Annotated in this window: 52 protein-coding genes and 2 pseudogenes (2 of these 54 only partly in view); 25 read left to right on the top strand and 29 right to left on the bottom strand. The window is 70.4% G+C overall.

Translation table 11 applies throughout. The features are described 5' to 3' along the window. A protein-coding gene (gene glpX / locus ACQPYK_RS43195) for a class II fructose-bisphosphatase (RefSeq protein ID WP_433245301.1) crosses the window boundary here: on the bottom strand, positions 1-794 show its 5' portion. Its footprint begins 241 nt before the window's first position; only the first 794 of its 1035 coding nucleotides appear in the window; its start codon is at positions 792-794; its stop codon lies beyond the left edge, outside the window. 82 nt (positions 795-876) lie between these two features. Between glpX and ACQPYK_RS43190 the strand changes: the two genes are divergently transcribed. From ACQPYK_RS43190 to ACQPYK_RS43175, 4 genes are all read left to right on the top strand, one after another. Next, positions 877-1482 carry a TetR/AcrR family transcriptional regulator gene (locus ACQPYK_RS43190; RefSeq protein ID WP_433245298.1) on the top strand — a complete coding sequence of 202 codons (606 nt, stop codon included), beginning with the start codon at positions 877-879 and terminating at the stop codon, positions 1480-1482. Between the two features lie 37 nt (positions 1483-1519). Beyond that, positions 1520-1741 carry a hypothetical protein gene (locus ACQPYK_RS43185; RefSeq protein WP_433245295.1) on the top strand — a complete coding sequence of 74 codons (222 nt, stop codon included), beginning with the start codon at positions 1520-1522 and terminating at the stop codon, positions 1739-1741. A gap of 24 nt (positions 1742-1765) precedes the next feature. Further along, entirely contained in the window at positions 1766-2650 is an 885-nt protein-coding gene (locus ACQPYK_RS43180; RefSeq protein ID WP_433245292.1) for a sigma-70 family RNA polymerase sigma factor, read from the top strand. A gap of 151 nt (positions 2651-2801) precedes the next feature. After that, positions 2802-3350: a DUF4245 domain-containing protein gene (locus ACQPYK_RS43175; protein WP_433245289.1), complete on the top strand. Its 549-nt coding sequence runs from the start codon at positions 2802-2804 to the stop codon at positions 3348-3350. Positions 3351-3481: 131 nt separating this feature from the next. Here the strand turns inward: ACQPYK_RS43175 and ACQPYK_RS43170 are convergent, their stop codons facing one another. The 3 genes and pseudogenes from ACQPYK_RS43170 to ACQPYK_RS43160 all read right to left on the bottom strand — a co-directional run. Then, positions 3482-3712 carry an exodeoxyribonuclease VII small subunit gene (locus ACQPYK_RS43170; protein WP_433245286.1) on the bottom strand — a complete coding sequence of 77 codons (231 nt, stop codon included), beginning with the start codon at positions 3710-3712 and terminating at the stop codon, positions 3482-3484. A 124-nt stretch (positions 3713-3836) separates the two neighbouring features. Further along, a pseudogene (locus ACQPYK_RS43165) lies at positions 3837-4601 on the bottom strand (IS630 family transposase); the annotation flags it as partial. Between the two features lie 50 nt (positions 4602-4651). Continuing rightward, a pseudogene (locus ACQPYK_RS43160) lies at positions 4652-4903 on the bottom strand (helix-turn-helix domain-containing protein); the annotation flags it as partial. Positions 4904-4945: 42 nt separating this feature from the next. On the opposite strand from ACQPYK_RS43160, the gene ACQPYK_RS43155 reads away from it, so the two are divergent. Next, positions 4946-5299: a hypothetical protein gene (locus ACQPYK_RS43155; RefSeq protein ID WP_433245283.1), complete on the top strand. Its 354-nt coding sequence runs from the start codon at positions 4946-4948 to the stop codon at positions 5297-5299. A gap of 95 nt (positions 5300-5394) precedes the next feature. Here ACQPYK_RS43155 and ACQPYK_RS43150 read toward each other — a convergent pair whose 3' ends face one another. Both ACQPYK_RS43150 and ACQPYK_RS43145 read right to left on the bottom strand, forming a co-directional pair. Next, positions 5395-6627 carry a saccharopine dehydrogenase family protein gene (locus ACQPYK_RS43150; protein WP_433245280.1) on the bottom strand — a complete coding sequence of 411 codons (1233 nt, stop codon included), beginning with the start codon at positions 6625-6627 and terminating at the stop codon, positions 5395-5397. A gap of 21 nt (positions 6628-6648) precedes the next feature. Further along, positions 6649-7659: an alpha/beta hydrolase family protein gene (locus ACQPYK_RS43145; RefSeq protein ID WP_433245277.1), complete on the bottom strand. Its 1011-nt coding sequence runs from the start codon at positions 7657-7659 to the stop codon at positions 6649-6651. A 174-nt stretch (positions 7660-7833) separates the two neighbouring features. Between ACQPYK_RS43145 and ACQPYK_RS43140 the strand changes: the two genes are divergently transcribed. Next, positions 7834-8766 (top strand): PaaX family transcriptional regulator C-terminal domain-containing protein, encoded by a 933-nt coding sequence (locus ACQPYK_RS43140; protein ID WP_433245274.1) that lies wholly within the window; start codon positions 7834-7836, stop codon positions 8764-8766. 342 nt (positions 8767-9108) lie between these two features. Here ACQPYK_RS43140 and helR read toward each other — a convergent pair whose 3' ends face one another. The 9 genes from helR to ACQPYK_RS43095 form a co-directional block, all read right to left on the bottom strand. Beyond that, complete coding sequence (helR, locus tag ACQPYK_RS43135; RefSeq protein WP_433245271.1) at positions 9109-11259, bottom strand: RNA polymerase recycling motor ATPase HelR; 2151 nt, start codon at positions 11257-11259, stop codon at positions 9109-9111. Next, positions 11256-11537 carry a glycosyltransferase gene (locus tag ACQPYK_RS43130; protein ID WP_433245268.1) on the bottom strand — a complete coding sequence of 94 codons (282 nt, stop codon included), beginning with the start codon at positions 11535-11537 and terminating at the stop codon, positions 11256-11258. Before ACQPYK_RS43130 ends, helR begins: the two co-directional genes overlap by 4 nt. A gap of 36 nt (positions 11538-11573) precedes the next feature. Then, a complete protein-coding gene (locus ACQPYK_RS43125; protein ID WP_433245265.1) occupies positions 11574-11963 on the bottom strand; it encodes a PPOX class F420-dependent oxidoreductase in 390 nt (129 codons plus the stop codon). Positions 11964-12178: 215 nt separating this feature from the next. Then, positions 12179-12379 carry a hypothetical protein gene (locus tag ACQPYK_RS43120; RefSeq protein WP_433245262.1) on the bottom strand — a complete coding sequence of 67 codons (201 nt, stop codon included), beginning with the start codon at positions 12377-12379 and terminating at the stop codon, positions 12179-12181. Between the two features lie 15 nt (positions 12380-12394). Further along, a complete protein-coding gene (locus ACQPYK_RS43115; protein WP_433245259.1) occupies positions 12395-12769 on the bottom strand; it encodes a cupin domain-containing protein in 375 nt (124 codons plus the stop codon). 68 nt (positions 12770-12837) lie between these two features. Beyond that, on the bottom strand, positions 12838-13212 hold the full coding sequence (locus ACQPYK_RS43110; protein WP_433245256.1) for a VOC family protein: 375 nt from the start codon (positions 13210-13212) through the stop codon (positions 12838-12840). Positions 13213-13284: 72 nt separating this feature from the next. Beyond that, positions 13285-13872, bottom strand: coding sequence for a dihydrofolate reductase family protein (locus ACQPYK_RS43105; RefSeq protein ID WP_433245253.1), 588 nt, complete (start codon positions 13870-13872; stop codon positions 13285-13287). Positions 13873-13897: 25 nt separating this feature from the next. Beyond that, positions 13898-14875, bottom strand: a complete 978-nt coding sequence (locus ACQPYK_RS43100; protein WP_433245250.1) for a GNAT family N-acetyltransferase — start codon at positions 14873-14875, stop codon at positions 13898-13900. A gap of 110 nt (positions 14876-14985) precedes the next feature. Continuing rightward, on the bottom strand, positions 14986-17682 hold the full coding sequence (locus tag ACQPYK_RS43095; protein ID WP_433245247.1) for an ATP-binding protein: 2697 nt from the start codon (positions 17680-17682) through the stop codon (positions 14986-14988). 553 nt (positions 17683-18235) lie between these two features. Between ACQPYK_RS43095 and ACQPYK_RS43090 the strand changes: the two genes are divergently transcribed. Beyond that, positions 18236-18712, top strand: a complete 477-nt coding sequence (locus ACQPYK_RS43090) for a GNAT family N-acetyltransferase (RefSeq protein ID WP_433245244.1) — start codon at positions 18236-18238, stop codon at positions 18710-18712. On the opposite strand, the gene xseA is transcribed toward ACQPYK_RS43090, so the two are convergent. Together xseA and ACQPYK_RS43080 are read right to left on the bottom strand one after the other, a co-directional pair. Further along, complete coding sequence (gene xseA, locus ACQPYK_RS43085; protein ID WP_433245241.1) at positions 18690-19898, bottom strand: exodeoxyribonuclease VII large subunit; 1209 nt, start codon at positions 19896-19898, stop codon at positions 18690-18692. The genes ACQPYK_RS43090 and xseA overlap by 23 nt on opposite strands. 27 nt (positions 19899-19925) lie before the next feature. Continuing rightward, positions 19926-21062 carry a hypothetical protein gene (locus tag ACQPYK_RS43080; protein WP_433245238.1) on the bottom strand — a complete coding sequence of 379 codons (1137 nt, stop codon included), beginning with the start codon at positions 21060-21062 and terminating at the stop codon, positions 19926-19928. 109 nt (positions 21063-21171) lie between these two features. Between ACQPYK_RS43080 and ACQPYK_RS43075 the strand changes: the two genes are divergently transcribed. Then, a complete protein-coding gene (locus ACQPYK_RS43075) occupies positions 21172-22140 on the top strand; it encodes a 4-hydroxy-3-methylbut-2-enyl diphosphate reductase (RefSeq protein WP_433245235.1) in 969 nt (322 codons plus the stop codon). A gap of 71 nt (positions 22141-22211) precedes the next feature. Here the strand turns inward: ACQPYK_RS43075 and ACQPYK_RS43070 are convergent, their stop codons facing one another. Continuing rightward, positions 22212-22736, bottom strand: a complete 525-nt coding sequence (locus ACQPYK_RS43070) for a DUF6542 domain-containing protein (protein WP_433245233.1) — start codon at positions 22734-22736, stop codon at positions 22212-22214. Positions 22737-22869: 133 nt separating this feature from the next. After that, positions 22870-24174 carry a DNA recombination protein RmuC gene (locus ACQPYK_RS43065; RefSeq protein WP_433259090.1) on the bottom strand — a complete coding sequence of 435 codons (1305 nt, stop codon included), beginning with the start codon at positions 24172-24174 and terminating at the stop codon, positions 22870-22872. A 196-nt stretch (positions 24175-24370) separates the two neighbouring features. Between ACQPYK_RS43065 and ychF the strand changes: the two genes are divergently transcribed. After that, positions 24371-25459: a redox-regulated ATPase YchF gene (gene ychF, locus ACQPYK_RS43060; RefSeq protein WP_433245230.1), complete on the top strand. Its 1089-nt coding sequence runs from the start codon at positions 24371-24373 to the stop codon at positions 25457-25459. An 81-nt stretch (positions 25460-25540) separates the two neighbouring features. Here the strand turns inward: ychF and ACQPYK_RS43055 are convergent, their stop codons facing one another. After that, positions 25541-26473, bottom strand: a complete 933-nt coding sequence (locus ACQPYK_RS43055) for an oxidoreductase (protein ID WP_433245227.1) — start codon at positions 26471-26473, stop codon at positions 25541-25543. Between the two features lie 81 nt (positions 26474-26554). Between ACQPYK_RS43055 and ACQPYK_RS43050 the strand changes: the two genes are divergently transcribed. Further along, positions 26555-27163 carry a TetR family transcriptional regulator gene (locus ACQPYK_RS43050; protein WP_433245224.1) on the top strand — a complete coding sequence of 203 codons (609 nt, stop codon included), beginning with the start codon at positions 26555-26557 and terminating at the stop codon, positions 27161-27163. Positions 27164-27223: 60 nt separating this feature from the next. Further along, entirely contained in the window at positions 27224-27355 is a 132-nt protein-coding gene (locus tag ACQPYK_RS43045; RefSeq protein WP_433259089.1) for a transposase, read from the top strand. Between the two features lie 125 nt (positions 27356-27480). On the opposite strand, the gene ACQPYK_RS43040 is transcribed toward ACQPYK_RS43045, so the two are convergent. Both ACQPYK_RS43040 and ACQPYK_RS43035 read right to left on the bottom strand, forming a co-directional pair. Beyond that, positions 27481-27873, bottom strand: coding sequence for a DNA-binding protein (locus tag ACQPYK_RS43040; protein ID WP_433245221.1), 393 nt, complete (start codon positions 27871-27873; stop codon positions 27481-27483). Next, positions 27873-28124: a CopG family transcriptional regulator gene (locus ACQPYK_RS43035; protein ID WP_433245218.1), complete on the bottom strand. Its 252-nt coding sequence runs from the start codon at positions 28122-28124 to the stop codon at positions 27873-27875. The genes ACQPYK_RS43040 and ACQPYK_RS43035 overlap by 1 nt, the downstream gene beginning before the upstream one ends. 727 nt (positions 28125-28851) lie before the next feature. On the opposite strand from ACQPYK_RS43035, the gene ACQPYK_RS43030 reads away from it, so the two are divergent. The 10 genes from ACQPYK_RS43030 (at position 28852) to ACQPYK_RS42985 (ending at position 43380) form a co-directional block, all read left to right on the top strand. Beyond that, positions 28852-29676 carry a conjugal transfer protein gene (locus tag ACQPYK_RS43030; RefSeq protein ID WP_433245215.1) on the top strand — a complete coding sequence of 275 codons (825 nt, stop codon included), beginning with the start codon at positions 28852-28854 and terminating at the stop codon, positions 29674-29676. A 151-nt stretch (positions 29677-29827) separates the two neighbouring features. Continuing rightward, complete coding sequence (locus ACQPYK_RS43025; protein ID WP_433259087.1) at positions 29828-30103, top strand: hypothetical protein; 276 nt, start codon at positions 29828-29830, stop codon at positions 30101-30103. A gap of 46 nt (positions 30104-30149) precedes the next feature. After that, positions 30150-32564 (top strand): TcpE family conjugal transfer membrane protein, encoded by a 2415-nt coding sequence (locus ACQPYK_RS43020; RefSeq protein ID WP_433245212.1) that lies wholly within the window; start codon positions 30150-30152, stop codon positions 32562-32564. 117 nt (positions 32565-32681) lie between these two features. Next, complete coding sequence (locus tag ACQPYK_RS43015) at positions 32682-35174, top strand: ATP-binding protein (RefSeq protein ID WP_433245210.1); 2493 nt, start codon at positions 32682-32684, stop codon at positions 35172-35174. Beyond that, positions 35171-37633, top strand: coding sequence for a type IV secretion system protein (locus ACQPYK_RS43010; protein WP_433245207.1), 2463 nt, complete (start codon positions 35171-35173; stop codon positions 37631-37633). Before ACQPYK_RS43015 ends, ACQPYK_RS43010 begins: the two co-directional genes overlap by 4 nt. A 2-nt stretch (positions 37634-37635) precedes the next feature. After that, on the top strand, positions 37636-38307 hold the full coding sequence (locus ACQPYK_RS43005; protein WP_433245204.1) for a hypothetical protein: 672 nt from the start codon (positions 37636-37638) through the stop codon (positions 38305-38307). After that, on the top strand, positions 38304-39392 hold the full coding sequence (locus ACQPYK_RS43000) for an NlpC/P60 family protein (protein ID WP_433245201.1): 1089 nt from the start codon (positions 38304-38306) through the stop codon (positions 39390-39392). Before ACQPYK_RS43005 ends, ACQPYK_RS43000 begins: the two co-directional genes overlap by 4 nt. Before the next feature lie 14 nt (positions 39393-39406). After that, positions 39407-39799, top strand: coding sequence for a (deoxy)nucleoside triphosphate pyrophosphohydrolase (locus ACQPYK_RS42995; RefSeq protein ID WP_433245198.1), 393 nt, complete (start codon positions 39407-39409; stop codon positions 39797-39799). A gap of 77 nt (positions 39800-39876) precedes the next feature. Beyond that, positions 39877-41496 carry a hypothetical protein gene (locus ACQPYK_RS42990; protein ID WP_433245195.1) on the top strand — a complete coding sequence of 540 codons (1620 nt, stop codon included), beginning with the start codon at positions 39877-39879 and terminating at the stop codon, positions 41494-41496. Positions 41497-41616: 120 nt separating this feature from the next. After that, a complete protein-coding gene (locus ACQPYK_RS42985) occupies positions 41617-43380 on the top strand; it encodes a hypothetical protein (protein WP_433245192.1) in 1764 nt (587 codons plus the stop codon). A gap of 208 nt (positions 43381-43588) precedes the next feature. Here ACQPYK_RS42985 and ACQPYK_RS42980 read toward each other — a convergent pair whose 3' ends face one another. From ACQPYK_RS42980 to ACQPYK_RS42950, 7 genes are all read right to left on the bottom strand, one after another. Then, a complete protein-coding gene (locus ACQPYK_RS42980; RefSeq protein ID WP_433245189.1) occupies positions 43589-44350 on the bottom strand; it encodes a succinate dehydrogenase/fumarate reductase iron-sulfur subunit in 762 nt (253 codons plus the stop codon). Positions 44351-44352: 2 nt separating this feature from the next. Beyond that, positions 44353-46245 (bottom strand): fumarate reductase/succinate dehydrogenase flavoprotein subunit, encoded by a 1893-nt coding sequence (locus ACQPYK_RS42975; protein WP_433245186.1) that lies wholly within the window; start codon positions 46243-46245, stop codon positions 44353-44355. Positions 46246-46254: 9 nt separating this feature from the next. Beyond that, positions 46255-47040 carry a hypothetical protein gene (locus ACQPYK_RS42970; protein WP_433245183.1) on the bottom strand — a complete coding sequence of 262 codons (786 nt, stop codon included), beginning with the start codon at positions 47038-47040 and terminating at the stop codon, positions 46255-46257. A gap of 315 nt (positions 47041-47355) precedes the next feature. Next, complete coding sequence (locus ACQPYK_RS42965) at positions 47356-47805, bottom strand: response regulator (protein WP_433245180.1); 450 nt, start codon at positions 47803-47805, stop codon at positions 47356-47358. Next, entirely contained in the window at positions 47798-49384 is a 1587-nt protein-coding gene (locus ACQPYK_RS42960; RefSeq protein WP_433245177.1) for a sensor histidine kinase, read from the bottom strand. Before ACQPYK_RS42960 ends, ACQPYK_RS42965 begins: the two co-directional genes overlap by 8 nt. Next, a complete protein-coding gene (locus ACQPYK_RS42955; RefSeq protein WP_433245174.1) occupies positions 49381-50535 on the bottom strand; it encodes a PP2C family protein-serine/threonine phosphatase in 1155 nt (384 codons plus the stop codon). Before ACQPYK_RS42955 ends, ACQPYK_RS42960 begins: the two co-directional genes overlap by 4 nt. Positions 50536-50753: 218 nt before the next feature. Continuing rightward, positions 50754-51686, bottom strand: coding sequence for a LysR family transcriptional regulator (locus tag ACQPYK_RS42950; RefSeq protein ID WP_433245171.1), 933 nt, complete (start codon positions 51684-51686; stop codon positions 50754-50756). 196 nt (positions 51687-51882) lie between these two features. Between ACQPYK_RS42950 and ACQPYK_RS42945 the strand changes: the two genes are divergently transcribed. From ACQPYK_RS42945 to ACQPYK_RS42930, 4 genes are all read left to right on the top strand, one after another. Then, positions 51883-52647, top strand: coding sequence for a succinate dehydrogenase cytochrome b subunit (locus ACQPYK_RS42945; protein WP_433245168.1), 765 nt, complete (start codon positions 51883-51885; stop codon positions 52645-52647). 78 nt (positions 52648-52725) lie between these two features. After that, on the top strand, positions 52726-54657 hold the full coding sequence (locus tag ACQPYK_RS42940) for a fumarate reductase/succinate dehydrogenase flavoprotein subunit (RefSeq protein ID WP_433245165.1): 1932 nt from the start codon (positions 52726-52728) through the stop codon (positions 54655-54657). After that, positions 54654-55391: a succinate dehydrogenase/fumarate reductase iron-sulfur subunit gene (locus tag ACQPYK_RS42935; RefSeq protein ID WP_433245162.1), complete on the top strand. Its 738-nt coding sequence runs from the start codon at positions 54654-54656 to the stop codon at positions 55389-55391. Before ACQPYK_RS42940 ends, ACQPYK_RS42935 begins: the two co-directional genes overlap by 4 nt. Before the next feature lie 353 nt (positions 55392-55744). Further along, positions 55745-56336 carry the 5' portion of a hypothetical protein gene (locus tag ACQPYK_RS42930; RefSeq protein WP_433245159.1) on the top strand. It continues 155 nt past the right edge of the window, so 592 of the gene's 747 nt are visible here — the first part of the coding sequence; the start codon lies at positions 55745-55747; its stop codon lies off the right edge, out of view.

Genomic DNA, 56336 nt, shown 5'->3' with positions numbered 1-56336 from the left:
CCGGCGTCCAGCGCCCGGCGGCGCTCGGCGTCGTCCTGCGGCCACAGCCTGCCCTGGATGACACCGCCCAGGCACTTGAGCGCGCAGGCCGCGATGATGCCCTCCGGGGTGCCGCCGATGCCGAGCATCAGGTCCACGCCGGTGCCCGCGCGGGCGGCCATGATCGCGCCGGCCACGTCGCCGTCGGTGATGAGCTTGATCCGCGCGCCGGCCTCCCGGACCTCCTGGATGATCTTCTCGTGGCGCGGCCGGTCGAGGATGACCACGGTCACGTCCGAGGGCTCGCCGCCCTTGGCGCGGGCCACCGCGGAGATGTTGTCGGCCACGGGCGCGTTGATGTCCACCGACGAGGCGGCCTCGGGCCCGGTGACGAGCTTGTCCATGTAGAAGACGGCCGACGGGTCGTACATCGAGCCGCGCTCGCTGACCGCGATGACCGAGATGCCGTTGGGCATGCCGAGGGCGGTGAGGCGGGTGCCGTCGATCGGGTCCACGGCCACGTCGCACTCGGCGCCGCTGCCGTCCCCGACGTGCTCGCCGTTGTAGAGCATCGGCGCGTTGTCCTTCTCACCCTCACCGATCACCACCACGCCGTTCATCGACACCGTGTTGATCAGCTGGCGCATCGCGTTCACCGCGGCGCCGTCGGCGCCGTTCTTGTCGCCGCGCCCCACCCAGCGGGCCGCGGCCATCGCGGCCGCCTCGGTGACCCTGACCAGTTCGAGAGCGAGGTTGCGATCAGGTGCGTGTGCACCCGTGGCGAGCGCGGCAGGTACGGACGTCTGATCGGACATGACGAGGAGCCCCTCTCGTGGATTACTGCAACGATCGTAGTTGCCCCCCTCTTGCCGGACGGCGGGGGATAATGTGCCCACTATGAGTAGCGACACGGAACGGCTGGTGACAGGCGTGACTGCACGGACCTCCGAGCGGGGCGCCGCCACGCGCGTCGCACTCCTCGCGGCGGCAAGGGACGTCTTCGTCACGAGCGGTTTCGCGGAGGCCGGGGTGACCGACGTGGTCGCGCGCGCGGGGGCCAGCGTCGGCAGCCTCTACCACCACTTCTCCGGCAAGGCCGACCTTTACCTGACGCTCTTCGACGAGTTCCAGACCCGGCAGACCCAGCGGACCAAGCAGGCGGTCCAGGAGGCCCGCGCCGAGGGTGAGAGCGACCCGATGCGGTTGTTCATCGCCGGCGCCCGCGCCTATCTGGAAGGGTGCCTGGCCGAGCGCGAGCTGTCGGCGCTGTTCCTGCGCGGCGACGGGCCGCCCGGGTTCGAGGTCATCATGCGCGACCGGCTGCGCCAGTGGGCCAAACGCAACGCCGCCCTGTTCGAGGGGGACGAGGGCGCGCTGGTCGTGGTCCTCACCGGCGCGCTCGCCGCCGCCGTCTCCGAGGTCGCCCTGTCCGAGGACGAGGACGCCTCCCGCGACCTCGCCGAGAACGTGCTGGCCATCATCGCGCAGATCAGGCGCCCCTGAGGGCTCTCACCCGGTCCGCGCGGCGCGCCTCGAAGCAGTGGGTGCGCGACGCCACGGGCTCGTGGCGGTGCCGGCTGAGCACCCGCACCTGGTGGCCGGCGTCGCGCAGGAGCGGCGCCACCAGCCGTCCGAGGGTCCCCGTACCGCGGTGACCAGGATGGACGACGGCATGGCCGCTCCGAACTCGTTCCGCTCCGGGAGCCGGACTCCCGGTCACATCCACTCGATTCCGCGGGTCTACTGTTACGACCCCGCATGAGGCATGAGGAAGGAATGTGACACGGTGGACGAGCGCGAATGGCTGGCCGAGCGTTTCGAGGAGCACCGGCCTCATCTACGGGCGGTGGCCTACCGGATGCTCGGCTCGGCGAGCGAGGCCGACGACGCCGTGCAGGACACCTGGCTGCGCCTGAGCCGTACCGACGCCGACGGCGTGGAGAACCTGGGCGCGTGGCTGACCACGGTGGTGGGGCGCGTATGCCTGAACGTGCTGCGCTCGCGCGAACGGCGCCGTGAGGATCCCGTCGAGGCGCACACGCCCGACCCGATCGCCGGTCCCGCGTCCGGGGCCGACCCCGAGCACGAAGCGGTGCTGGCCGACTCGGTCGGGCTGGCGCTGCTGGTGGTGCTCGAAACGCTGTCGCCCACCGAGCGGCTCGCGTTCGTGCTGCACGACATGTTCGCCGTGCCGTTCGAGGAGATCGCTGTGATGATCGATCGGACCCCGGCCACGGCCAGGCAACTGGCGAGCCGCGCCCGCCGCCGGGTGCGGGGACAGGCCCCGGCTCCCGACCCCGACCTCACCCGCCAACGCCGGGTCGTCGAGGCCTTCCTGGCCGCCGCCCGCGACGGCGACTTCGACGCGCTGGTCGCCGTGCTCGACCCCGACGTGGTGCTGCGCGCCGACCCGGCGGTCGGCCCCACCCCCGTACCCGTCGTGCTCCGCGGTGTCCACGCCGTGGCCGGCGGCGCGTCCGCCGCCGCCGAACGGGTCCGGTTCACCCAGCCGGCGCTGGTCAACGGAGCGGTCGGACTCGTGATGGCCCCTCGCGGAAAGCTCTTCCTGGTCCTCGGCTTCACGATCACCGATGACAAGATCACCGAGATCGACATCATCGCCGACTCCGATCGCCTCCGCGACCTCGAACTCGCCGTTCTGGACGCCTGACACGACCCCTCCACCCGGCGCCGTGACCGACCATCCAAGCGCCGGCCCCGCGGAACCCGGCCCGGCGGGCCTGCTCCGGCATCCGCCGGGGCCGGTCCGTCACCGGGCCCTGAGACCGGACCGCACCACGGAGCGACTAGTCTCGACAGTCGTGGAACGGTTCACTCAGGGTTTCTACGGCTACGCGGTCGCGATGCTGGTCTGCTTCGCCGGCGTCGGCGTTTTCCTGCTGGTCACACCGCAGAGCAGGACCGAACACCTGCCCAAGGTCAACTATTCGATCGACGTGGCCAACATGCGCCGCGCCGCGCCCTACCAGGTGTGGTCACCGGAGCCGGTGCCCGCCGACTGGGTTCCGACGAGTTCCCGGATGACCCAGGACAAGGGCGCGGTGACCTGGAAGCTCGGCTTCGCCACCGCCAAGGGCGCCAAACCGACGCGCTCCCACGCGATGCTCGCCCAGAGCGACGAGAAGCCCGCCGCCGAGTTCGCCAACCGGATGGCCAACACCAGCGAGGTCACCGGCAGCATCCCGATCGACGGCGTGATCTGGGAGCAGCGCGTCCGCAAGGACAAGGATCAGCGCTCCCTCGTCCGGTTCCTGCCCGACGCCACCGTCGTCATCACCGGCACCGCCCAGTGGGACGAGCTGTCCACCCTGGCCCGTTCCATCAGGCAGCAGGTGAAAACGGCGCCCTAGCGGTTCCCGCCGGACGCCCTCGCCGTACGGAGAACGTGTCGAGCGAGGTTTCCGGGAAACGGGCCGGAGTCCGGGCGCCCTCGCCGTACGGAGGGTGGCCTCCGTGAGCGGTGGCGAGGACGTCCGATCGGTCAGAAGGGGGCGTCGCCGGCGGGATCGGGCTGCCGGCGTTGCGTCATGGCGGCGGCGAGTTTCACCCTGGCGCCCTGGAGCCATTCCTCACACAGCGCCGCGAGTTTCTCGCCACGTTCCCACAGCTCGATCGACTGCTCCAGCGTGAGCCCGCCCGCCTCCAGGCGGCGGACCACCTCGGTCAGCTCCTCGCGTGCCTGCTCGTACGATGGTGTCTTCTCATCGGCCACGCTCTCACCCTAGTGGTCGCGCCCGTTAATTCGTCGGGGTTCATCCGGCCAGCGGGTGCGGTGCGTGTCGGTCGTGCTGCCTGATGCGTGCCAGGAGGCGGTTGAGGTCGGTACGGGTGAACTTTCAGTCGAAGGGCCTGGCTGTGGCGTTGTAGTGGTTGTCGAAGGCGAGGATCTGGGCGGCGAGCTCATCGAGGTCCTCAAAGTCGTCGGGGGTGAGGAGCTTGCGCTGGATGACGGAGAAGTAGACCTCGATCTGGTTGAGCCAGGAGGCGTGGACGGGCAGATGGACCATCTGGGCGTTCGGGTAGGCGTCGCCGAGCCGGGCTGCCGCCGCCCAGTTCCGGTGCGAGGAGCCGTTGTCCACGACCCAAAAGACCCGCCTGGCCGAGGCGTACGGCTCGCTCTGCATCACCTGGTCCCCGAGCGCGGTGAACGGCCTGATGCCGGTAGTCGGCTCGCACCGGCCCATGACCCGGGCGCGGTGGACGTCGTAGGCGGCCAGGTAGGCAAGGGTGCCGAGGCGGTGGTACTCGCTCTCGATCCGCGCCGCCCGCCCCGGCCCCGGCGGGAGCGGGAGGTGGATGCGCATGCGGGCCTGGACGCCGGGCTTCTCGTCGGCGCTGAGCACGTACTCGTCCTCGCCGAGCGGCTCCCCTTCCCATTCCCGCTGGTAGAGGTCCAGGACGCGGGATGCCTTGAGGGCGAAGTACGGGTCACGGGGAAAGATCCACGACCGGTGCTGCCAGGGCTTCAGGGCGTCGTCGGCGAGCCGGCGGCGCACGGTGGACGCCGACGGCGCGGGAGCGATGCCGCTGGCTGCCGCATGGCGGGCCAGCTCGGGGCAGGTCCATCGGGCCAGGGGAGTTCCACTCGAGGTGGGCATCTCGCACGCGAGGGCCTGACCCCGGCCACGATGCGGGCGGAGAAGACGCGCGGCCTGCCGGGGCGCGGTGCGTCGGCCAGTCCCTCGATGCCCTGTTCACAGTACCGGCGCCGCCATTTGCGGGCCGTGTCCTGGCAGATGTTCAGCCGCTCCGCGATCATCCGGTTCACCGTGCCCGCCGCGGCGAGCAGCACGATCTGTGATCGCAGTACCAGGCGAAACGGCGCTGAGCCGCGCCGGGACAGGGACTCCAGCTCAGCGCGCTCAGCGGCGCCAAGGCATATGACATAGGGACTGGAAGGCATGCGCTCCATGGTGCAGCCGGGCGGGTAGGGCACGATGGCCGTATGGCAAGGCCACCTGAGTCGACCATGACCTCGCTACGCCAGCGCCTGGCGGCCAGGGCACGCGAGCGTTGGCCTCAGCTCGCCGGCATCACCGTCCGCTACCACGGCGAGTTCGCCTACGTCGCCGGCCGGCTCCCCGACGGCACCACCCTGCCGCTCTGCCGGCTCCACTACGCCGGCTCCGCCGCCAGCTGGGGCTTTGCCATCTACCGCGCCAGCCACGACGACTACGAGAAGTCCGTCCTGCCTACCGGCTACCCGGCCGGCACCCCGCAGGAAGCCCTCGACTGCGCCTGCGGCCTCTACCTCGGCGACACTACGGCCTGGCTCGACCCGCCACCCCCGACGAATTAACGGGCGCGACCACTAGTGTGACGTCGCCGTCCTGGACCTTTCCCGCGCCCGTGGCCGCACCGCGCCCGCCGTGCTCCGCCCGCGGCGGAACCCTCTCAACGGGACGGAGCCTGTTCGATGACGACCCCGTCCGGAGGGGCGTCAGGGCTGGCCGGTCCTGCCGGGTCGTGGATGTGGCGGGCGAGGTCGCGGAAGAAGCGGTCGGGGTCGATGAGGGTTTCGGGTGGGTGCACGCCCGGCCGGGAGGCGGTGCCGTCGAGGAACTGGGCGAGGCCGAGCGCCAGCGGGATTCCGGTGGCTTCGGCCATGTCGTTCATCAGTTCCTCGCCGGTGCCGGCCAGGTGGGCGAGGACGGTGACGGCCTGGCCGTCGCGTCGGCCGGTGGCCGCGGCGAAGAAGGGCGGCAGTGACTTGGGGGGCTTGAACTTGAAGGCGTGCATGACGGCGAGCAGGGCGCGACGGGTGGAGGGCTTGGCCAGGTCGGCCGCGGCTGTTTCGTTGGTCAGCCGGCCGTCGTCGATGTCCTGGCGGAGCAGGTCGAGGTAGGCGACCGTGCCCGGGGTGATGACCATGAGGTTGGCGGCGTCGCCGGTGATGCGGTAGCTGCTGTGGAGGGTGACCGGTTCGGGGTGGCCGACGACGTAGGCGGTGCCGGCGCGCCCTCCGGGCAGGGCCAGGGTGACCGGGAGCAGGGGCGGTCGCCGGACCAGTTCGCCGGCCTGGACGATCGCCACGCTGCCGCTGATCTGTTGCATCCAGTGCACGGTGGCGGCGCTGGGCCGCCCGTCCGGGCCGAGCGGCAACTCCTCCTCGTTCTGCTTGCCTGCGGTGCCGGAGACGTCCACCGGCCAGGCGGTATAGAGGTCTTCGACGGTGTCCAGGCCGCGTACCGCGCGGGCGGCGAGCAGGTTGCTGACTCCGGGGCTGGCTCCCATCCCCACCACGGCGCACACTCCGGCCGCCTGGGCGGCGTCGTGGAGTTCGAGCATGTGCAGGGTGGGCTCCCAGTCGTCGCAGATGTCCAGGTAGTGGGTTCGGGTGCCGATGGCGGCGCGCAGCACGGTCAGGCCGAACCGGTAGTAGGGGCCGACGGTGTTGAGGACCACGTCGGCTGAGGCGAGCGCGTCGCGCAGGGCGGTGCCGTCGGTGACGTCGACCTGCTGGGGGCGCATGGACACGCCGGTGCCGGCGAGTGCGTGGACGAGTTTCCGCGCCGCGGTGAGGTCGCGGTCGGCGACGACGATCTCCTGTACGCCGGGTAGCCCGGCTGCCACGCGGACAGCGACCGCTCCCATCGCTCCGGGGCCACCGAGGGCCAGGATCTTCATTCGGCGCACTCTCCGTCCCGGTCACATCCCATTTCCGACCTTCTCCAGGAACCGGCGCTGGTCGGCCAGGAAGCTCGCGGTGTACACCGAACGCGGCGCGAACGTCGCGACGACGGCGAGCTTGAGCTGCGAGTCCATGAGTTCCTTGGGAACCATTCCATGGGTGGCGTCGGGGTAGTGCTTCACCTGGAGCCGGCCCGGTTCGGGCATGAGCTCGCGGTAGACGGTCTCGGTGTCGGTCACGTCGACGTTGATGTCATGTCCGGCCAGGGCCAGCAGCACCGGGGCGCGCATCGCGGTGAGGTCCTTCTCGGCATCGGAGGTGTAGTTCTTGACGACGAACCGCCAGCGGTCGGCGGTGAGGCCCTGCGCATCGCCACCGAGGGCCGCCCGGTACTCCTCGAAGGTCTTGGTCGTGCGGAGCCGGCGCAGGCGTTCGTCCCGCCTGGCCATCTCGGTCCGGATCTGCGACGGTGTGGCGTGCTGCTCGCGCAGCTCGGCCAGCGTATTGAAGCGGCCCTGCCGCAGCCAGTTGACGGCCGGGGAGACAGCGATCACGAACCGCAGGTCGGGCATGCGAGCCGCGACCTTCGGCATCACCCAACCGGCCTGGCTGGCCCCCCACAGCCCGATCCGGTGGCCGTCGACGCCGGGCCGGGACTTCGCCCACGCGATGGCGGACATGGTCTCGCGCGCCCGGTCGTCCATGCTCTGGTCCAGCCAGTTGCCCGGCGTCCCTCCCACACCGGGCTTGTTCCACGACAGGGAGGCGTAACCGGCCTGGGCGAACGCCTCCCACACCGGCCGGTAGAACGTGTCGTGGGTGGCGTCGATCGGTCCGTCGCCGTGCACGAACACCACCAGCCCGAACGGCCCGCGGCCCGTCGTCGGCCAGGCCAGCACCCCCTTCAGCGGCTGTGCTCCGCCGGTGATGGTCACCTCCTCCTCGCGGATGTCGTATTCGTTCTGGTAGACGACCACGGCCCCGAGCCCGGCGGCCGACAACAGCAGGGCCAGCACCGATTTCAGCACCCACCCGCGTCGACGGCGCCGCGTCCTGACGGGCCGTGGGGGTGGGGATGGTTCAGGATTCATCACGGCTCTCCACTGCTTTGAACAACCTGTAAACTATCGTTTCTCTACGATCGTAATACAGATGAGCGATATGGAGGCGTGGATGAGATGGGAACGCGACGGGAGACAGCGATGAACGACCCGCGACACGACAGCGTGGGCATATCCACCCGGGCACTGGTGGAGGGCATGGTCCGCGAGGACGGCACGGTCGACGGCGGCGAGCTGTACGCGGTGGCCGCGGCCCTGGGGATGACCGACCAGCAGGTGCGTCTGTGCATCAACCGGCTCATCACGGAGGGGCAGTTCACTCGCGAAGGCCGAGGACGGCGGGTCCTGCTGCGGGCGACCGCCGACACCCGCCGATCAATCGAGCCGAACATCGAATTCGTGCGATTCATGTATGAGCAGGACCGGGGGCGGGCGCCCTGGGATCGGACATGGCGTCTGGTCGCCTTCGCCGTCCCCGAGGCGGCCAGACCCGCCCGCGACGCGCTGCGCGACGCCATCGTGCGGCTCGGCGGAGCGCCTCTGCACGGCGGCCTGTACGTCTGCGCCAACGACTGGGAGGGCCTCGTCGAGGCCGAAGCCGACCGGCTCGGCGTCCTCGACTGCGTCACCTTCATGACCAGCGGCGACCTGCGCATCGGCGGAGAGCGGGAGCCACGCGCGCTGGCCGCCCGCCTGTGGCCGCTGGAGGAGATCGCCAAGGCCCACGCACGGCTCGCCGACGTCGCCCGATCCCGCCTGGACCGGCTTCGGGCCTCCGACGCGTTGAGCCCGACCGAGCTCCTCACCATCACGATCGAACTCGCTGCGGAGTTCACCCGCGCCGTGGAGACCGACCCGCTGCTGCCACCCGAACTGCTTCCCCGGCCCTGGTCCGGCACGCGAGCCCGGGCCCTGCTGGCCCAGTGCTGGTCACGGCTGCTGGAGCAGGAGGGGCAGCCCCGGCCGCCGCGACTGTTCCGGCTCTACGCCGACGTCGTCCGCGAGGTGGCGGGAGCCTTCGGCGACGAGGACACCGCCGTCCCGGCCCCCGCCGCGTACGGGCGTACCCCGTAGAACCATTGACATTCAGGACGGGGGTCCCGGGCGATCCCGCTTCCCGTCCCGGCGCCCATGACCACGAAGGACACGAGCATGCAGCCGTACGGCCCCAAGGCCTACCTGCTGAAGAAGGCCGCCGAGACCGACCGGGCCGCCACGTGTCTGGCCGACGGGCCCGCCACCCTCCTGCCCGATCGGGCCGTACCACTCCTCGGCGAGCTCGCCCGGAGCCTGCGCGAGGCGGCCGCCCTGTACGACCTGGACCCGACCCTCCGCGACGATCCGGCCGGCCGCGAGCAATCGCTCGAAACGATCGCCGAGCTGGGCGGACAGGCGGTGGTGTTCGTCCGGCCGCCGTCAGGAGCTGGTGAGGATCACGAGCCGCTGGGTCGCTCGGGTCATCGCGACGTAGCGGTCGACCGCTCCTTCGATGCCCTCGCCGAACGCCTCGGGATCGATCAGGACGACCAGGTCGAACTCGAGCCCCTTGGCCAGCTCCGGGGTCAGTGACCGCACGCGAGACCTCGCCCGGAACGTGGGATCGCCGATGACGCAGGCGATCCCGTCGGCATGCGCGGCGAGCCAGGTGTCGAGGATCGAGTCCAGATCCGAAACGGGTCCGTGGACGACGGGGACGTCGCTGCGGCGGATGGAGGTCGGCACGTTGGCGTCCGGGAGTACGGCCCGGATGACCGGCTCGGCCTCTGCCATGATCTCTTCCGGCGTCCGGTAGTTGACGCTCAGGCCGGCCAGGGTGATCCGCTCCAGCCCGACCCGCTCCAGCCGTTGCTGCCAGGACTCGGTGAAGCCGTGCCGGGCCTGGGCGCGGTCGCCGACGATGGTGAAGCTCCGCGACGGGCAGCGCAGCAGCAGCATCTGCCACTGCGCGTCGGTCAACTCCTGCGCCTCGTCCACGACGATGTGCGCGAACGGGCCGGCGAGCAGGTCCGGGTCGGTGCCGGGCAGCGTGCTCTCATCGACCAGGGCATCTTGCAGGTCCTGTCCGCGTAGCATCGTCACCAGACCTTCGCCGTCGTCATCGGCTTGGAGCAGGTTGTCGACGACCTGCGCCATCCGCTCGCGTTGGGCGGCGACGGAGGCGTCATGGCGGCGCTTGCGCCGTGCCGCCTGCGGGTCGCCGAGCCGTTGGCGTGCCGCGTCCAGCAGCGGCAGGTCCGACACCGTCCAGGCCTGGGCGTTTTCGCGCCGCAGAGCCCGAACCTCCTCGGGGCTGAGCCAGGGAGCGCACATCCGCAGGTAGGCGGGCACCGACCACAGATCTGCCACGAGGTCGGCCGCGTCGATCAGTGGCCACGCCTTGTTGAAGGTGGTGAGCAGTTCCCGGTCCTGCAGCAGCGCCCTGCGCAGCAGGTCGGCCGAGACCTCCTCGTCGTCGTGCTTGTCGATCAGGATCGTCAGCAGCTCTTGCCAGATCTGCTCGCGCGCATCGTTGTGCGCGGTGCCGGGGTCGGGTGCGTGGAAGGCCTCGGCCCAGTCCTCGGCGCTCAGCCAGATGTCGGACCAGGGGGTGGCGATCGTCATCCCGGTGGTGGGTGGGTTCTCGTAGAACCTGACGGCCGGCTCGATCGCCTCCACCAGCTTCGCCGATGCCTTCAAGGCGGCCACCTGCGGGTCGGTCTCGATCGTCGCTGTGGCGCCTTCGGCGACGAGGTCGCGCAGGGTGCAGGTCTGCACGCCCTCCTCGCCGAGGCTGGGCAGCACGTCGGCGACATAGGCCAGGTAGGGCTGGTGCGGGCCGACGAACAGCACGCCGCCCCGGTGGTGGTCCAGGCGCGGGTCGGAGTAGAGCAGGTAGGCGGAGCGGTGCAGGGCGACGACGGTCTTGCCGGTGCCCGGGCCGCCGTCGACGACCAGAGCGCCGCGAGATCCCGCGCGGATGATGGCGTCCTGGTCGGCCTGGATGGTGGCGAGCACGTCGCGCATCCGGGCTGAGCGGCTGCCGCCCAGGCTGGCGATGAAGGCGGACTGGTCGTCGAGCGCGGCGTGTCCTTCGAATCCGTCGGCGGTGAACACCTCGTCCCAGTAGTCGCTGATGCGGCCGCGGGTCCAGCGGTATCTGCGGCGGCTGGCCAGCCCCATGGGGTTGGCGTGGGTGGCGCCGAAGAACGGTTCGGCCGCCGGGGAGCGCCAGTCGAGCAGCAGCCGGCGGCCCGCGCTGTCGGTGAGGCCGAGTCGTCCGATGTAGAGGGGTTCGGGGTGGTCTGTGCTGATGATGTGTCCCAGGCACAGGTCCAGGCCGAAGCGGCGCAGGGCGCGCAGCCGCGTGGTCAGCCGGTGGATTTCCAGGTCTCGGTCCATCGCTTGGCGGCCGATGCCGCCGGGCGCCTTGCGGGCGGTATCGAGGCGGTCGGACAGTTCGGTGATCGATTGTTCGAGGCTGTCGGCGATGGCCGTGAAGTGTTGCTCGTCGCCGGCGATCAGTGTCGGGTCGGCTTTGGGGGAGAGGTGGTCGGGGAGGTCGAACGCGCTGGTGGTCAGGGGGTTCATGGCATCGGCTCCGATCTGAGGTCGCTTGCGACCGTTGCGCGGGTCTCGGGGGTCAGGGCCGTCTTGAGCGCGGCCGGCAGGGACTCGAAGGTCGGGGTCGGACCGTCGTGGGCCGCGCCGATGCCCAGCTCGGCCACCCGGCCGGCCCAGTACGGCTGGTCCGCCGCCTGGGGTATCACCACCTGCGGCGCGCCGGCCCGGGTGGCCGTCGTCAGACGACTGCGCGGCGGCCCTGCGCAGGCCCGCTCCACCGCGTGTGCTCCGTCGCCGTCCCTCACTCGCTCAGGCTTGCGCAGCCCCGTCCTAGCGAGATTTCACACCGTACGGCTCGCTCGCGGCCCGTCCAGTCCCCACGAGACGATCTTGGCAGGGGTGATCCTGATGATCTCTCGGGAGAAGGACGGCAGGGGCGGCTCGTGGTCCGTCAGCGCCACCGCCGTGCCCCGGATCTCGATGCCCCGGGGCGCCCACGGATCGACCGTCGCCAGGTCGTCCACGACGAACGCGACCGTGCTGCCCTGCTGGACGTTCCTGAACTTCTTCGACGCGCCCAGCGCGTGCCCGCCGATGACGATCGTGCCAGTGCTGGCATCGACGAAGAAGTTGGTCGGGTTGTTCTGCACCTGCCCGTCAGGCGAGACGGTGGCCAGCCGCCCGATGGGCTGCGTGGCCAGGTAGTCGAGTTCTGCTTGGGTGAAGACCATGCGCGTCAGCATGAAATCCCGTTCCCGCGCGACCCGTACGTCGACAACAACACCCGCATTTCGTACTTCCATTTCCGTAGGTTCCGGCCTCGATGGGCGATTCTGCAGCATGGCCCGGGTCTTGTGGCAAGTCCCCCGGTGCGCTATACGTTGGGAGTGGAAAGGAGCGGGCACGCCCCTTTCCCTTCATCGTCCGCCGGGGGCGGACAACCTCCTCACGAAGCGGCGGCGCGCCGTGTGCGCCGGTACCGTCCGCGATAATGCCGTGACTTGATCGCGACGGCAGACGATCGTCGACCGTCAGGGTCCTTCTCGGTGCCCGCGTCCATCCGGTGTTCGACTCCGGTCACATCCCACACCATGATCGACATCTCCACCATGCCCGACCACTGCGTGCCGAAGGCCGCTTGCTCCACCGGACTGGGATCCGGTCAGGCGATCCACGGGGGGATGACCTTGCCGGTGCCGCCCGGGGTGCTGGCCTGGGCGCCGGCGGGTGCCGTGACGATGGCGGTGAAGCCGTGCGGGCCCGCGGTCACCTGGCGGGTCGCGTCCGCGGGCAGGATCACGGTGTCGCCCTCGGCCAGGGGGAGTTTCTCGCCGTCCAGCTCGATCGTCGCCTCGCCGGCCAGGAAGGTCCAGATCTGCTCGGCGTCGATGAGGTGGACGGGGCCCTGAATGTCGGGCTGCATCTCGACGCGCCACAGCGCCAGGCCGGCGCCGCCTTGGGAGGGGGAGGCCAGGGTGGTCATGACGCCGGAGGGGGTCTCGGTGCGGCGGGTGTCGGCAAGACGGATGAGTGTCATGGCAAAGCAATTCTTAAAGTGGTCAATTGTCTTCGGTTGAACGGGTCGAATGGTTTGCGGGCTCCCGATCAGGCCCACTCGACGAGCTGGACCACGACCCCGTTGGGGTCGGTGAGCTGGAACAGCCGCTCGCCCCACGGCTCGGTGCGCAGCGGCATGGTGATGTCGGCGCCCTCGGCGCGCAGGCGCGCCTCCTCGGCGGCGATGTCGTCGACGGTGAACGCCACGATGAGCCCGCTCGCCCGCTGATGGCGCTGCTCCTCGGGCAGGACCTCGGTGCCGCGGCTGAGCAGGACGAGGTCGGCGGCGGAATCTTCCCTTGACAGGGAGACGAATCCGTCGGCGGCCATCGTCTGGCTGTAGCCCAGGTGGGTGGTGAAGAACGTGCTGGAGGCGGTCACGTCGTCGACGGTGAGTGACACGGTGGTGTTGGTGATCTTCATGGATTCGCTCCCGTGGAGGTTCGTCGGCAGGGCGGTGGCGCGCGTTGCGGACGTCGCCGGGCCCGGCTGCTGCTAGCGGGTGTAGGTGAGGATGAGCGCGCCGCTGCCCAGCACCGTGTGGTCGGCCAGCTGCCAGATGCGCGGGTCGAAGCCGACGTCGCGGCCGAACAGCGGGATGCCGATGCCGGTGGTCAGCGGTGCGAACTTGACGATGAGCTGGTCGATCTCCGAGTACAGGGCGGCGGCCAGCATGCCTCCGCCGATCAGCCAGATGTCCTTGCCGTCTTGTTGCTTCAGCTCACGCACGGTGGCGACGGGGTCGCCCGAAACTATCTGGACGGCCGGGTCCGGGCTCTCGGGCAGGGTGCGGGAGAACACCAGGTGGCGTAGATGCGGGTAGGCGTCGGTGACGCCGGCCTTGAGCCCGATCTCATAGGAGTGCCGCCCTTCCAGGACGGTGTCGAAGCGGGTGCCGGGGGCGGTGACGCCCAGGGCCTGTCGGGCCGGGCCGGGCAACGTCTCTGGGTATTCGGCGATGAGGTGCTGCAGGTAGTCGCCGGGGATCGGCCAGAAACCGCCGGGACCGGTGGGGTCGGCGCCGTCGGGGCCGGCGATGTAGCCGTCGAGGGTGGCGGCGATGTAGTAGGTCAGCTTGCGCATGCGGGGTGCTCTCCTTGAGAAACGGTCAGGTGGTGGGCAGGTCGAGCTGGTATTCGTGGGTGCGGCGGTGGGAGCGGAAGCCCAGCCGCCGGTTGACGGCGAGCATGTGGGTGTTGTCCTGGGCGTTGTCGGTCTCGATCTCGACGATGCCGGGGTGCTCGGCACGCAACCTGCGCACCATCGCGGCCTTGACCCACAGCCCGAGCCCGTGGCCGCGGTGAGCGGGCACGACGGCGGTGTCGTACTGCAGGGCCCGGCGGGTCTCCCCAGCCCGGATGACGATCTCGGTGTACCCGGCCATCTCCCCCTTCCCGAGTGCGGCGATCGTGAGCAGCGTGTCGCCACGGTCGGCCAGCACCTTGGCCATGGCGCGGACCCGGTCGGCGGTCCAGGTCTGGCTGCCGTAGTCCATGTCGCCGGTGGGCATGTCGTTCATCGCGTTCTTCGCCGCGGCGAAGGCGTCGGCCAGGTCGCCGGGCACCGTGCCGGTCCAGCCGGCCAGCTCGTAGCCGGGATGCTCGATGTCGGCCGCGGCGTCGTCGGCCCGCGCGATGTCGAGCAGGAGGTGGTCCAACGTCAGCACCCGCCGGAAGCCGCGCGCGGCGCAGAAGGCGTCACCCGGCCCGCCGTCGTCGGCGGCGGCGAGCAGACTGCGGCGCTGCTCCACCTCCGCCGCGAACACGGCCGTGGCCAGCAGTTGCGAGCCGACCTCCGAGCGCCGCCGGTCCGGGCGGACGTGCAGCTCCAGCTCGGCCAGGTGATCCTGGCCCGGTGAGGTGAACAGCCGCAGCCCGGCCACGCCGACCACCGCGCCGCCGGTCTCGGTGGCCAGCCAGAACAGCCGGCGGCTGTCCAGCCCGGCAGCGGTGAGCTGTGCGTGCACCTGCTTGGGCGTGGGCCCGGGCTCGTCGGGCAGATCACTGGCGAGCGAGGCCACGACAACCGTGTGCCAGGCGGCGGACTGCTCGGCCGACATCCAGGACACGGGGGCGATGTGGATCATGCGGGCTCCTCGATTGGGATGACCATGACGTTAGGACGTCCCAAGGAACGGTGAATCGGCCCGCATGACTTAATCCGGCGACTGATACCGGGCCCGGTATCAGTCGCGCCCTACCGGTCGGCGGCCACGATCGCGGCCAGCTCCTGGCGCGAGCCCACCCCCAGCTTGGGATAGGACCGGTACAGATGGTGACCGACGGTGCGCGGGCTGAGGAACAGCTGGGCGGCGATGTCCCTGTTCGACAGCCCCTGCGCCGCCAGCCGGACGATCTGCAGCTCCTGCGGGGTGAGCAGGGCCAGCACCCCGGGACCGCGGCGTGAGGTGATCGCGGCGCCGGTGGCCTCCAGTTCGGCGTGCGCGCGGTCGGCCCAGGGGATCGCGTTGAGCCGGTCGAAGGTCTCCAACGCGGCGGTCAGCTGCGTCCTGGCCTCGGACTTGCGGCGGGTGCGGCGTAGCCACTCGCCGTACAGCAGCCGGGTGCGGGCGTGCTCGAAGGAGCGGCTGTCCTTCTCGTGCAGGGCCAGGGCCAGGGCGAAGGCGTCCTCTCCGGGGTCCAGCAGCGCGCGGCAGCGGTGCAACAGCGCCTCGATCGGCGGTTCCGGCACCCGCTGGGCCAGCTCGGCCAGCCTGGACAGCGCCTGCTCGGCCAGGTCAAGCTCGCCGAGCCGTACCGCGGCTTCGATCAGATCGGGCAGGCTGCGCTCGGCGGGCAGCTGGTGGCGCGCGGGCCCGCCGTACAGGATCGCCAGGTGGTCCAGGGCGCCCTGTGCCCGGCCGTACCCGAGCTCGAGCAGGCCGAGTGCCCACCTGGCCCGGTGTAGTCCCGCCGGCTGGGCGCCGCCGCCGGGATCGGACATGGCCCTGTCGGCCAGGTCGCGGCAACGGTCTTCGTCGCCCTCGATGGCCGTCAGGTAGGCCATGACGCCGTGGGCGTGGCTGACCCAGTGGCCCTGCCCGGTGTCCTCGGCGATGTCGAGCGCCTCGGTCGCAGTGGTCATCGCGTCGCGGTAGCGGCCCAGGAAGGTCTGGGAGATGGCCGCGTAGTAGAGCGCGGAGGGGAGCACGCCGACCTTGCCCTCGGCGCGCGCCCTGGCCGCGATGCCCGCCGCCAGCCGCTCGGCCTGGGTGTCCAGGCCGCCCATCAGGCCGATACCGCAGATCATCAACACGTCTCTGGCATCGTGCGCGCGCAGGGCCGCGGCATGCTCGAAGACCTTCGGCAGGTACGGCAGGCGCTCGGTCGAGCGGCCCAGGGCCAGGGCCGTCAGCCAGCGCTGCAACTGCAGTACCGACCAGGCGGGGTCGCCGGCGGGCAGGCTGATGGCCTGCAACTGCGCCTCGGTCACGGTCGCGAGCTCGTACCGGCCTGCGAACCAGGTGGTGTGCAGGGCGTCCATCATCATCTCGACCGCCCGGCCGGGGTCGGTCTCGGCGAGCCGGGCGGCCTCCTCTAGTTGCCAGGTGTGGGCCTGGTGCAGGAAGCCCTGCCCGGCCGCCGCGGTGGCGCGGACCCGGACCAGGTCGCGGCGGGCGGTGGGATCGGTGACGCGCTCGGCCAGCGCCTGGGCCCGGGCGAGCGATCCGGCCTCCAGGGCGGTCTCGGCGGCCAGGGTGAGCAGGCGGGTGCGCACCTGGGGCTCGGCGGCCAGCTGCGCGGCCCGCTCGTAGGCGGCGGCGGCCGCCGCGTACCCCTTGCGGACGGCCGCGAGCGAGGCGGTGCGTTCCAGTTCGGCCGCGACGGCGGCGTCGGGACCGGTGGCGGCCGATGCCAGGTGCCAGGCCCGCCGGTCGGCCTGCTCGGCGTCGGTCAGCGCGTCGGCCAGGGCCCGGTGGACGCGCAGCCGCTGGTCCAGCGGGGCGCCCTGGTAGGCGGCGGCCCGCACCAGCGGGTGCCGGAAGGTCACCTGCCGGCCGTCCACACGAAGCAGCCCGGCCTTCTCGGTGGCAGGAAGGTCCTCGACCCCCGCGCCCAGCGGCCCCGCTGCGCGCAGGAGCACGGCCAGGTCACCGGTGTCGTCCGCGGCGGCGACCAGCAGCAGCGTCCTGCTCGTTGACGGTAGGCGTTCGGCCTGGGTGTGGAAGGCCAGCTGCAGCCGGTTGGTCAGCGGCAGCGCCGGGCCCTGCGCGGGGACGGCGAGCGCCGCGGGCAGCTCGATCAGCGCCAGCGGGTTGCCGCCCGCCCCGGCCAGGATGCGCCGCCGTACCTCCGGCGTCAGTTCCCGGTCGCGCTCGTCGACGAGGGCCGCCGCGGCCTCGGCGGACAGCCCTTCCAGCCGCAGCTCGGCCAGCCCGGGCGTGGGAAACGGGGCCTCGCCGTCGCGGACCGCGAAGATCATGACGACCCCCTCGGACCCCAGCCGCCTGGCGGCGAACAGCAGCGCCTCGGCCGAAGGCCGGTCCAGCCACTGGGCATCGTCGATCAGGCACAGCACCGGCGCGTCCTCGGTCAGCTCCGACAGGAGCGTCAACACGGCCAGCCCCACGAGCATGCGATCCGCCGGCACGCCCAGCGCCAGCCCGAACGCGCCCTCCAGCGCCTGCCGCTGCGGGTCCGGCAGGGTGTGCAGGTGACTCGACAGCGCCGGACGCAACAGCAGATGCAGCCCGCCGAACGGCAGCTCAGCCTCCGATTCGATGCCCACTCCGCGAAGCACCTGCATGTCGTCCTGTATCGCGAAGGACTCCAGCAACGCCGTCTTGCCGATGCCGGGTTCACCGCGAACCACCAGCACCCCACTGCCGCCGTCGCGAGCGTCCGTCAGCAGCCCCCTGATGACCGCCCGCTCGGCGTCCCTCCCGTACAACATGGCGGTCACGCTATCGGAGGCCGGTCATATGCATACAATCGCCGCAATCAGTTGCATTCCGGCCTTCCTCGCCGTGAGCGCCATGCAGGGATCGCGGCAGTCAGGCCCGGTCGTGATGACCGAAGGCGCCCCCCGAGCCGGGACCTTACGACTCGTGGTGAGCACAGCGGGTGACCCCGGGGTCGCCGGGGTGCCCACCGGGCCCGGGCCTGGGACACTGCATCATTGACATCCTCCCCACGGCTGAGCCGGGGGATTTCCACCCTCGCGGGTGGGATCTTCCTGTTTCACCGCAGGTAGCCCCCGGGACGGACCCAAGCCGAGGTCTTACACCCGCTCCGCAGGCGTTTCACCTGTCCGCCAGCCCGGCGGCCAGGACCCGGACAGGCCGACTTGGTCATCGCCTGCCCGTCCGAATGCACGGACCATACCAAGAGAAGGGCGACGGCATGCGGAAACCACGAGGTCACGACACCCCTCGGGCCTTGACGGCCCTTCCGCGCTCCCCATTCCTCCCCAGGGCCGAAGCCCGGGGTCTCCTGGGGAGTTCCTGATGAGTGTCCGTACCGCGACCGCCGACGACATCCCCGAACTGGTCCGCCTGCGCGAGATCCTGGCCGACCGGATGGCCCAGGATGGCAGCTACCCGATCGAAAGCGACTGGCGGCAGGCTTACGCCGACAGTCTCAAGGAGCGGCTGGGCAGCGACGACACGGCCGTCTACGTGGTGGACGCCCCCGAAGGAGGGCTCGCCGCCTGCGGGATGGGTCTCATCTTCGAGCGCTTCCCCGGCCCTTCCCTCGCCAACGGCCGCTGCGGCTACATCCAGGGGATGACCACCGACCCCGGCCACCGGCGCCGGGGTCACAGCCGGGCCATCATGGCCAGGCTCATGGAGTGGTACCGCGACATGGAGGTCCGCAGGGTGGACCTGCACGCCACCTCGGACGGCGAGCCGCTCTACCGGGAGTTCGGCTTCGTCGACGACGGCCGGCTTTACCCGGCGCTCACGTGGCTGGATCCCTCCTGACCGTCACCCGGTCGTCGGGGAAGCGGATCGTCAGCTCGTCGCCGGGGGCGACGTCGGCCGCCCGCCGTACGACGTCGCCCGAGGGGCGCTGCACGATCGCGTAGCCGCGTTCCAGGGTGGCGGCGGGGGACAGGGAGACCAGCCGGGCCCGCAGATGCCCCAGGGAGTCCTGGGCACGGTCCAGGGAGGCCGTGAGCGAGCGCCTGGCCCGATCCCTGAGCTGCTCGGCCTGCTCGGCCCTGCGCTCGATCTCGCGGACCGGATCGGCCAGGGAGGGCCGGGAACGGACCGCGGCCAGCCAGGCCGTCTCGCGGTCCAGCCAGCCGCCGGCCACCCGGCGGCCCCGGTCGCGGAGCTGGCGGATGAGCGTGAGCTGCTCGCCGACGTCCGGCACGACCTTCTTGGCCGCGTCCGTGGGCGTGGACGCCCGCACGTCGGCGACCATGTCCAGCAACGGGTTGTCCTGCTCGTGGCCGATCGCGCTGACCACCGGGGTCCGGCAGGCGGCCACCGTCCGGACCAGGGCCTCGTCGGAGAAGGGCAGCAGGTCCTCCATCGACCCGCCGCCCCGCGCGATCACGATGACGTCGATCTCGCCGTCCGCGTCGAACTTGCGCAGGGCCTCGGTGACTTCGGTGACCGCGTACGGTCCCTGCACGGCCACCGGCTCGACCTTGAAGCGTACGGCGGGCCAGCGGCGCCGCGAGTTCTCCAGCACGTCGCGCTCGGCGGCCGAGTCACGGCCGCAGATGAGCCCGATCGTGCCGGGCAGGAACGGCAGCCGCCGCTTGCGGTCGACTCCGAAGAGCCCCTCGGCGGCGAGCACCTGACGCAGCCGCTCCAGCCGGGCCAGAAGCTCGCCCACGCCGACCGGTCGCATCTCCAACGCGGTGAACGCGAAAGAGCCCTTGTTCACCCAGAAGTCCGGCTTCAGGTGCATGACGACCCGGGCGCCGTCCACCGGCCGGGGGACGGTCGCCTCGTAGACGCCTCGCGGGCAGGTGACCCGGGCGGAAACGTTGGCCACGGGGTCGCGCAACGTCAGGAACACCGTGCCGCCGCGCGCGGTCAGCTCGGTGATCTGCCCCTCCACCCAGATGGTGCCGAGCTTGCCGATCCAGCCGCCGACCATCTGCAACACCGTGCGAACCGGGAGCGGCTGTTCCGGGGTGGTCTTCGAGGTCATGGTCGGGAGCCTACGCGCCGGCAGCGGTCATTCCGCGGCTTCGAGCTTGGTCAGACGGTTCTCGTACATCCGCACGACCTCGGCGCGGGCCGTGGTGGCCTGCTCGTAGGCGAGCAGCTCCCGGATCTGCTCGGCCGTCTTGCCGCGCATCCGAGCGCGCAGGGACGCGATCGTCAGCTGGCCGTGGCCGGGCATGGGCTCGGCGGGCACGGTGGCCGCCTCGGTGACGTGCGCGGCGACGTGCGCGGTGGCGGGGGCGGCCGTCTCGGGCCCGGCCGGTCTGGTCTCGGTGACCTCGACCAGCGCGGCGTCGGCCGTCTCGGGCTTGACGACCTCGACCTCGGTGACCTCGACCTTCACGGCCGCGGGAACCTCGATCGCGGCCTCGACGGCCTCGACGGCCTCGGCCTTCGGGGTCTTCTTGGCCTTCGGAGCCTTGACCTTGGCGGTCTTCGCCTTCGCGGGCTCGACTTCGGCGGCCGTGGTCTCGGCGGCCTCGGGCTCGGTCTCGGGCTGTGCGGCCTCGGCCGTGGTCTCGGTGGCGTCGGCGACCTCGGGCTCTGCGGCCTTGACCTCGGGCTCGGCGATCTTGACCTCGGGCTCGGGGACCTTGATCTCGGAGGGCTCGGCCTTGGTTTCGGTGGCCTCGGGCTCGGCGACCTTGACCTCGGCGGGCTCGGTCACCGGCGTGGCGGTCGCGGCGGCCTCGGGTGCGGCGGTCCCCGACACAGGGGCCTCGGGTTCGGCCGCCTTGGGCCTGGCGGGGGCGAAGATGACCGGCTCGGGGCGGGGCTTGGCGCCGTTGGCCTCGGTCTTGGTCTCCTTGGCGGAGCTCTCCGGGCGCGGGGCGAAGATGACCGGCTCGCGACGGGCCGGCTTCTCCTCGGTCTTCTCGCCGCTCTCGGACTTGCCGCCCTTCGCGGCCTCGACCGGCTCACCGGCGGTCGTCTGGCCCTGCTCGTCCGAGGTGTCGTCCTGGCCGGCGATGCGCTTGATCGTGGACCGCACGCGGTCGCCGATCAGCAGAGCCTGACCCACCCCGCTCAGCGCGGACTGCAGCACGTAGAGCGGCAGATCCTTGGCCTTCTCCTTGAACCCCTCGCGGCTGGAGAGTGCCTCGCGGACATTTCTGGTGACATTGCGAAAGATGTCGGGGACTGCCATGTCGTCTCCCTGGGAGGTCTGTATTGGGCATATTGTCCGGCAAGACTGTGCCGTATGAGGTCATAGGACGCGCGGGCGGCCCAGCGGGCACTCCACGTAGCATAAGAACATGACTTCACAGACCCCCGCGACCCGACGCGTCCTTGTGGCTAAGCCCCGTGGCTACTGCGCGGGAGTCGACCGAGCGGTCCAGGCGGTGGAGAAGGCCCTGGAGCAGTACGGCGCACCGATCTACGTCCGCAAGCAGATCGTCCACAACACCCACGTGGTCAAGACGCTCGAGGAGCGCGGAGCGATCTTCGTCGAGGAGACCGAGCAGGTGCCCGAGGGCGCCATCGTGGTCTTCTCCGCCCACGGAGTCTCCCCGGCCGTCCACCGGGAGGCCGCCCAGCGCAGCCTCAGGACGATCGACGCCACCTGCCCTCTGGTGACCAAGGTCCACAACGAGGCCAGGCGCTTCGCCTCCCAGGACTACGACATCCTGCTCATCGGCCACGAGGGGCACGAAGAGGTCGAGGGCACCGCGGGCGAGGCGCCCGACCACATCCAGCTCGTCGACGGCCTCGACTCGGTCGGCGCCGTCCAGGTGAAGGACCCCGACCGGCTGGTGTGGCTGTCACAGACCACGCTGTCGGTGGACGAGACGACCGAGACGGTCGCCCGGCTCAAGGAGCGCTTCCCCAACCTCATCGACCCGCCGAGTGACGACATCTGCTATGCCACGCAGAACCGCCAGGTCGCGGTGAAGGAGATCGCCGCCGAGGCCGAGCTCGTCATCGTCGTCGGCTCGGAGAACTCCTCCAACTCCAAGCGGCTGGTCGAGGTCGCCCTCGACCACGGGGCCGACGCCTCCTACCTGGTCGACGACGCGTCGTTGATCAAGGACGAGTGGCTCGACGGCGTCACCACGGTCGGCCTGACCAGCGGGGCCTCGGTCCCGGAGGAGCTCGTCGCCGGAGTTCTGGCCCGCCTTGCCGCGCACGGCTTCGAGGACGTCCAGGAAGTCGAGTCCGTCGAGGAGAGCGTCCGCTTCGCCCTTCCGCACGAGCTCCGCAAGGACCTGCGCGCCACCGTCTGACCCGATCCGTCACCGTACGGCGGCGCCGCACGCCGCCGTACGGGCGCCCTCGGACCCGCCGTCCCCGCCGGCTACTGGCCTTCGCGTGGCGTGCCGTACACCTTGGGCTCGAAGTAACCCTCGGGCTCGGGGGCGTAGCCGGCGCTGCCGCCGGCCCGCGGGCGGGGGACGGCGGGACCGGCCGCCCGCAGCTCCTCACGCAGGTCGCGCACACACTGGGCCAGGCCGCGGCGCCAGGCGATGACCAGAACCAGCAGCGAGCCGCCGAACAGCCACGGGGCGCCGGCCGACAGTTTGGTGAGCATGCCCAGGCTGAAGGCCTGGATCGGCGAGCTCGCGCCCAGCGACCGGACCGCCTCGACGATCAGCGTGGCCAGGAAGAAGACCAGCGGCGGGGACACCACCAGCGAGAGCAGATCGCGCCGGTTCACCAGCGACACCGCGGCCACGCAGCCGGCCACGAACGCCAGGCCGGTCAGCGGCGACAACCCGAGCAACGCCTGCAGGACGCTGCCCACCAGCGTGGCCGCCAGCACGAACGCCACCGCGCCCCGGGCGGTCAGCCGGATGCCGCCGCCGCGTTTCTGCTCACTCACGTGATCACCCCGCCAAGCGGCTGCCTGTCGCCTCGCTCGTCCACCAGTCGTCCCCCTCGACCTCGGCCCCTCGTCGCCGACCCTCTCCGCTCCACCTCCAGTGTCCGGCCGATGGCGTCTTCGGAGAACGGTTTCAGGGCAGGTCGTTCGCTAACTTACCGTTCAGCCGGGAGATGAGGGAGGAGCTTGACTCCTCTTCCTCCAGCAGTTCGGGGGAGGTCAGCGCGCGCGGCAGATCCTCGACCGTTTCGGGCTTGTCCAGTTCGGTCTCGACCAGGCCCAGATCGTTGAGCTTGCGCGCGCTCACCAGCACCCGGGTCTCCAGGGAGCCGACCGTCCGGTTGTAGGACTCCACCGCCCTGCTCAGCGACCGGCCCATCGTCTCCATGTTCCGTCCCATGGTGCCCAGCCGTTCGTAGAGCTCCTTGCCCAGCTCGAAGACCGCTCGCGCGTTCTCGCTGAGCGCGGCCTGCTGCCAGGCGTACTGCGCGGTGCGGAGCATGGTGATCAACGTCGTGGGCGTGGCGATGTGGACCCGCCGCCGCATGGCGTACTCCAGCAGGGCCGGGTCGCGCTCCAGCGCCGGTGCCAGGAAAGCCTCACCCGGGATGAACAGCACCATGAACTCCGGCGCCGGGCTGAACGCCTGCCAGTAGGCCTTGGCGGCGAGCCGGTCCACGTGCTCGCGCACGTGCCGGGCGTGGGAGTCGAGCCGGGCCGACTGGAGGTCGGGGTCGGTGGACTCGGCGGCCTCCAGGTAGGCGGCCAGGGACACCTTGGAGTCGACGACGATGTTCTTGCCGCCGGCCAGCCGTACGATCATGTCGGGGCGGAGCGCGCCGTCGACGGTGGTGACGCTCGCCTGCTCGTCGAAGTCGCAGTAGCGCTGCATACCGGCGATCTCGGCGACCCTGCGGAGCTGGAGCTCCCCCCACCGCCCCCTGGCCTCGGGGCGCTGCAGGGCGCGCACCAGCGCGGTCGTCTGGGCGCGGAGCTGGTCGTTGCTCTCGCGGACCACGTCGATGTGCTTGGCCAGCTCGGCATGGGCGGCCCGCTGACCCGCCTGGGTGTCGCGCAGTTGCGTCTCGACGCGGGCCAGGGTGTCCTTCAACGGCTCGATCAGATGCTCGACGGCCTGCTTGCGCTGCTCCAGCTCTCCGGCGGCCTCGGCGCGGCCCGCGGCCATCCGGGTCTCGGCCAGCTCCAGGAAACGCAGGTTGTTGACGTCGAGCGCGCGGGCCGACAGGGTCTGGAACCGGTCGGCGAGCTGGCCCTCGATGTAGGAGACCTTCTCCTCGGCGGCCTTCGCCCGGGCCTCCGCCTCCGCCAGGCGCCGTACGGCGTCGGCCGCCCCCGAGGAGGCACGCGCGCGGCCCAGCAGGAATCCGATCGCGAGTCCCGCGGCGAGTCCCACGGCGAGCTGGAAGGCGAGTGCCATGACATCCACCTCGGAATGATGCCAGGCCCGGTGGCTTCCGGCTTCCCGACACGCCTCCCGGACCGGCCCCGCGTCCTCCCCGCGCCGGCGCCGGGCTCTCCCCGCTGACGTGGCGGACGGGACCGGGTGCGTGTGCACCACCTGTGACCTGCCCATGGCGGGTAGCACTGGGTGATTCCCCGTAAACTCGGCTGACGTGAGCCTGAGCATCGGCATCGTCGGATTGCCCAACGTCGGCAAGTCAACGCTTTTCAACGCGCTGACGAAGACCGCCAACGCCCTGGCGGCGAACTATCCGTTCGCCACCATCGAGCCCAACGTGGGCATCGTCGGCGTTCCCGACCCGCGTCTGGAGAAGCTGGCCGAGATCTTCGGTTCCGCGAAGATCCTGCCCGCGAAGGTCGAGTTCGTCGACATCGCCGGACTGGTCCGCGGCGCCTCGGAGGGGCAGGGGCGAGGCAACCAGTTCCTCGCCAACATCCGTGAGACCGACGCCATCTGCCAGGTCATCCGGGTCTTCAACGACCCGGACGTGACCCACGTGGACGGTGGCGTCGCCCCCGAGCGCGACATCGAGACGATCAACACCGAGCTGATCCTCGCCGACCTGCAGACGCTGGAGAAGGCGATCCCCCGTCTCCAGAAGGAGGCCAGGACCAACAAGGACCGCAAGTCCACGCTGGAGGCGGCCGAGGCGGCGGTCAAGCTCCTCGACGGCGGCACCACCCTGTACGCCGGGGCCAAGGGCGCCGGGATCGACGTCGCCGACCTGCGCGAGCTGCACCTGCTGACCGCCAAGCCGTTCCTCTACGCGTTCAACCTCGACGCCGACGAGCTGACGGACGAGGACCTGCGGGCCAAGCTGGCGGCGATCGTCGCGCCGGCCGAGGCCGTCTTCCTGGACGCCAAGATCGAGTCCGAGCTCGTCGAGCTCCCCGACGACGAGGCGCTTGAGCTCCTGCAGTCCGTCGGCCAGGAGGAGTCCGGGCTGTCCCAGCTCGCCCGCGTCGGGTTCGAGACCCTCGGCCTGCAGACCTACCTGACCGCGGGGCCCAAGGAGACCCGGGCCTGGACGATCCGCAAGGGCGCCACCGCCCCCGAGGCGGCCGGTGTCATCCACACCGACTTCCAGCGCGGCTTCATCAAGGCCGAGATCGTCTCCTTCGACGAGCTGGTGGAGGCGGGTTCCATCGCCTCCGCCCGCCAGGTCGGCAAGGCCCGCATCGAGGGCAAGGACTACGTGATGCGCGACGGCGACGTGGTGGAGTTCCGCTTCAACGTCTGAGCGGACTGTGTATTCGCGCCGCCTGGGCGTAGCGGTCCAGATCGGGATGGTCCGGTACAAAGGGCTGTTCCTGCTTCGGGCTCAGGCGGCGGAGAACGCGAACCGTACGGCGGTCAGCCGTTCCGACAGCTCCCACAGCCGACGTCCGGTCTCGGCGTCGGTGGCCGCCTGGGCCAGCTGCACCCGCTTCGGCGCGCCGCGCAGCTCGCCCATGCCGTCCGGCCCGAAGAACTGCCCGCTTTCCACGTCCGGGGCGGTCGCCGCGTACAGCTGGGGCAGCGCACCCTGATCCGGGGCTTGGGCGAGCGGGGCGAGGATGCGGCCGAACAACACCTTCACCATGCCGACCGGCCCGCTCGTCTGCAGGTTGGTGGAGGTGTAGCCGGGATGGGCGAGCACGCTGCGCACCGGGCTGCCGGCCGCGGTCAGCCGCCGGTGGAGCTCCCATCCGAAGACGGCGTTGGCGAGCTTCGACTGGTTGTAGAACCCCATGGGTGAGTACTTGCGCTCGCCGGAGAGGTCGTCGAAGAAGAGGCGCCCCTGCCGGTGGTTGGCCGAACTCACCGTGACCACACGGGGATCGTTCCCGCCTGCCAGCAGGTCGAGCAGCAAGCCGGTGAGCGCGAAGTGGCCGAGGTGGTTGGCGGCGAACTGCAGCTCGTGGCCCTGCGCGCTGAGCGTCCGGGGCGGCGCCATCACACCGGCGTTGTTGACGAGCACGTCCAGCCGCGGATGGTCGGAGCGCAACCGGTCGGCGAAGGCGCGGACGGAGTCCAGGTCGGCCAGGTCGAGGCGGCGCACCTCAAGGCGGGCGCCCGGCTGCTCGGTGGTGATCTCCGCGATCGCCCGGTGACCCTTGGCCTCGTCGCGTACGGCGAGGATCACGTGCCCGCCCTTGCGGATGATCGCCCGGGTGGTCGCCAGGCCGAGGCCGCTGTTGGCTCCGGTGACGACGAACATCCGTTTGGTCTGGTCCGGAATCCGCGTGGCGGTCCAGGACTGCTGCTTCATCATGCGGCACACATTGCCCTTTGTGGCACTAAGTGTCAACATGCGTCTTGGTGTCACAGGCGGCATGACGTGTACGATGGCCTGGTGACCACCCGTCCTGAAGTGAGCCTGGCCCAGCGCAAACGTCAGCTCGTCTCGGACGAGCTGACCGAAGCGGCGCTGAATCTGCTGGCCCTGAAAGGGTTCGACGCGGTCACGGTCGACGAGATCGTGGCCGCCGCAGGCGTGTCCAAGCGGACGTTCTTCCGATACTTCGCGTCAAAGGAGGACGTGGTCGTCCAGTTCCTGGCTGAGATGGGTGCCGGCATGCGCGCGGAGTTGGCGGGCCGCCCCGCGAAGGAGCCACCGTCGGTGGCACTGCGGCACACCGTCTGGGTCTCCGTCGATGCCTGCGTCGGCCATGCCGACCGGGCGCTACGCGTGGTGCAGCTGATCTTGGGCACGCCCGCCCTGCTCGCCCGCTTCCTGGAGCGCCAGGCGCAGTGGCGCGACGAACTGGCGGCGGAGGTGGCCCACCGGCTGGGACTCGACCCCGCGACCGACCTGTATCCGCAACTGGCCGCCGGGACGGCACTGACCGCCTTCGACACCGTGCTGCAGCGGTGGAGCGACAGCGGCGGCACCGAGGACCCGGCCGCCCTGATCGACCGGGCCTTCGCCGTCATCGCGCCGGCACTGGACGGCGTCGCGTAGGAACGGGCGGAGCGGCCGAGGGAATCGCCCAGTGGCGGAAGTTCGTCGAGGCGGTTCGACCTGACCGATGCGCATTGGGCGGTGCTGGAACCGCTGCTGCCTGTGCCGGAGCGGTCGGGGCGGCCGTCGTTGTTCAGCAAGCGGCAGTTGATCGACGGGATCCGCCGACGGATGCGTGTCGGGGTGCCCTGACGCGATGTGCCCGCCTGCTACGGATCCTGGCCGGCGGTGTATGCGCTCTTGCGGCGATTTCAGCGTGAGGGCACCTGGCAGCAAATCCTGACCGCGCTGCAGACGCCGTCGAGAACGGCGGGTGCTCACACCTTGACGACCTCTACGGCGGGGCCGCACAGGAGCGTCAGGTCCTCGGGGTCGGAGGTGAGGACGGTGACCGGCGGGGGCGCGGTGCAGGCGACGGCTGCGAAGGCGGCGTCGATGGCGTACTTGTGGCCGTGCAGGCGGTGGGTGCGCAGGAGGGTGGCGGCCCGGTCGGTGATCTCCTTGGTGACGTCGTGAACGTCGATGCGGGAGAGGACCCATGTGACGCGGGCGGGGTGGATGCGCTCGTGGTCGGCCTCAAGGGTGGTCATGGCGCTGGTGGCCACGCGGACGCCTTCTTCCGATGCCGCCTGGACCAGAGCCACGACGGTGCGGTCCTTGCGGTAGAGCTTCGAGAGGCCTTCGCTGTCGAGCAGGAGAGTGCCGGGCATCAGGCGGCGGCTCCGCCGGTCTGGCGGTGGTCGTGGCGCAGCAGGGCGCGAGCGGCCTCGACCTCCTCGCGGGTGAGCCTGTCGTTGTCGGTCTCGAAGTCGGCGACGATCTCGCGAAGTTTGTCCATGGCGACCCGCTGTTCGAGGGCTTCGGCGACGTAGGCGGAGAAACCGCCGGGACCGACGTGCGCGCGCACGGATTCGGCGAGCTCCTCGGGCAGACTGATCGAATATTTTTTACTACTGCTCATGGTTCCGATCCTACCGTGGGTAGCAACAGATGGGGAGGTGAGGAGCGGGTCGGCGACCTGCTCTTCGCAGGTCAGCGTTGAGGTCTTGGCTCCGGCCGCAGGTGGGCGAACCGCTGCCGGAGGTTCCGCTTCAACGTCTGACGATCCGTCCGTGCCGGAATGGGCCTGGCCCTGTGACCAGGCCCGTTCTGCCATCTGGTGACGCTGTGTGATTCTTTCCTGGTTAAATGCGCAGGTCGCGACAGTCTCGGTGCCGTACGGACAGCAATGCGTGGCGTTTGGGTAATCGGGTTGCCGGACGACCAGGCATAACGTGCTTTCTTGATGTTGTGGGCATGTAACACGTTCGGCGGGGTTCCAGACCGGGTTTGCTCAGTCAGGACGATGCCTGCAGCATAGGCGTGGCTTTCCTGGAACAATCGGCGGGGCGGTTAGAGTAAGTGCTTGACCATGGTTAACGGGGTCGTGAGTAATGCGACACCGCGCCAACCGGGGGATGGGCGCGAGCGGAGGCATGATGGCTCGAAGGGCAACGGTCCAGCGTGATCCTCGGATCGCTGGTGCCCCTGAGCCGTCGGCATACCCGGAGGAGCCCTACGACCCCGACTTCGACGGTGCCTCGGCGTCCGGGCGGGGCGCGCCGTCCCGGGGACGCTGGTCCGGGGGAGGCGGTCGCTGGCTGGTGTGGACCGGCCGCGCGGTGCTTTGGGCGTTAATAGTAGTTATCGTGGTCAACGGGGTCCGTGCGCCTTTCGAGCGTTTCACTCGGCAGAACGCGGCAGGCGGGTCCGCTCCCGTTTCCACCGACACCGAATTCCCCGTCAGCCGGGCGACCTCTTTCGCCAGCCAGTTCGCCGCGGTCTATCTGAATTTCGAGGCCATCCGTTCTCAGGAAAGGGCGGCCAGGCTCGCGCCTTACCTGCCCGACGGCGCCTCGCCGCAGTTCGGCTGGGACGGGCTCGGCCGGATGGCCGCCGGCGCGGTGCAGCCGTACGGCGCGGAGGTCGTCGACAAGGACAACGCGGTCGTGACCCTGACGTTCCAGTCGGGAAACCGCCGCCAGCTGCTGTCGGTGCCGGTCTACCACGACAGCCAGACCGACAGGTTCGTGGTCTCCGGGCGTCCGGGCATCCTCCCGGCCCCCAAGCCGGCGGACCTGCCTCCGGTGCCGGCGGGCGAGAGCGACGAGGCCGCCGAGGCCGAGCTCCGCACACCGCTGGCCAACTTCTTCAAGGCCTACGCCGCCAGTGACAACGCCTCCCTGCAGCAGTACGCCGCCTCCGGCGTCACGATGGAGGGGTTCGGCGGCGCTTTCACCTTCCTGGAGCTCAAGAGCCTCGTCGTCCCGCTCGTCGGCGGCGCCACCCGCGAGGTGACCGCCACGGTCGTGTGGGGCGTCCCGGGGAGCGCGACCCCGTCCGCCGACCCCACTCCCTCCGACCCGGGCGACATGGGCGGCAAGCTGGAGCAGGCCTACCTGCTCACGGTGGTCAAGCAGGGCGACAAGTGGTTCGTCAAGGACATCCGAGGCGCGAGACGGTCTGTGGGGTAACACATGATCGAATGGCGCCGGTGCGCAGTGGACAGACCCCCCCTGATCAGTGAATCGGCGGTGGGCGGGTTCGGGCATGCGTGTCGCGGGCTCGTGGCCGCCCAGAGAGCGCGATCATGAGCACGGAGGACGATAAGTGACCCTGAACACCATCCTGCTGAGCGTGATCGACCTCGCTCAGCCGACCACTCCTCCGGCGGGTGTGAACACCGAGGGCCTGGCCGACTTCCTCCGCAAATTCTTCGCCCCGCTCTTCCTCGTCGTCGTCTCCGTCGTCGCGCTGTTCTTCCTCTTCACCCGTGAGATCACCAGGTTCGTGCAGTTCATCATCCTCGCGGTGGCCATCGGAGTGATCTTCTACGTGCCCAACATCATCGAGGTGACGGCCAAGGCGATCGCGGGCGCGCTGGGCATCACGGGGGGTTGAGACCGCGCGCAGCGGTCAAAGAACGAGAGGCGGAGAGGAGGAGCGCGTGGACCTGCCCACGTATACCAACATCTGGCGGATCGAGAAACGGCTCTACAAGCTGTACGACCTACGGCTGCCGATGCCGCTTCCGATTGTCTGGATCGGTGTGTTCGTGGGCGTGGTGGTGCCCTGGTCGCTGGTCCTCTATCTCCTGGGCCTGCCGTTCGACGCGCCCTGGCACGTGGTCTATCTGGTGCCGCCCGGAATCGTCACCTGGCTCTCCACCCGGCCGGTGATCGAGAGCAAGAGGCTCACCGAGCTCCTCCAGTCGCAGGCGCGTTACGTCGGTGAGCCTCGCACCTGGTGCAGGATGGCTCCCGCCGCCGAGCCCACCGAGATCAGCCTGACCGGCCGTGTCTGGCGGGCCGCTCCCGGGCAGGCCGCGCCGGTCCGGGCCAAGGTCTCCAGGAAGGCCCGGCATGCCCAGTCCAAGCGCGCCGCCTCCTCCCGTGAGGTCCGTCCAGCGGTGGCGGCGGCCGCCGCCGCGGCGGCCGCCGCTCCGGCCGGCCGCGAGCGCGTCGCCTGGGGCACGGCTCGGGCCTCTCGCCGGGGCACCGCTCCGGCCCTCGGGCACGCCGTTCCCGTCGAGGGACGGGGTGACGTCGCGCCCGCCGCTTTCGCCCCGCCCGCTTCCACCGTGCCGGTCGAGCGGGTCTCCCTCGCTCTGCCGCCCGCCGCCTCCGCCACGCGGGTCAAGGCCCCGGCGGACCCCGCTGCCGGCGCGCCGCCCACATCGTTCACGCCGCTCACACCGGTCTCCACGTCCGAGCCCGCGTCCGGGCCCGCGCCCGAATCCGTTGAGCCCGTCGAGTTCGCGCCCGAGCCCGAGCAGGCTCCCGCCGTACCGGCCGCTCCGATCGGCACCGAGGCGCTGCGCCGGCTGCGCAGGCTCGCCGCCTCGGCCGAGGCGGAGCGGTCGGCGGCCGTCCAGGAGCCGGTGGGGCTGCTCCCGGAGCGTCCCGTGCCGGTGGAGCGGTCTACCGAGCGTCCCGCGCCGGTCGAGCAGCCCCCGGCCGTCGTCGAGCAACCTCCGGCGGCGGCCGAGCGGACGGAGCAGACCGAGCAGCCTCCGGCGGCGGCCGAGCAGACCGAGCAACCTCCGGCCGTCGTCGAGCAGACGGAGCAGACCGAGCAGCCTACGGCGGCCGAGCACGTCGAGCGGCCCTCCGCCGCCCCCGCGGAGCACTCTCTCCCCGCGCCGCGGTTCATCGGACCGGCTCCGACCGGGCGGCGTGCCGCCAGGCCCGGCGCCAAGGGCGACGACGCCCCGGCGGAAGCGGAGGGGGATCCGTGGACCGGGCACCGCAAGGGACAGCCGGCCTCGACCGGACAGTTCCCGCAACCGCAGCGGCCGTGGCCGCAGGAGCGGCCCGCGGGGACGTCGGCGGGCGTCTCGATCCGGGCGGTTCCCGCGGGAGCCGAGGCCAAGGCCGACCCGGTGGCGCCCGCGGTGCCGGTGCCCAGGGCCGCCCAGGGCGAGACGAGGGTGCGCCGGGTGGAGTCGGTCGTCGGCCGTGACTCCTCGGGCGGATGGCGGCGGCTGGCCCAGGTGGTCATCGGACCGGGCGGGACGAGCCGTACGGACGGGTCGGAGGTCGACGAGGCGCGGGCCAGGACGGTGTTCCCCGGCAGCCGCCGGGTGGTGGTGCTGGGATGCACCGGTGGCGCCGGGCAGACGACGACCGCCCTCATGCTCGGCCACACCCTCGCCCGATACCGCGAGGACCGGGTCCTCGCGGTCGACGCCAACATCGGCATCCACGCCCTGTCCAGCCGGATCCAGGGTGAATCCCCCGAGACCCTGACCTCTCTGCTGGCCGGCCTCGACAACGTTCACGGCTACCTGGGCATGCGCGCCTACACCAGCCGCTGCGCCTCCGGCCTGGAGGTCATCGCCGGAGACAGCGACTCCGGCGCCGAGCAACGGCTCGCCGACCGCACCCTCTTCTCCGACCGGCGGCTCAGCCAGACCATGGACATGCTGGACCGCCACTACAAGCTGATCGTCATGGACCCGGCGGCGGCGCTGGCCGCGCGGGTGCTGCCCTACGCCGACCAGCTCGTCCTGGTCGTCCCGGCCAGCGAGGACGGACCGGACGCGGTGGCCATGACCTACGAGTGGCTCGACGGACACGGCTGCGCCGACCTCCGCCGTCGCGCGATCATGGTCGTCAACGGAGTGAGCCGCCGCAGCATGAGCGACGTGGAACAGGCCGAGGCGGTCGCGCGCGGCCGGTGCCGCGCGATCGTGCGGGTGCCGTGGGAGGACGAGCTGGCTCCGGGCAGGTCCGAGCGGGTGGAGCCGTCCCACCTGCGGGCACCGGGCCGCCGGGCGTATCTCGCCCTGGCCGGAGTCGTGGCGGCGGGCTTCGGAGCGGCGCAGGCGGTACGACCCAGCGAGGAGGAGTTGGCCCAGTGATCCCCCGGGCGCGAGGAGACGTGGTGAACGGGCGTAACGAGGTGGGCGCGTGAACGGGTGCGGCGAGCGGGCCACCGGCCACGGCGGTCCGGCCATCCGGCCGGCGAAGGAGGTCGTGTGAGCCGCGTTTCGCGGGCACGCAGTCGCCTCGCCGTCCGATACTTCGACGATCGGATCCTGATGACCGACTCGTCGGTCTGGGCCTACTTCCGGTTGCCGACCGTGAGTTACGAGTTCATCACCCCCGAGGAGCGCGAGGCGCTGGCCACGAACATCACGATCGCGCTGGCGGCGATCCGGATGCCGGACGCCGAGGTGCACCTGCGGGTGGCGCACCGCACCTACCCGGCGGCCGAGTGGGCGATGGCGCTGAACGCCACCTCCGACGAGGGCCCCGGCTGGCGCGACTACCTGGAGGAGATGTACCGGCACGTCTGGGCGAAGGACTTCTGGAGCAAGGAGGTCTACCTGGGCGTACGGCTCGGCGCGCGCGGCAGGCAGCTCGGTGCCGGGGTCCTGTCCCAGCTCTTCGGCTTCTACCAGCGTGGCGAGAAGGTCCTGGGGATCGAGGACGACCACGTCCCCAAGGCGGAGATCACCAGGTGGTCCGAGCAGGCGGAGCGGCTGGGCAGGGCCCTGTCCGCCAGCGCCCTGTACGCCCGGCACGCCACCTCCGTCGAGATCGCCTGGCTCTTCCAGCATGCCGCGACCGGCTCCCTCGGCGACCCGCCGGCCTCGGCCAGCCCCAAGCGGCGCTGGGGCCAGGGAGAGATCGAGTCGCTGGTCGAAGGACAGATCCACAACGGCAGGTCACTGCTGCGGATCGAGCAGCCGCAGGGCGACTCCTACGTGGCACACCTGTCCTTCGCCCGGTTCCCCGACCTGATGCCCTTCCCCGACGGTGAGCCGTGGATGCACTTCGCCGACCAGTTGCCCTTCCCGGTGGAGATCAGCTCCAGAATGCGGCTGATCTCGCCGGTCAAGGCCAGCAAGGACGTGGCGCGCAAGCTCGCCCACGCCCGTGACATGGACATCCACATCCGGGAGGCGGGGGCGGAGGCGCCGCTGGCGCTGGCCGAGCAGATCGACGCGGCCCGGATGCTGGAGCACGGCATCACCAAGGAGCGCCTGCCCTTCGTGTACGGCTGGCACCGGCTGATCGTGTCCGCCCCGACCGAGGAGATCTGCGTGCAGCGGGTCGAGGCGGTCGTGGAGCACTACCGCGACATGGGCATCGACATCGTCAACTCCACCGGTGACCAGTTCTCGCTGTTCTGCGAGGCGCTGCCGGGCGAGCGGGTCAGGGTCAACGCCTACGCCCAGCGGCAGCCGCTGCGCACCATCGCCGGCGGCATGGCGACCGCCACCGTGGACCTGGGCGACCGGGTGGACGAGGGCAGCGCCGGCTGGATGGGACCGTACGTCGGGGAGACCCTGGGCCGGGCCCGGAGCATCGTGCACTTCGACCCGCTGGTGGCGGCCACGCGCAACCGGCCGACGGCCATCGCCATCACCGGCGAGCCCGGCGGCGGCAAGACCACGCTGGCGCTGCTGATGATCTACCAGATGGCGTTGCGCGGCGTGACGGTCGCGGTCATCGACCCCAAGGGCGACGCCGACTCCCTGGTCCAGCTGCTGCAGCGGCGGGGCCGGAAGGCGCGGATCATTCCGCTCGGCTCGGCCGCGCCGGGCCTGCTCGATCCGTTCTCGTTCGGCGAGGATCTGGCCACGAAGAAGACGATGGCCAGCGAGACCCTGCGGCTGCTGCTTCCGCGCATGTCGGAGGAGCGCGAGTCGGCGATGATCCAGGCGGTCGCGGCGGTCTCCAACGGGGAGAGTCCCTCTCTGGGCAAGGTCGTCGACTTCCTGGAGAAGACCGAGGACGCCGCCTCCAAGAACCTGGGCGCGGTGCTCCGCTCGATGTCGGACATGAATCTCGCCCGGCTCTGCTTCGACCCGTCCGGCGGCGACCAGATCGACACCGAGGGCTGGACCACGGTGTTCACCCTCGGTGGGCTGACCCTTCCGGACGCCTCCACCGGCCGCGACGACTACTCCTACGAGCAGCGGCTGTCGGTGGCGTTGCTCTACCTGGTCGCCCAGTTCGCGCGGGGCCTGATGAACGGCCTCGACCGGCGGACGCCCAAGGCGATCTTCCTGGACGAGGCCTGGGCGATCACCTCCACCCCGGAGGGCGCCAAGCTGGTGCCCGAGGTCAGCCGGATGGGCCGCTCCCGCAACACCGCCCTGGTGCTGGTCTCACAGAACGCCGGCGACCTGCTGAACGAGCAGGTGACCAACTGCCTGTCGTCGGTGTTCGCGTTCCGTTCCACCGAACGGGTCGAGGTGGAGCACGTGATGGCGTTGCTCGGGGTGGAGCCTTCGGAGGAGCACAAGGCGATTCTGCGCTCGCTGGGCAACGGCGAATGCGTCTTCCGGGATCTGGACGGTCGTGCGGGCCGTATCGGGGTGGACCTCATCTCCGACGAGCTGGTGCGTTGGCTCGACACGAATCCGACCCACGACAAACCCGACGAGAACGTGCATGATCTTTCCGGGGGCGACAGAGTCAGTAGGCCGGGGGCTGCGGCGCTGGAGGTACGGTCATGAAGAGCTCCGGCAAGGGGCTGAAGAACTCCCGCAAGGGACGACTGGGCAAGCGGATCGCCATCGCGCTGGTGGCGCTGGCCGCATTCCTCGCACTTCCGCTGCTGTCGCCGGCGGGCACGTCCACCGCCGTCGCCGCCGCTCCCTGCGACCTCTCGCCGGACCTGGCTCCGGAGGTCGTCGGCTCGGGTGTGGACGGGCTGCTCAAGCCACCGCCTCCGGAGGCGTCCCAACAGGGCGCACCACCCGCGGCGGCCCCGGCCCCGGCCCCCGCCGCGTCGGCACCGCAGGGAAACTACGCCACCTACGGCATGAGCGGTCAGTTCTGGCACACCCATCAGCTCGGCTGCGACGACGTCGCGGCGGTGATGGGCAACACGATGGCCAACACGGTCTTCGCGTGGGCCAAGGCGCTGGATCGGCTGACCATCACGACCTACCAGGCGGCGGCCACCGAGGGGCCGCTGGAGTCGATCAAGGATGTCGTCGACGACATCGTGGTCAGCCTGTCCAACGCGATGTACTGGCCGTACCTGCGGCCGATCGTGATCCTGGGGGCCATCTGGCTGGCCTGGTACGGCCTGATCCGCAAGCGCGCGACCACCACGGCCGAGGGCGTCATCTGGATGGTCCTCGCGGTCACCGTCGCGGTCTGGTTCTTCAGCCGCCCCGGCGACTTCACCGGGCTGGGAAAGATCGTCACCGACAAGACCGGAGAGGTCGTCAACTCGGCCTTCTCCGGGCTGCCCGGTGCGGGCGGAACCTCCTGCATCCCTGCCAAGGGTGACACCAATCCTCAGGTCAAGCCCGGTGGTTACGGCCAGACCGGCGTCCCGGGAGTCGATCAGAACGCCGAGGCGCTCTGGTCCACCCTGGTCTGCAAGCCGTGGCTGATGGGCGAGTTCGGCACCGCCGACCCCGAAGCGCCCGTGGTGAAGGCGTTCGCCGCCAAACTGCTGGGCATCCAAGCGATCGACGCGACCGAGCTGCGGACCGCGCAAACCCCGAACACCAACGCCCACCAGGCACAATATGAGGAAGAGGTCGCCAACAAGCTGGAGAACACACCCATCTTCTTCCTTTTCCAGGGAAAGGATTGGACGAACCGGCTTGGCATCGCCATCGGCGCGCTGATGGCCGCGATGGTCGCGGGGTTGCTGATCTTCCTGGTGGCCGTCTCGTTGCTGGTGCTCAAGGTCGGCTTCCTGCTGCTGCTGATCCTCGCGCCGATCTTCCTGCTGCTGGGGGTCCATCCCGGATCCGGCCGGATCATCGCGATGCGCTGGGTGGAGATGCTGGTGGGCACGCTGCTGCGGCAGGCGGTGCTGGCCCTGGTCCTGGGCGTCCTGGTGTACGGCTACGCGCTGATCATCTCCATGGCGATGCCGTGGGGCATGCAGGTCATGTTCATGGCCCTGCTGACGATCGCGGTCTTCTTCTACCGGCGACCGTTCCAGCACCTGTTCGCCTCCATGGACGGGCACACCTTCACCACCCGGATGCTGGGTGACGCGGCCACCGCGCCGACGCTGCAGCGCGCGGCGGGCGTGCTGCCGCCGGTCGCGGCGGCCCGGGTCGGCCGTTGGGGCATGCGCAAGGCGGAGCCCCTGATGCAGGCGGCCGCGCTCGCCGGCGGCGCCTCCGTCGCGACGGCCGCGGCGGCGGTCGCCCAGGGCAAGGTCCGGGGAGAAGAAGGCGCCCCCGGCGCGAACACGCCCTCGGGCGCCCGGGTCCCGGTCGGCGCGCAGCCCACGCCGCTGGACACCGACGCCCAGGCGGGCTCGCGACGCAAGGGCACCGGCCGGCCGGTCACCGCGGCGCGGGCCGGCGCGGCACCGCCGCTCAACCTCTCCGGTGGCGCCCCGGCGGGCGGCGCCCCTCCGGCCCGTTCCGGCGGGCCGGCCCGCGGCGGCGCGGGCGGCTGGTTCGGCGGCCGCTCCGGCGGCTGGGCCCCGCAGGGGGGCTCGGCTCCGGCCGGCGGCTCATCCGGCGGTGGCCCCTCCTCCGGCGGCGGGTCGTCCTCCGGCTCCTCCGGCGGCAGGACGCCCGCGCCCTCGTCGGGTGGCGGCGGCCGGTCGGGCAGCAGCGTCTTCGGCCCCGGCGGCGGCTCTCGACGCTGGGATTCCGGCTCACGCGGCTCGGGATCCGGTTCCCGGGGCGGTTCGAGTTCGGGATCCGGTTCCCGGGGCGGCTCGGGTTCGGGCTCGCGGGGTGGCGGCGGCGCTTCCCGCGGCTCCTCGGGGTCGGGCGGCAGTCTGTTCGGCGGCTCCCGGAGCTCCTCCGGGTCGGGGAGCGGCCTGTTCGGCGGCTCTTCCGGCGGATCGAGGAACAACGGCGCCGGGCGTCCGGAAAGGTCGTCCGAGGCGCCGCCGCTCTGGCTGCCCAGCCGGTCCGAGCGGAGCGGTCAGGCCGATGAGGCGGCGCCCTTCTGGCTCCGCGCGTCCAACCCCGACAAGGATTGACGATGGTCGAAGGGGGCAGCCGCCGTGGACTCGTCTTCGCGGTGCTGGTCGTGATGCTGGCGGCGGTCGGGATATACCTGACCATGTGGCCGGGGTCCGGTGAGGAAGAGCCGGCCCGGACCGATCCGGTGGGCGTGAGCCGTACCGCGGGCCAATCGGGGGCGTCGGTGGGCGCCGAGCCGTCCCGGCCGGCGGCCACGGCCAGCAACGCCCCCTTCGACGTCTACTCCTACCTGCCGATGACCAAGCAGGAGCTGGCGGCCGCCGCCGACTACGCCCAGCGGTTCACCGCCGAATACGGCACCTTCAGCTACGAGGAGGACCCGGCGGCCTACGGGGATCGGCTCCGGGGATACACCACGGCGGAATTCGCCGACGTGCTGCTGCGCACGGTCACCTCGCCGGGCAGCATCGAGGCCAACCGTGCCGACGAGGTCGTCTCCGTCGGCACTGCGCGGGTGAAGGAGATCCGGCAGATCCAGAAGACCTCGGTGGTGTTCCTGGTCAGCGGCACCCAGAAGGTCACGACCAAGAGCGGGCCGAAGGAGCGGACCGAGGACTACGCCGTCACGCTCATCGAGGTGGGCGCCGACTGGCGGGTTCACGACCTGCAACCGGCCGACGACGGTCAGGACGGAGACGACCAGTCCTCACAGACCGGCGGGACCGGATGACGGGCGGCAAGAAGGTCCGCATCGCCCTGATCGTCGCCGTCGCGTTCCTGTGCCTGCTCACGCTGGTCACGGCGCCGATGCTGATGGTGGGCACCTTCCCCTCCTTCACCGGCGGCAACCTGCCCGACTGCGAGGACACGGCCAGGGCGGCGAGCGAGCAGTCGGAGACGGCCGCGTCGGACATCCCGGCGGACTACCTGAAGCTGTATCACGAGCACGCCGAGAAGATCGGCGTGCAGTGGAACGTGCTCGCCGGGGTGGGCAAGCGGGAAACCGACCACGGACGGTCCACGCTCCCCGGGGTGCGCAGCGGCACCAACTACGCCGGCGCCGCCGGGCCCATGCAGTTCCTGATCAGCACCTGGGGCGGCAAAGCGAAGATCAAGATTCCGTCGAAGTTCAACGGCTACGCCTCCGACGGCGACGGCGACGGCTGGGCCGACATCTACAACCCGGCCGACGCCATCCTCGGCGCGGCGAAGATGCTCAAGCGCAACGGCGCGCCCGAGGACGTACGGCGGTCGCTGTTCGTCTACAACCGGGCCTGGTGGTACGTGGACCAGGTCATGGAGATCGCCGGAAAGTACGCCAAGGACGGGGCGGTCAACACCCCGCCGGAGGCGGAGGCGGCCTGCGACGAGCCCCTGGTGGCGGCCGCGCCCACCGAGACGGTCGCCTCGATCATGGAGTACGCGCTGGCCCAGCGCGGCAAGCCGTACCTGTGGGGCGGCACCGGACCGGACGCCTTCGACTGCTCGGGGATCATCTACATGGCCTACCGGAGTGCCGGCCTGACCATCCCGCGCACGACCTTCGGCCAGTGGCCCTTCGGGGTGAAGGTCGCACCGGGCGAGGAGCAGGCGGGGGACCTGGTCTTCTTCAACGCCGGACCGGGCACCGGGGCCGACCGGCCGGGACACGTGGGCATGGTCGTCTCGCCGGGCAAGATGGTCGAGGCGAGGTGCCGTCTGTGCGGGCCGATCAAGGTCACCACCTATCGGGATCGCAGCGGCATCGTGGGGTTCACCCGGCCGCTGCAAAACCCCGACGTCATCGCACAACTCAAATTGAAGGAACAGGGCTGACAGAATCGGGTGCCATGGACAAGGTCGTTGTGGGAGCCGCGATCGTCGACGGCCGAGGCAGGCTGCTCGCCGCTCAGCGTGCCGAGCCGCCCGAACTCGCCGGTGGCTGGGAGTTCCCGGGAGGAAAGGTCGATCCGGGAGAGGACGATCACACAGCGCTGATCAGGGAGTGTCAGGAGGAGCTCGGCGTCCTGGTCGAGGCCCGGGAGCAGGTCGGCGGCGACTGGCCGCTGGCGAACGGTTACGTGCTCAGGGTCTGGCTGGCGGAGATCGTGGAAGGAGAGCCGGAGGCCAAGGAGCACCTGGAGCTGCGCTGGCTGCCCATGGACGAGCTGTACGACGTGCCGTGGCTGCCCGCCGACCTGCCGATCGTGCGTGCCGTACAGGGGCAGCTCGACGAAGGTTGAGCGGTAACGTACAGTGACATAACAGTTACTGGATGTGTCGTTATCGTGCGTCCGCATCGGGGGATCGGAGAAGTGCGGTGACCGGATGGTGGCAACGTGCCCGGATCGTGTCGGTCGTGGGCACAGGGGCGCTCATGCTGGGCGGAGGGTCGGCGGTATACGCGATCGGGACGGATGATTCCGTCACGCTCCCCGCTGAGGCGGCCGACGCGGCCGACGCGGCCGATGCGACCGATGCGGCCGAGGCGGCCGAGTCTGCTGAGGCGGCCGATGCCGATGGGCTCAATTTCTGGTCACGATGGGTTCGCGCCGACGACGTGATCCGGTTCCGGGTGTGGCTGGAGGGATCCGGCACCGAAGCGCGGCTGGCGGTCGCGACCACGCCCGCCGAGGCGCTCAAAGGCATCGAGTGCCCGCAGACGACGGTCGCCCAGGTGCCGGTCCGCGGCGCTTCCCAGATGTGTTCCCTGGGAGAGGTCGACACGCGCCAGTTCGTCGACGTGCTGCTCACCATGCCGCCGAAGGTCGACGGCGTCGAGTTGACCGCGGTGGCCCGGATGCGCAACCGCGAGGGCGTGTGGGTCACCCACACGGCCCGGACCATGGTCGGGAACCCGGCCTCCGAGGTCGCCGAGATCATGAAGGCGGCGAAGGCCATCGAGGTGGCCGATCCCGTCCTGCCCCGACCCGCTCCCGGCGTGCCCCCCAGGGCCCCGGGAGCCGCCACGGAAGCCCCGACGCCGAAGGGCGCGGCGGCGGAGGGGGCAGGCGCGTTCGAGAACGCGGGAACCCTCGGGGAAGCCGAGACGGCACAGGGCACGGAGGTTCCAGCAGGCACGGAGGTTCGAGAGGGCGCGGAGGTTCGAGAAGGCACGGAGGTTCGAGAGGGCGCGGAGGTTCGGGAGGGTGTGGCGGGCGCCGGGGAGGCGGCGCCGGCCGCCGTGCCGGGGGGCTCGGGCAGGCCGTCCGTGCCGCCCGCTTCGGCCGCGCCGTCCAACGAGCCCGCCGACCCGCAGAGCGTCCCTCAGGGACGGCCACGGCCGGTCGCGCCGCTGAACCCGCCGGCGCTGGAGGCGCCGCAGGTCCCAAGGGAGCAGGGGACGCGCGCGGTGCCGCCGGATCCGCATCTGAAGGGCCGCCGTGACAAGGGGGTGCCGATGATCCTGGAGGAGCCCTCGACGCCCCAGGAAAGCGCCTCGGTGTACGAAGACCCTCAGACCGAGCAGGAGCAGCCGCGCTCTTCCGCCGGCTCGCGGACCGGGCGGGCGAAGGCCGACGCGAGATCGGCTTCATCGCGCGCGCTGGAGTTGGCCGAGGGAGGGCAACTGCCCCACCTGACGGGACAGGCTCCCCAACTGCCGGCCGGCATGCAGCAGGTGCCGCAGCAGGCGCTTCAAGCACCCGGACAGGTGCCGCAGGCGTGGAACAACCCGAACATCCAGATGCCGGAGGTCGCGCCGGTGCCGATCGCGTCGCCGCTGTCCTCGGTCATGGCGGACTCGCAGCCGCTGGGCGCGCCCCTGCCCAGGGACCTGGACGGATCGGACCAGGAGATCACGCCGATCGCCGAGTCAAGCCCGCTCCTGACCGGGATGCGCGGGCTTCCGGTGGTGGGCGTCGCGGTCGGAGGTCTGCTGGGGCTGCTCTGGTTGCAAATGAGGGTGCAACGTCGACGCGAAACACGATCTGTGTTGTAAAAAGCGGTTTGCTGTTACTTTTGCCCAACTAGTATTTTCCTTGACTTTGTCTGCCTGGGAAATTCGCGGAGGGCACCGGTGACGCGATCACGGCGTACGGCGGCCGTATCCGCCGTTGTCATGTCCTTGGGGCTGAGCGGCGCGGTGCTTCTGGCCGCCGCCCCGTTCACCGCGTCCGTCCCGGCGGACGCGGCCACCCGGTGGGTCGCCGCCGCCGATCCCTCGGAGATCCCCGGCTGTGATCCCGCTTCGGGGCCGTGTGAGGAGCCCACGCCGGTCGTCACCGTCACGGTCACCGACAATCCCGAGGACACGCCGCCTCCGACGACTCCGGTGCCGCAGAAGACGGTGACCACCACGGTCACCGTTCCTCCGGCGACGAAGACCCCGAAGCCTCCCAAGCCGCCCAAGTCCACGACTCCGGTCGCGACGACCGCCCCGCCGGTTCCACTGCCGACCACCACCCCCGTCGACCCGCCCCCGGTCGTCCCCCCGCAGACGACCGCGAGCGAGGAGCCGGAGGTCGTCTTCCCCCCCAACACCGAACAGAGCTCGAACCCGCTCCCCTCGGCCTCACCGTCGGCGAGCGGGGACCCGACGTACGAGGATGTCTCGCCCGAGTCGGCGCCCTATGAGATCCGCAACGCCGGCTCGGAGTTCGACGGGGCCACGCTGAGCAGTCAGCTCGCCATCCCGGCGCTGATCCTGGTGCTCTTGGTGCTGTTCGCCGTGCTGATCTTCGAGGGCAGGTTGCGCCGCCTGGCCCATGCCGCGGCCATCCGCAGGGCCGGTCCGCGTGGTCCGGCCCACTATCGCGGCGACACCATGGGATATCCCGCCGGCCCCGGTTACGGGCCCGCGCCGGGCTTCCCGCAAGGCCCCTACCAGGGCGGTACGGCTTACGCCCCGATAATCAGCTTTGTCCCCATGCAGATGTACGCCCCCGTTTACCCCGAGGGTTACGCGCCCGAGCAGTATCCACAGGCGTACGAGCAGCAGACGGCCTATCCGCCCCAGGCGGGCTACGAGCAGCCGCCCGCGGGCTATGAGCAGTACGGCCGGCCTCCGACGGGTCACGAGACGGCGCCCTACGGGCCGCCGGGATCGGACGGCGTCCCGCCGGCGCCCTTCCATGACCCGGGACTCCATGCCCCGGGGCTTCACGACCCGGGGCTTCACGGTCCGGGACTCCATGACTCGGAGCTTCACGACCCGGGACTTCACGACCCGGGACTTCACGACCCGGGACTTCACGACCCGGGACTTCACGACCCGGGACTTCACGACCCGGGACTTCGTGATCGGGACGCTTCGCCCGCCGGCTCCGCGGACGCCGTCCCGCAGGGGTTCGGCGAGTTCCCCGGGGCGCCGTTCCCGCAGGAGCCGCCGTTCGTCCGCGCCCACAGCGGTGAATCGTTCCCGCCCGTGCCGGATCGGCTCGTTGAGCACCCGCAGCCCGCGGGCCCGGACGCCCTTCCCGAGGGACCCGGGACGCACGATGATGCCCTACGCGAGGAGACCCTGTCCTCGCACGGCTTCGAGATCTTCCCCGAGGGGCCGCGGCCCTCACCGGGATTCGACGCCTTCCGGGAGGCAGGCCCGCGCTCCTCGCACGGCTTCGAGCCCACCCGCGAGGACAGCCTGTTCCTCCCGCCCGGCCATGGGCCTCAGCGCGGTCCCGTCCCGCAGGGGTCCGGGGAGTTCCCCGGTGCGCCGTTCCCGCTGGAGCCGCCGCCTGCCGGTGACGCCGACCTCGGATCGCTCACCGGCCAGGGCCCCGTCACCGGCCCGTCCCCTTCGGAGCCCACCGGCACAGCCGTCTATCCGCTCCCGGGTCAGGACAGCGGAAAGAAGAAACGCGGCCTGTTCCGCCGCTCCAAATAGCCGCGTCCGAACAGCGGTGCCCGAACAGCGGTGCCCAAATAGCCGCGTCCGAACAGCGGTGCCCGAACAGCGGTGCCCGAACAGCCGCGTCCGACCCCCCGAGCAGCCATGCCCGAATATGAGGGTTCGAGTTCCGCCGGTCGGCGCGGTGGGCAGACGCGCGGCAGCGCCGGCCGCGTGGACGCGGACCGGCGCTGCCGGAGGGGATTCAGCTCTTCGCGCCGGAGCGCTTGAAGATCTTGTTACCGAGCCAGACCAGCGGGTCGTACTTGCGGTCGACCACGCGCTCCTTCATCGGGATCAACGCGTTGTCGGTGATCTTGATGTGCTCGGGACAGACCTCGGTGCAGCACTTGGTGATGTTGCAGTAGCCCAGGCCGTGCTCCTCCTGGGCGGAGTCCTTGCGGTCGGCCACGTCGTAGGGGTGCATGTCCAGCTCGGCGATCCGCATGAGGAAACGCGGGCCGGCGAAGCCGGGCTTGTTCTCCTCGTGGTCACGGATCACGTGGCAGACGTTGTTGCACATGAAGCACTCGATGCACTTGCGGAACTCCTGGGACCGCTCGACGTCGATCTGCTGCATGCGGTACTCGCCCGGCTTGACGTCCGCCGGAGGGGTGAAGGACGGGATCTCCCGGGCCTTCTGGTAGTTGAACGACACGTCCGTGACCAGGTCCTTGATCACGGGGAACGTCCGCATGGGCGTCACCGTGATCGTCTCGTCCTCCGTGAAGGTGGACATCCGGGTCATGCAGCCCAGCCTCGGCCTGCCGTTGATCTCCATGGAGCACGAGCCGCACTTGCCGGCCTTGCAGTTCCAGCGGACCGCGAGATCGGGGGCCTGGGTGGCCTGCAGCCGGTGGATGATGTCGAGGACGACCTCGCCCTCGTTCACCTCGACGGTGAAGTCCTCCAGCTTGCCTTCGCCGCCCTCGCCCCGCCACACACGGAACTTCGCCTTGTAACTCATGGCTACTCCTTGGCCAGCGCGTCGAAGTCGGCCAGCTCTTCCTCGGTGATGTACTTCTTCAGCTCGTCCCGTTCGAACAGCTTGATCAGGTCCTCGCGCATCGAAGGCTGGACCTTCTCCTCGACGGTCACGCCGGAGCCGTCCGGGGACAGGCCGCAGAGCAGGAGCTTGCGGCGCCACTGAGGCGACATGCCCGGGAAGTCGTCGCGGGTGTGGCCGCCGCGGCTCTCCTGGCGGATCAGGGCGGCCTTGGCCACGCACTCGGAGACCAGGAGCATGTTGCGCAGGTCGAGGGAGAGGTGCCAGCCGGGGTTGTAGATGCGGCTGCCGACCGCCCCGACGCCCTGCGCCCGTTCCTTGAGCTTCTCCACCGCCTCCAGCGCCTCGGTTACCTCCTCGGCCTTGCGGATGATGCCGACCAGCTCGTTCATCGTCCGCTGCAGCTCCTGGTGGACCTCGTACGGGTTCTCACCGGCGCGCTCCAGCGGGGCCAGCGCCTCCGCCTTCGCGGCCTCCACCGACTCGTCGGAGATCTTCGGGCGGGCCGCGAGCCCGTCCACGTACGAGGCCGCCCCGGCGCCCGCCCGGCGGCCGAACACCAGCAGGTCCGACAGGGAGTTGCCGCCGAGCCGGTTGGAGCCGTGCATGCCGCCGGAGACCTCTCCCGCCGCGAACAGGCCGGGCACGTCCGCCGCACCGCTGTCGGCGTCCACCTCGACGCCGCCCATGATGTAGTGGCAGGTCGGGCCGACCTGCATGGGCTCCTTGGTGATGTCGACGTCGGCCAGCTCCTTGAACTGGTGGTGCATCGACGGCAGCCGCCTGACGATCTCGGCGGCCGGAAGCCGGGAGGAGACGTCGAGGTAGACGCCGCCCTGCGGGGAGCCGCGGCCGGCCTTCACCTCGGAGTTGATGGCCCGCGCCACCTCGTCACGGGGGAGCAGCTCCGGGGGACGGCGGTTGTTGGCCTGGTCGGTGTACCAGCGGTCGCCCTCCTCCTCGGTGGTGGCGTACTTGTCCTTGAACACCTCGGGGATGTAGTCGAACATGAAGCGCCTGCCCTCGGAGTTCTTCAGCACCCCGCCGTCACCGCGGACGGATTCGGTGACGAGGATGCCGCGGACCGACGGGGGCCAGACCATCCCGGTGGGGTGGAACTGGATGAACTCCATGTTGATCAGCTTCGCCCCGGCCAGCAGTGCCAGCGCGTGGCCGTCTCCGGTGTACTCCCAGGAGTTGGAGGTCACCACGTAGGACTTGCCGATGCCGCCGGTGGCCAGCACGATCGCGGGGGCGTCGAACAGGACGAGCCGGCCGTTCTCCCGCCAGTAGCCGAAGGCGCCGGAGATCGCGTCCCCGTCCTTCAGCAGGCGGGTCACCGTACACTCCTGGAAGACCTTGATGTAGGCCTCGGCGTCGCCGTGCAGCTTCTCGTCCTCCTGCTGCAGTGCGACCACGCGCTGCTGCAGGGTGCGGATCAGCTCCAGGCCGGTACGGTCGCCGACGTGGGCCAGCCGGGGGTATTCGTGCCCGCCGAAGTTACGCTGGCTGATCTTGCCGTCCTTGGTGCGGTCGAACAGCGCGCCCCACGCCTCCAGCTCCCAGACCCGGTCCGGGGCCTCCTTGGCGTGCAGCTCGGCCATCCGCCAGTTGTTGAGGAACTTGCCGCCGCGCATGGTGTCGCGGAAGTGCACCATCCAGTTGTCGGCGCTGTTGACGTTGCCCATGGCCGCGGCCGCACCGCCCTCGGCCATGACCGTGTGCGCCTTGCCGAACAGCGACTTGCAGACGATCGCCGTGCGCTTGCCCTGCTGGCGGGCCTCGATGGCCGCCCGCAGTCCTGCTCCGCCGGCGCCGATGACGACGACGTCGTATTCGTGACGCTCGATTTCCACAGCTGATCCTTATGCGAACGGGAAGTTGACGATGCCCTTGGCGACCAGCCGGACGTAGAGGTCGGCGCCCATGACCGTGAACATCGAGATCAGCGCCAGCTCCTGGTGCTTGGCGTTGAGCTTGGAGACGAAGCCCCACGCCTTGTAGCGGACGGGGTGCTTGGAGAAGTGGTTCAGGCGCCCGGCCGTGATGTGCCGGCAGGAGTGGCACGACAGCGTGTACAGGTTGAGCAGGACGGCGTTGACGACGAGGATCCACGTCCCGAGCCCGGCCGGTCTGTCGACGAGGGCGAGCACCGCGTCCCAGGCGAGGATCAGGCCGACCACGATCGCCGCGTAGAAGAAGTAGCGGTGGATGTTCTGCAGGATCAGCGGGAAGCGGGACTCGCCGGTGTACTTTCCGTGCGGCTCGCTGACGGCGCACGCCGGCGGCGACAGCCAGAAGCCCCGGTAGTAGGCCTTGCGGTAGTAGTAGCAGGTGAAGCGGAAACCGGCGGGCAGGCCCAGGATCAGCAGGCCCGGCGGCAGGGTGTACCAGTCGCCGAACGGCGCGAAGCCGAACAGTCGCGCCCCCTCAGGGCAGCTCGTCGCCAGGCAGGGGGAGGAGAACGGGGCGATGTACGGCGATGCGAAATAGCTCTTGTCGAAGATCGCCCACGTGGCGTAGACGAGGAACGCTGTGAAGATGATGAAGGTGATCAGTGGATAGCGCCACCACTGGTCGGTTCGCAGAGTGCGCTCCTTGATCTGCGCACGCTGCCTTCTGGCCGGGCTGTCGGCCGTTGTCTGGGTCATCGGAGACCTCTCCACCTCCCACGGACCCTGCTCGCCAGGGGGGTCCGGGTCGTTTCAGTTGTGCCGCGCGCTGGGCCATGGTCGCGCCGGCTCACACGTGCGCGCGCTTATTGGTGGGGATACGTTACGACGGAGCCCGGGGGTTGTGTGAGAAGGGTCACTCACATTTTCACTGACCTGATGTGATTCCTGTCACGTTGGTCAGGCAGAGGTCACCGACCTGCCACGAAAGGCGGGCTGGACGGGCCTCCAGGGAGATCCTCGGTCAGCCCGGCTCGGGGCGGCATAGGGCCTGAAATCACATGCGTTCTGAAATCAGTAGTGCTGGCCGGAGCTGGGCAGCTTGACGACGGTGACGAAGAAGTCGTCGATCCGGCGGACCACGCTGATGAACTGGTCGAAGTCGACCGGCTTGGAGACGTAGGCGTTGGCGTGCAGGTTGTAGCTGCGCAGGATGTCCTCTTCGGACTCCGACGTGGTCAGCACGACCACCGGGATCCCGCGGAGCTTCTCGTCGGCCTTTATGTCCTGCAACACCTCCCGGCCGTCCTTGCGGGGCAGGTTGAGGTCGAGCAGGATCAGGTCCGGCCGGGGAACGTCGGCGTACCCGTCCTCTTTGCGGAGGAAGGCCATGGCCTGCTCGCCGTCGTTGACCACGTGCAGCTTGTTCCTGACCTTGTTCATCTCGAACGCCTCGCGCGTCAACAGGACGTCGCCCGGGTCGTCCTCGACCAGGAGCACGTCGATCCAGCGCAGGTCATTCATCGGTGTCTCCTGAGGGAAGGGTCCAGCGGAAGGTCGTCCCGGGTTCGTCGGACTCTTCGTCGTCCACCCAGATCCGGCCGCCGTGGTATTCGACGATCTTCTTGCACAGCGCCAGCCCGATGCCGGTGCCCGCGTACGCGTCGCGTCCGTGCAGGCGCTGGAAGATGAGGAAGATCCTGTCAGTGTATTTACTGTCGATGCCTATGCCGTTGTCGGTGCAGGAGAACTCCCACATGTCCCCGTCGCGCCGCACCCCGATGTGGACCCGCGGCGGTTCCTGCGAGCGGAACTTGACCGCGTTGGCGATGAGGTTCTGGAAGAGCTGGGTGAGCTGGGCCCGGTTGCCGTGCACCACGGGCAGCTCGTCGGAGGTCACCGTCGCGCCGGAGTCCTCGATCGTCCCGGTGAGGTTGTTCAGCGCCGACTGCAGGGGCAGGCCGGCGTCGATCGCGAACCGCTCCCCGCCGATCCTGCCGACCCGGGAGAAGTCGAGCAGGTCGTTGATCAGCAGCTGCATGCGCTTGGCGCCGTCCACGGCGAAGGCGATGTACTGCTTGGCCCGGTCGTCGAGCTGGTCGCCGTAGCGCTGCTCCAGCATCTGGGTGAAGCTGGCCACCTTGCGCAACGGTTCCTGCAGGTCGTGGCTGGCCACGTAGGCGAACTGCTCCAGCTCGCCGTTGGAGCGCCGCAGCTCGGTCGTCTGCTCCTCCAGCTTGCTCTGCGCCTCGGAGGCCCGCCGCCACTCGGTCAGGATGCGCCGGCGCATGGCGTCCACGTGGCTGGAGAGCTCGGCCAGCTCGGAGGGGTGCTCGACCCTGAGCTTGTGGTCGAAGTCTCCCTGGGCGACCGCGCGGACCTGGTCGTTCAGCTCGGCCATCGGGCGCAGCACGGCGTGGCGGACGATGAGCACCGAGCCGATCGCGGCCAGGACCAGCACGCCGGCCACCCCGCCGAGTGCGACGTAGAGGGCCTGCCACCCGTCGGCCAGCCGGACGCCGCCCTCGATGTGCAGCCGGTTGAGGTGGCCCTGCAGCGCGGTGAGCGATCGGTGGACCTCGGTGAACCGTGCGGCGTTCACCTGGGCGGTCTGCCGGTTGGAGGCCTCGGTCTTCAGGACCGGCACGGAGGCGATGAGCTTTTCCGCGTAGTCGCGCCGCCAGGCCTCGCCGGCCGTCTTCAGGCGGGCCACCTCGGCGCTGACCGCCTGCTCCTCCGGCATCCGGGGCACCAGGGCCTCGAGGGCGGCCCGCGAGGCGGCCTCGGCGGCGACCGCATCGTGGTAGTCCCGCAGGGAGGTGTCCTCGTTCGTCCTGCCGTACGTCCGCACCGAACTCTCCTGCGAGGTCAGCGCGTTGGAGATCTCCAGGGTGCGCAGCGCGGCGGGATCGATGACGTCCACCACGGCCACCCTGGCCTTGCGCGTCGCCTCGATCGAGGCGATCGTGAAGGCGCCGGCGATCGTGAGCACCAGCGCGACGACCGCCCCGGCGAGCAGGAACCACTGCCACACCCGCAGCTTGCCGACGCCGGTCGCGGGGGTGGCGGCGGGCAGGGGGCGCATGCGGGCGGAGCCGTTCACCGCTCCTCGCTGCGCGAGATGAGCACGGCGGCCAGGTCGTCGCTGAGCGCGTCCCTGTTCAGCTCGATGACCCGCTCGATGAGCCGGTCGAGGTGGATGCCGCCCTGCTCGTGGACCAGGCGGAGCAGGCCCTCGGTGCCGAGCAGGTCGGGTCCGCCGCCGACGGTGGCCTCGATCAGGCCGTCGGTGTAGAGCAGCAGGGACCAGTCGCCGCCCAGCGGCACCTCGATCTCCGACCAGTCGATGCCCTGGAAGATCCCGAGCGGCGGTCCCGAGGGGGTGCCCGGCACCACGCCCACCTCGCCGTCGCGGATCAGCAGGGGCGGTGGATGGCCGACCACGTGCATGTGCGCGGTGCTGAGCGTGGGATCGATCGTGACGATGCACAGCGTCGTGAAGATCTCCGCGGACTTGCGTTCGAGGCGGAGCACCGAGTCGAGGGTGCGCAGCAGTTCGTTGCCGGTGTGCCCGGCCAGGACCAGGGTCCGCCAGGCGATGCGCAGCGCGACCCCCAGCGCCGCCTCGTCCGGGCCGTGCCCGCACACGTCGCCGACGACCACGTGCACGGCGCCGTCGGGGCTCTGCACGGTGTCCCAGAAGTCGCCGGCGAGCAGCGCCCGGCGGCGGCCGGGCAGGTAGCGGGCGTGGTGCTCCAGAAGCCCGTCCTCCAGCAGCGGCACCGGCAGCAGCCCGCGTTCGAGCCGGGAGTTCTCCTTGGTGAGGAGCTCGGCCTCGACCAGCTTGCGGTGGGCCAGGTCGGCGCGCTTGCGCTCCATCGCGTAGCGGATCGCCCGCGCCAGCAGCCGGGCCTCCACGTCCTGCTTGACCAGGAAGTCCTGGGCGCCGGCGGCCACGGCCTCCACGCCCACGTGGGTGTCGTTCAGACCGGTCAGCACGAGCACGGCGGCGTGCGGCGCCATGGCCAGCACCTGCTCCAGCGCTTCGAGGCCGGTGGCGTCCGGGAGCGAGAGATCCACGAGCACGCACTGCACGTCCGGGGTCAGCCGTATCCGGCTCTCCTCCAGACTGCGCACCCAGATGATCTTCGGAGGATTGTCCGCCTCTCCGAGCAGCTCCTCCACGAGGAAGGCATCGCCCGCGTCGTCTTCGATGAGAAGGAGCGTGAGCGTTTCATGGGGAGGGGCGGTCACTGACGCCTCTTTGCGAGATCGGGGGAGACACCTATTATCGCTATGCAGAATAGTGCGGCACCCGGACTTATGGGACAGTGATCAGTCGCATGCTCCCATCGGCGGCCTGACCTGAGCGGCGCGTGTCGTCGCCTCCGCCCCGGCGCGGTCACCGGCGGACCCGGACCATTTTCTACGGCCCGCGCCCTCCCCGGTGGGCCATCCAGGAAATGGGTCGTTCAAGCCGTGGTGATCAGTTCCACCCCTTCGGGAAGGCTGCCCTCATGGGCGGCCTCGGCCAGGAAGAAGAGCAGGGTCGCGCGGAAGGCCTGGGCGGCGCGGGTGGGTTCGACGTCCTTGCGGTGGGCGATGGCGATGGTACGGCGCAGCCCGGGAGGCGCCAGCGGCGTCCCGGTCAGGCCGGGACGGCCGTCCAGGACCATCGAGGGCACCAGGGCGATGCCCAGTCCCGCCTCCACGAACCGCAGCACGGCGTCCATCTCGCCGCCCTCCACCGCCAGTCTCGGCTCGAACCCGGCCTGGCGGCACGCGTTGAGCGTGGCCTCCCGCAGGTCGTAGCCGCGCCGGAACATCACCATCGGCTGCCCGCGCAGCTCCTCTATCCGGATGTACGGCTTGCGCGCGTGCGAGAGGGAGGGGGAGACGACGACCAGGTTCTCCCGCAGGATCTCCTCGGTGACCAGGGCGGGGTCGTCGCTCTGCAGGGGCAGGATGATCAGTGCCAGGTCGAGCTGACCGCGGGCGAGGACACGGACCAGGTCGCGGGAGCCCCCCTCCTCGACGAGCAGTTCGATGCCCTGGTAGGCGCGGTGGAACCTGGCCAGCGCGTCGGCCAGCAGCCCGGCGCACAGGGAGGGTGTGGCGCCCAGCCGTACCCGGCCGCGGCGCAGCCCGGCCAGCTCGCCGACCTCGCGCCGCGCGGTCTCCGCGTCGGCCAGCATCCGCCGGGCCAGCGGCAGCAGGGCCTCTCCCGCGGGGGTGAGGGTGACGTTTCCCCGCGCACGGCTGAAAAGCGGCGCGCCGAGCTCGGCCTCCAGGGCCTTGATCTGCTTGCTGAGCGACGGCTGGGCGACGCGCATCCGTTCGGCGGCCTGAGTGAAGTGCCGGGCCTCGGCGACTGCCACGAAGTAGGCGAGTTGCTGGAGCTGCACGTTTCCCTAGCGTACGGAGATGGCGGTGGCGGATTCGGGGCGGCCCCCGGCGTCGGAGACGATGTGAGATTACTCGCACCGATTCCTGCCGCGGCGTCCGAAGCCGCCTGGATGCAGGGATGATAGCCCCCGGCTATGGAAACCACATCCACGATGACTTGGACGAAGGGAAACCAGGCTACCTAACGTCACGGACGTGACTGCCACGATTGAGCGCGGATCCGCCACCGCGCGGGTCAACCCCCCCGCGGACGCCACCGCGAAGACTGCGAAGCCCGGGAGGTCCGGCGGACTGCTGGGCTCCTCCAACGGGAAGAAGGCCGTGATGGCCGTCACGGGCGCCATCCTCGTGCTCTTCCTCGTCGGCCACATGGTCGGAAACCTCAAGAGCTTCTTCGGCGCCGAGACCTTCAACTCCTACGCCGAGGCCCTGCGGACCCTGGGCGAGCCGTTCCTGCCGCGCCGCGTCCTGCTGAGCGTCATCGAGGTCGTGCTGGCCGTGTCGGTCGGGCTGCATATGTGGTCGGCGATCTCCCTGGCCCGCCGGGCGAGCAAGGCCCGTCCGGTCAAGTACGCGGCCAAGCGCAAGTCCCAGGCGGGCGGCTACGCCGTGCACACCATGCGCTACGGCGGCGTCATCATCGTCCTGTTCGTCATCTGGCACCTGCTGGACCTGACGTTCGGCACGGTCAACCCGGCCGGCTGGAACGGCACGCCGTACGAGAAGCTGGTGCAGGGCTTCGACCCGTCGCGCTGGTGGGTCACGATCTTCTACGTCCTCGCGCTCGTCATGGTCGGCCTGCACCTGCGGCACGGCCTGTGGAGCGCGTTCCAGACGCTCGGCCTGGCCGGAGGCCGCAGCTACCGCCCGCTCAAGGGCGTCGCGGCCGCCGTCTCCGCGGTGCTGGTCCTCGGCTTCCTCGCGGTTCCCCTCGCGGTGATGACCGGAGTGGTCAAGTGAGCGGATTCGACGTGGTGAGCGCGGCGGGCGCCGCGAAGCAGACCCTGCGCGTAGCGAACGAGGAGCGGTGAGCGGACGATGAGCACGACGAGATACACCGAAGGCGAGCCGATCCGCGACACCAAGGCTCCCGAGGGTCCGATCGAGGACCGCTGGGAGAAGCGGAAGTTCGGCGCCAAGCTGGTCAACCCGGCCAACAAGCGCAAGCTCAACGTCATCGTCATCGGCACCGGCCTCGCGGGCGGCTCGGCCGCCGCGACGCTCGGCGAGCTGGGCTACAACGTCAAGTCGTTCTGCTACCAGGACTCGCCCCGGCGCGCGCACTCCATCGCGGCTCAGGGCGGCATCAACGCGGCCAAGAACTACCGCGGTGACGGCGACTCGATCTACCGGCTGTTCTACGACACCGTCAAGGGCGGCGACTTCCGCGCCCGCGAGTCGAACGTCTACCGGCTCGCCCAGGTCAGCGTGAACATCATCGACCAGGCCGTGGCCCAGGGCGTGCCGTTCGCCCGTGAGTACGGCGGCCTGCTCGACACCCGCTCCTTCGGCGGCGCGCAGGTCTCCCGGACCTTCTACGCCCGCGGCCAGACGGGCCAGCAGCTGCTGCTGGGCGCCTACCAGGCGTTGGAGCGGCAGATCGCGGCCGGGACCGTGGAGATGCACACCCGCCACGAGATGCTCGACGTGATCGTCTCCGACGGCCGGGCGCGCGGCGTCATCGTCCGCGACATGGTCACCGGCGAGATCGAGCGGCACGTCGCCGACGCGGTCGTGCTGGCCAGCGGCGGCTACGGCAACGTCTTCTTCCTGTCCACCAACGCCAAGGGCTGCAACACCACGGCGATCTGGCGGGCGCACCGGCGCGGCGCGATGTTCGCCAACCCCTGCTACACCCAGATCCACCCGACCTGCATCCCGGTCAGCGGCGACTACCAGTCCAAGCTGACCCTGATGTCGGAGTCGCTGCGCAACGACGGCCGCGTGTGGGTGCCGGTCAAGGCGGGCGACGACCGGCCGGTCTCGCAGATCCCCGAGGAGGAGCGCGACTACTACCTGGAGCGCATCTACCCGGCGTTCGGCAACCTGGTCCCGCGTGACATCGCCTCCCGCGCCGCCAAGAACGTCTGTGACGAGGGCCGCGGCGTCGGCCCCGGCGGCCTGGGCGTCTACCTCGACTTCGCCGACGCGATCCGCCGTCTGGGCCGCGACGCGGTGGAGAAGAAGTACGGCAACCTCTTCGAGATGTACGAGCGCATCACCGGAGAGGACCCCTACACCCAGCCGATGCGCATCTACCCCGCCGTGCACTACACGATGGGCGGCCTGTGGGTGGACTACGACCTGCAGTCCACGATCCCCGGCCTGTTCGTGATCGGCGAGGCCAACTTCTCCGACCACGGCGCCAACCGGCTCGGCGCCTCCGCGCTGATGCAGGGCCTGGCCGACGGTTACTTCGTGCTGCCGACCACGATCGGCGACTACCTCGCGAACGGCCCCTACGGGGAGGTCGACGAGGAGGCCGTGGCCGAGGCCGAGGTCGCGGTGCGCGAGAAGATCAACAGGCTGCTGTCGAACAACGGCGACCGCACCGCCGACTCCTACCACCGTGAGCTGGGCAAGCTCATGTGGGACTACTGCGGGATGGAGCGCACCGAGGAGTCGCTGCGCAAGGCGCTGGAGCGGATTCCGGAGCTGCGCGAGGAGTTCTGGAAGAACGTGAAGGTCTCCGGCGAGGCCGACGAGCTCAACCAGGCGCTGGAGCGGGCCGGCCGGGTGGCCGACTTCTTCGACCTGGCCGAGCTCATGTGCATCGACGCGCTGCACCGCACCGAGTCGTGCGGCGGTCACTTCCGCGCCGAGTCCCAGGACGCCGACGGCGAGGCCCTGCGCGACGACGAGCACTTCGCCTACGTCGCGGCCTGGGAGTACGGCGAGCAGGGCCCGATCCTGCACAAGGAAGACCTCGACTACGAATACGTCAAGATGAGCCAGCGGAGCTACAAGTGAACCTCACTCTCAAGGTCTGGCGGCAGAAGGGCCCCGAGGACAAGGGCCGTATGGTCACCTACCGGGTGGAGGACGTCTCTCCCGACATGTCCTTCCTGGAGATGCTCGACGTGCTCAACGAGCGTCTCATCCTGGAGGGCGACGACCCGATCGCCTTCGACCACGACTGCCGCGAGGGCATCTGCGGCATGTGCGGCATGGTCATCAACGGTGTCGCGCACGGCGAGCAGGTGGCCACCACCACCTGCCAGCTTCACATGCGGCACTTCGAGGACGACGCGGTCATCACCATCGAGCCGTGGCGCGCCGCGCCCTTCCCGGTGGTGAAGGACCTGGTCGTGGACCGCTCCGCGTTCGACCGGATCATCCAGGCGGGCGGCTTCGTCTCCGTCCCGGCCGGCTCCGCCCCCGACGCGCACAGCATCCCGGTCAAGAAGGTCGACGCCGACGCGGCGTTCGACGCGGCCACCTGCATCGGCTGCGGCGCCTGCGTGGCCGCCTGCCCGAACGGCTCGGCCTCCCTCTTCACCGCCGCGAAGATCACCCACCTCAGCCTGCTCCCGCAGGGCCAGCCCGAGCGCGACTCCCGCGCCAAGGCCATGGTCGAGCAGATGGACGCCGAGGGCTTCGGCGGCTGCACCAACACCGGTGAGTGCACCGCGGTCTGCCCCAAGGGCATCCCGCTGGACACCATCGCCCAGATGAACCGCGACTACCTCAGGGCCTCCAAGTAGGTCGGGTGAACCGCGCCGCGGGCCGTACCGGATCCTCCTCCGGTACGGCCCGCGTTTTCGTGTCCGGGCACGGGCGTCGTGGTGTGCTCCTACTGATTGGTCCTACCGGTCAGGCCGGAGCAGGGAGCGGGACTGGTCCGGCGAGCGGTCCCAAACGGCGACGCCGCCGACAGCGAGCTGCCGCCGTCCTGATTTCTCCGGGGACGTTTTCCCACGTCAGGACGCGCTGAAATCACCGCGGGCACGTCGGCAATCGGACCCGGATCACCCGGCAATCCGACGTAGACGGCCCCCGGCGACCATAGTCGAGACCCCAGCCACCACAGGCGAAGTCCTCCGACGAAGGAAGCGCGATGGCAGAGACGACGCACGCCCCGCACAACCCCGCCGAAGAAGCGGTGCCCCCGACGAAGGTCAAGGACTGGGCCAGCGCGACCCGCATCGAGCTCGGCCAGTGGATCAAGACGCTGAAGCTCAGCAACGACATCAAGGAAGCCGCCGATGCGGTGTGGAAGAGGCTCGGCGCGCTGGAGAGCGCCCTCGTGAACAAGACGCAATCCGAGACGGAAGCGCGGGCGGCCTTTGTCACGTGGGTCGCCGACAATGACTGGCACGGCGGGTTCGCGTGGTACCTGGAGGAGAAGGCCAAGGCGGTGGCCGAGGCCAACAGGCTCGCGGCCGACCAAGCCATCCAGCGTTTCATCGCCACCGCCCGCACGGAGGCCCAGAAGGCGACCAGGATGCAGGGCGGGCTGGGCACGGTGGTCGCCGGCCTGGCCGACATCGCCACGCAGCAGACTTTCACCGGAACGAGCGGCGCGTACCCCTCCCTCCTCGCCACCGGGAAGCATCCGATCATGCAATCGCTCCTCGCCAGGACCGGGCAGGGCGAGGAATGGACGGTGGACAACTGCGCCGAGGTCGATGCGATGAACAAGTACCTGT

This window comes from Streptosporangium sp. CA-135522 (assembly GCF_050949235.1).
Taxonomy (GTDB): Bacteria; Actinomycetota; Actinomycetes; order Streptosporangiales; family Streptosporangiaceae; genus Streptosporangium.
The sequence above is the reverse complement of the archived record's forward strand: the minus strand, read 5'-3'. Positions and strand labels throughout refer to the sequence as shown.

Coding starts and splice junctions, on each gene's coding strand:
- ACQPYK_RS43035 (WP_433245218.1), bottom strand. CDS start 28,124: ATGAGCAGTAGTAAAAAATATTCGATCAGTCTGCCCGAGGAGCTCGCC.
- ACQPYK_RS43090 (WP_433245244.1), top strand. CDS start 18,236: ATGAGTGTCCGTACCGCGACCGCCGACGACATCCCCGAACTGGTCCGC.
- ACQPYK_RS43005 (WP_433245204.1), top strand. CDS start 37,636: ATGGTCGAAGGGGGCAGCCGCCGTGGACTCGTCTTCGCGGTGCTGGTC.
- ACQPYK_RS43140 (WP_433245274.1), top strand. CDS start 7,834: ATGAACGACCCGCGACACGACAGCGTGGGCATATCCACCCGGGCACTG.
- ACQPYK_RS43040 (WP_433245221.1), bottom strand. CDS start 27,873: ATGCCCGGCACTCTCCTGCTCGACAGCGAAGGCCTCTCGAAGCTCTAC.
- ACQPYK_RS43095 (WP_433245247.1), bottom strand. CDS start 17,682: ATGTTGTACGGGAGGGACGCCGAGCGGGCGGTCATCAGGGGGCTGCTG.
- ACQPYK_RS43065 (WP_433259090.1), bottom strand. CDS start 24,174: ATGGCACTCGCCTTCCAGCTCGCCGTGGGACTCGCCGCGGGACTCGCG.
- ACQPYK_RS42970 (WP_433245183.1), bottom strand. CDS start 47,040: ATGACCCAGACAACGGCCGACAGCCCGGCCAGAAGGCAGCGTGCGCAG.
- ACQPYK_RS43100 (WP_433245250.1), bottom strand. CDS start 14,875: ATGATCCACATCGCCCCCGTGTCCTGGATGTCGGCCGAGCAGTCCGCC.
- ACQPYK_RS43105 (WP_433245253.1), bottom strand. CDS start 13,872: ATGCGCAAGCTGACCTACTACATCGCCGCCACCCTCGACGGCTACATC.
- ACQPYK_RS43055 (WP_433245227.1), bottom strand. CDS start 26,473: ATGATGAAGCAGCAGTCCTGGACCGCCACGCGGATTCCGGACCAGACC.
- ACQPYK_RS43000 (WP_433245201.1), top strand. CDS start 38,304: ATGACGGGCGGCAAGAAGGTCCGCATCGCCCTGATCGTCGCCGTCGCG.
- ACQPYK_RS42980 (WP_433245189.1), bottom strand. CDS start 44,350: ATGAGTTACAAGGCGAAGTTCCGTGTGTGGCGGGGCGAGGGCGGCGAA.
- ACQPYK_RS43155 (WP_433245283.1), top strand. CDS start 4,946: ATGGCAAGGCCACCTGAGTCGACCATGACCTCGCTACGCCAGCGCCTG.
- ACQPYK_RS43010 (WP_433245207.1), top strand. CDS start 35,171: ATGAAGAGCTCCGGCAAGGGGCTGAAGAACTCCCGCAAGGGACGACTG.
- ACQPYK_RS43115 (WP_433245259.1), bottom strand. CDS start 12,769: ATGACACTCATCCGTCTTGCCGACACCCGCCGCACCGAGACCCCCTCC.
- ACQPYK_RS42985 (WP_433245192.1), top strand. CDS start 41,617: ATGTCCTTGGGGCTGAGCGGCGCGGTGCTTCTGGCCGCCGCCCCGTTC.
- helR (WP_433245271.1), bottom strand. CDS start 11,259: ATGAACCCCCTGACCACCAGCGCGTTCGACCTCCCCGACCACCTCTCC.
- ACQPYK_RS43080 (WP_433245238.1), bottom strand. CDS start 21,062: ATGGCAGTCCCCGACATCTTTCGCAATGTCACCAGAAATGTCCGCGAG.
- ACQPYK_RS43150 (WP_433245280.1), bottom strand. CDS start 6,627: ATGAAGATCCTGGCCCTCGGTGGCCCCGGAGCGATGGGAGCGGTCGCT.
- ACQPYK_RS43190 (WP_433245298.1), top strand. CDS start 877: ATGAGTAGCGACACGGAACGGCTGGTGACAGGCGTGACTGCACGGACC.
- ACQPYK_RS43125 (WP_433245265.1), bottom strand. CDS start 11,963: ATGGTCTTCACCCAAGCAGAACTCGACTACCTGGCCACGCAGCCCATC.
- ACQPYK_RS43075 (WP_433245235.1), top strand. CDS start 21,172: ATGACTTCACAGACCCCCGCGACCCGACGCGTCCTTGTGGCTAAGCCC.
- ACQPYK_RS43110 (WP_433245256.1), bottom strand. CDS start 13,212: ATGAAGATCACCAACACCACCGTGTCACTCACCGTCGACGACGTGACC.
- ACQPYK_RS42995 (WP_433245198.1), top strand. CDS start 39,407: ATGGACAAGGTCGTTGTGGGAGCCGCGATCGTCGACGGCCGAGGCAGG.
- ACQPYK_RS42940 (WP_433245165.1), top strand. CDS start 52,726: ATGAGCACGACGAGATACACCGAAGGCGAGCCGATCCGCGACACCAAG.
- ACQPYK_RS42965 (WP_433245180.1), bottom strand. CDS start 47,805: ATGAATGACCTGCGCTGGATCGACGTGCTCCTGGTCGAGGACGACCCG.
- xseA (WP_433245241.1), bottom strand. CDS start 19,898: ATGACCTCGAAGACCACCCCGGAACAGCCGCTCCCGGTTCGCACGGTG.